General features: G+C 66.9%; 33 protein-coding genes (1 of these 33 cut by a window edge). 12 read left to right on the top strand and 21 right to left on the bottom strand.

Annotation, left to right across the window (positions count from 1 at the left end; all coding sequences use genetic code 11):
* Positions 1-221: 221 nt before the first annotated feature.
* Positions 222-911 (bottom strand): hypothetical protein, encoded by a 690-nt coding sequence (locus tag LQF12_RS10005; RefSeq protein WP_231052790.1) that lies wholly within the window; start codon positions 909-911, stop codon positions 222-224.
* 529 nt (positions 912-1,440) lie between these two features.
* On the opposite strand from LQF12_RS10005, the gene LQF12_RS10010 reads away from it, so the two are divergent.
* Both LQF12_RS10010 and LQF12_RS10015 read left to right on the top strand, forming a co-directional pair.
* Positions 1,441-2,106 carry a helix-turn-helix domain-containing protein gene (locus tag LQF12_RS10010; protein ID WP_231052791.1) on the top strand — a complete coding sequence of 222 codons (666 nt, stop codon included), beginning with the start codon at positions 1,441-1,443 and terminating at the stop codon, positions 2,104-2,106.
* Entirely contained in the window at positions 2,103-2,921 is an 819-nt protein-coding gene (locus tag LQF12_RS10015; RefSeq protein WP_290370681.1) for a nucleotidyl transferase AbiEii/AbiGii toxin family protein, read from the top strand. Before LQF12_RS10010 ends, LQF12_RS10015 begins: the two co-directional genes overlap by 4 nt.
* A gap of 70 nt (positions 2,922-2,991) precedes the next feature.
* Here LQF12_RS10015 and LQF12_RS10020 read toward each other — a convergent pair whose 3' ends face one another.
* The 8 genes from LQF12_RS10020 to LQF12_RS10055 all read right to left on the bottom strand — a co-directional run bounded on the left by LQF12_RS10020 (position 2,992) and on the right by LQF12_RS10055 (position 13,754).
* On the bottom strand, positions 2,992-3,351 hold the full coding sequence (locus LQF12_RS10020) for a substrate-binding domain-containing protein (RefSeq protein WP_231052792.1): 360 nt from the start codon (positions 3,349-3,351) through the stop codon (positions 2,992-2,994).
* A gap of 337 nt (positions 3,352-3,688) precedes the next feature.
* Positions 3,689-4,033 (bottom strand): cupin domain-containing protein, encoded by a 345-nt coding sequence (locus LQF12_RS10025; RefSeq protein WP_231052793.1) that lies wholly within the window; start codon positions 4,031-4,033, stop codon positions 3,689-3,691.
* Positions 4,034-4,300: 267 nt separating this feature from the next.
* Positions 4,301-5,032 (bottom strand): respiratory nitrate reductase subunit gamma, encoded by a 732-nt coding sequence (gene narI, locus LQF12_RS10030; protein WP_231052794.1) that lies wholly within the window; start codon positions 5,030-5,032, stop codon positions 4,301-4,303.
* A complete protein-coding gene (narJ, locus tag LQF12_RS10035) occupies positions 5,032-5,745 on the bottom strand; it encodes a nitrate reductase molybdenum cofactor assembly chaperone (protein ID WP_231052795.1) in 714 nt (237 codons plus the stop codon). Before narJ ends, narI begins: the two co-directional genes overlap by 1 nt.
* On the bottom strand, positions 5,742-7,487 hold the full coding sequence (gene narH, locus LQF12_RS10040) for a nitrate reductase subunit beta (RefSeq protein ID WP_231052796.1): 1,746 nt from the start codon (positions 7,485-7,487) through the stop codon (positions 5,742-5,744). The genes narJ and narH overlap by 4 nt, the downstream gene beginning before the upstream one ends.
* Positions 7,487-11,212: a nitrate reductase subunit alpha gene (locus LQF12_RS10045; protein WP_231052797.1), complete on the bottom strand. Its 3,726-nt coding sequence runs from the start codon at positions 11,210-11,212 to the stop codon at positions 7,487-7,489. The genes narH and LQF12_RS10045 overlap by 1 nt, the downstream gene beginning before the upstream one ends.
* Positions 11,209-12,621: a nitrate/nitrite transporter gene (locus tag LQF12_RS10050; protein ID WP_231052798.1), complete on the bottom strand. Its 1,413-nt coding sequence runs from the start codon at positions 12,619-12,621 to the stop codon at positions 11,209-11,211. Before LQF12_RS10050 ends, LQF12_RS10045 begins: the two co-directional genes overlap by 4 nt.
* A gap of 128 nt (positions 12,622-12,749) precedes the next feature.
* On the bottom strand, positions 12,750-13,754 hold the full coding sequence (locus LQF12_RS10055; protein WP_231052799.1) for a LacI family DNA-binding transcriptional regulator: 1,005 nt from the start codon (positions 13,752-13,754) through the stop codon (positions 12,750-12,752).
* A 93-nt stretch (positions 13,755-13,847) separates the two neighbouring features.
* Here LQF12_RS10055 and LQF12_RS10060 point away from each other — a divergent pair, with 93 nt between their 5' ends.
* The 4 genes from LQF12_RS10060 (at position 13,848) to LQF12_RS10075 (ending at position 18,172) form a co-directional block, all read left to right on the top strand.
* Positions 13,848-15,140: an ABC transporter substrate-binding protein gene (locus LQF12_RS10060; protein ID WP_231052800.1), complete on the top strand. Its 1,293-nt coding sequence runs from the start codon at positions 13,848-13,850 to the stop codon at positions 15,138-15,140.
* Between the two features lie 64 nt (positions 15,141-15,204).
* Entirely contained in the window at positions 15,205-16,095 is an 891-nt protein-coding gene (locus LQF12_RS10065) for a carbohydrate ABC transporter permease (RefSeq protein WP_231052801.1), read from the top strand.
* On the top strand, positions 16,095-16,931 hold the full coding sequence (locus LQF12_RS10070) for a carbohydrate ABC transporter permease (protein ID WP_231052802.1): 837 nt from the start codon (positions 16,095-16,097) through the stop codon (positions 16,929-16,931). Before LQF12_RS10065 ends, LQF12_RS10070 begins: the two co-directional genes overlap by 1 nt.
* A gap of 20 nt (positions 16,932-16,951) precedes the next feature.
* On the top strand, positions 16,952-18,172 hold the full coding sequence (locus LQF12_RS10075; RefSeq protein ID WP_231052803.1) for a family 1 glycosylhydrolase: 1,221 nt from the start codon (positions 16,952-16,954) through the stop codon (positions 18,170-18,172).
* Here the strand turns inward: LQF12_RS10075 and LQF12_RS10080 are convergent.
* Positions 18,152-19,009: a nuclease-related domain-containing protein gene (locus LQF12_RS10080; protein WP_231052804.1), complete on the bottom strand. Its 858-nt coding sequence runs from the start codon at positions 19,007-19,009 to the stop codon at positions 18,152-18,154. The two genes, LQF12_RS10075 and LQF12_RS10080, sit on opposite strands and share 21 nt — an antisense overlap.
* Positions 19,010-19,603: 594 nt before the next feature.
* On the opposite strand from LQF12_RS10080, the gene LQF12_RS10085 reads away from it, so the two are divergent.
* From LQF12_RS10085 to LQF12_RS10110, 6 genes are all read left to right on the top strand, one after another.
* Complete coding sequence (locus LQF12_RS10085; protein WP_231052805.1) at positions 19,604-19,834, top strand: hypothetical protein; 231 nt, start codon at positions 19,604-19,606, stop codon at positions 19,832-19,834.
* Between the two features lie 79 nt (positions 19,835-19,913).
* On the top strand, positions 19,914-21,188 hold the full coding sequence (locus tag LQF12_RS10090) for a hypothetical protein (RefSeq protein ID WP_231052806.1): 1,275 nt from the start codon (positions 19,914-19,916) through the stop codon (positions 21,186-21,188).
* A gap of 11 nt (positions 21,189-21,199) precedes the next feature.
* Positions 21,200-22,402, top strand: a complete 1,203-nt coding sequence (locus tag LQF12_RS10095; RefSeq protein WP_231052807.1) for a DUF6361 family protein — start codon at positions 21,200-21,202, stop codon at positions 22,400-22,402.
* Positions 22,399-24,249 (top strand): phospholipase D family protein, encoded by a 1,851-nt coding sequence (locus tag LQF12_RS16425; protein WP_290370682.1) that lies wholly within the window; start codon positions 22,399-22,401, stop codon positions 24,247-24,249. Before LQF12_RS10095 ends, LQF12_RS16425 begins: the two co-directional genes overlap by 4 nt.
* The gene (locus LQF12_RS10105) at positions 24,246-27,410 is read left to right on the top strand and encodes a C-terminal helicase domain-containing protein (protein ID WP_231052808.1); all 3,165 of its coding nucleotides are present in this window, start codon (positions 24,246-24,248) and stop codon (positions 27,408-27,410) included. Before LQF12_RS16425 ends, LQF12_RS10105 begins: the two co-directional genes overlap by 4 nt.
* Before the next feature lie 39 nt (positions 27,411-27,449).
* Positions 27,450-28,127 (top strand): DUF6308 family protein, encoded by a 678-nt coding sequence (locus LQF12_RS10110; RefSeq protein WP_231052809.1) that lies wholly within the window; start codon positions 27,450-27,452, stop codon positions 28,125-28,127.
* Positions 28,128-28,261: 134 nt separating this feature from the next.
* Here the strand turns inward: LQF12_RS10110 and LQF12_RS10115 are convergent, their stop codons facing one another.
* The 11 genes from LQF12_RS10115 to LQF12_RS10165 form a co-directional block, all read right to left on the bottom strand.
* Positions 28,262-35,188 carry an AAA domain-containing protein gene (locus tag LQF12_RS10115; RefSeq protein WP_231052810.1) on the bottom strand — a complete coding sequence of 2,309 codons (6,927 nt, stop codon included), beginning with the start codon at positions 35,186-35,188 and terminating at the stop codon, positions 28,262-28,264.
* Between the two features lie 84 nt (positions 35,189-35,272).
* Complete coding sequence (locus tag LQF12_RS10120) at positions 35,273-37,489, bottom strand: UvrD-helicase domain-containing protein (protein WP_231052811.1); 2,217 nt, start codon at positions 37,487-37,489, stop codon at positions 35,273-35,275.
* A complete protein-coding gene (locus LQF12_RS10125) occupies positions 37,489-43,851 on the bottom strand; it encodes a DEAD/DEAH box helicase (protein ID WP_231052812.1) in 6,363 nt (2,120 codons plus the stop codon). Before LQF12_RS10125 ends, LQF12_RS10120 begins: the two co-directional genes overlap by 1 nt.
* A 65-nt stretch (positions 43,852-43,916) precedes the next feature.
* On the bottom strand, positions 43,917-44,510 hold the full coding sequence (locus tag LQF12_RS10130; RefSeq protein ID WP_231052813.1) for a PIN domain-containing protein: 594 nt from the start codon (positions 44,508-44,510) through the stop codon (positions 43,917-43,919).
* A 25-nt stretch (positions 44,511-44,535) separates the two neighbouring features.
* Positions 44,536-45,066, bottom strand: coding sequence for a helix-turn-helix domain-containing protein (locus LQF12_RS10135; RefSeq protein ID WP_231052814.1), 531 nt, complete (start codon positions 45,064-45,066; stop codon positions 44,536-44,538).
* A 421-nt stretch (positions 45,067-45,487) separates the two neighbouring features.
* The gene (locus tag LQF12_RS10140; protein ID WP_231052815.1) at positions 45,488-46,291 is read right to left on the bottom strand and encodes an FRG domain-containing protein; all 804 of its coding nucleotides are present in this window, start codon (positions 46,289-46,291) and stop codon (positions 45,488-45,490) included.
* Entirely contained in the window at positions 46,288-51,123 is a 4,836-nt protein-coding gene (locus LQF12_RS10145) for a class I SAM-dependent DNA methyltransferase (protein WP_231052816.1), read from the bottom strand. The genes LQF12_RS10140 and LQF12_RS10145 overlap by 4 nt, the downstream gene beginning before the upstream one ends.
* Entirely contained in the window at positions 51,120-54,098 is a 2,979-nt protein-coding gene (locus LQF12_RS10150) for a helicase-related protein (protein WP_231052817.1), read from the bottom strand. The genes LQF12_RS10145 and LQF12_RS10150 overlap by 4 nt, the downstream gene beginning before the upstream one ends.
* A 416-nt stretch (positions 54,099-54,514) precedes the next feature.
* On the bottom strand, positions 54,515-55,648 hold the full coding sequence (locus tag LQF12_RS10155) for a reverse transcriptase domain-containing protein (RefSeq protein ID WP_231052818.1): 1,134 nt from the start codon (positions 55,646-55,648) through the stop codon (positions 54,515-54,517).
* A 239-nt stretch (positions 55,649-55,887) separates the two neighbouring features.
* Positions 55,888-56,595: an SLATT domain-containing protein gene (locus tag LQF12_RS10160; protein ID WP_231052819.1), complete on the bottom strand. Its 708-nt coding sequence runs from the start codon at positions 56,593-56,595 to the stop codon at positions 55,888-55,890.
* 324 nt (positions 56,596-56,919) lie between these two features.
* Positions 56,920-57,671, bottom strand: partial view of an HpcH/HpaI aldolase/citrate lyase family protein gene (locus LQF12_RS10165; protein WP_231052820.1) — the 3' portion only. Its footprint extends 55 nt past the window's final position; the window shows 752 of its 807 coding nt (coding positions 56-807); the start codon falls outside the window, past its right edge — the gene reads right to left on this strand; the stop codon is at positions 56,920-56,922.

Here is a 57,671-nt window from a genome sequence, read left to right on the forward strand (position 1 = left end):
TCTACGGCGAACCGATCGGTAGTTTGAGGGGTGACGCCCCCACTTCCGCCTTCGTGGCCTGCCAGGGGGAACCCGAACACGCCCACCGAACCGAACGTCATTCACACGCGCGAGTCTCTATAAGCGACTATTGGCGCCCCAGGTTGACCGACAGATGGTCCAGGGCTCTGCACGGCAGCTGCCGCTTGGCACCGCGGCAATCGCGCACATCTTGTGTCGAACTAGCTCTCGCTCGGTAGGGGACGGTCTCGCAGCAGCTCGGGCAGGTTCGAGCCAGCTTCCAGCAACGTCCAGAGTCGTGGATCGATGAACGTGGCGACATCTCGCAGGTCAGCCAACCGTCGATCGAGATCGAGTGCCCAGATTCGATGGTGGTGCCCCACGCGGTTGCGCAGGTCGCGCAGCCTGGTCACGCGAGCGCTGACAAGAGACTGGTTCCGTCCCGGCATACCCGGGAACGCATTCGCCAGATCGGGCCACAAGAACATCTGCCGACGTGATACGAGTTGGTGCCAGAAGCCGAACGACGTCTCCGAGATGATCTGTCCGGCGTCGACCGACTTTCCGTTCCGACGCACGCGCTCGATCGCAACCGCGACGTCCGCGTAAGGGAAGGCGTGCCGATGAGCGCCCTTGCCGGCGTCGCGGCCGAGTTCTCGCTCATGGTCGAAGATCCAGTGCCCCTCTCGTCCATGCTTGAGATGTCGCAGCATGAGGGTCTTGTCGATCGCGTTCCGAAGTGCTACCTCGAGATGGCCGAGCGCCCACCACCACTCCGCGGAAACTCTTACGCTCCAGTCGTACAGTTCGATGGCACTGCCGCGGTCCCCTGCGGCCGCATCGAGGTAGTGCAGAAGGCGGGTCCGTGAGACGTGCTGCTCGTACAACGCCCACATGTCGGCGTTGACCATCCCGCCGAACCTCCCGTAGTGTTTCCGGTGAACACCCCGGAACCGTCCCTGTAGTCCTCGTCAGAGGACCGATCACACGGCCGGGGTTTTGCTTTGCCACGGTAGGCCACAGCACCGACACGACGGTCGCCTATCCACAGACGAAGCGGTCCTTCGACAATCTGGTCCTCTCCCGTCGGTGCAGCCGATCAACGCCGCCCTGCACCACCGGGACGAAGCCGTCGACCGGCGATACCAAAGCCAATCATCAGTACCGCCAGCCCCGTGCACATCGCCACTCGTCCCGGATCGCCGGACTCGACCAGGCCGGGGGTCAGCAGTATGAGCACGGCGCCGGTCAGCGCGGTGACAGCGATGCAGGCTACAGCGGGCCACGGGCTAGTCATCGCACGTCTCCTTCTCGTCGTCGTCCTGACACGCTACCGGCCGAAGAGCCGCCTCGACCCGCTGCACGGCTACGTGCTCCCTCACCCGTGCGTTCGTGCAGATTCACTTTACAGATTACGTCCGTTCTGGGACATTATCTGTTATGACGCACGAGTTCCTCACGATAGAGGAGACCGCGAGCGCCTTGAGGGTGTCGACCCGCCATGCCCGCCGGCTGGCCGATTCCGGGGCGGTCACCCGAATCTCCCGTGGCCTGGTCGACCGCGCGTCGGTCGACCGCTTCCTCCTGTCCAAGCGCCAAGGCCGCACGCGCGCTTGGGCTGAGCGCACCGCCTGGGGTGCCGTCGCCATCCTGTCCGGCCGCGACGCCGAGTGGCTGGGCGCCACGCAAGCGTCTCGACTGCGCTCCACTCTGCGCGAGATCTACGATGCCGACGAGTTGCTGACCCGGATGCGCGATCGTGCCCAGGTGCACACATTCGCAGCTCACCGCGCCGCGCTCCCTCGCCTGCGTCGTCAAATCGCCTCGGCCAACCTCCGGCTGCTCGGGATCACCGATGCGGTCGACGACAGCGTGGACGGCTACCTCGCCGAATCTGACCTCGACCACGTGGTCCACACTCTGGGCCTGCGAGCCGACGTCGTCGGTCCTGTCGTGCTGCGCACCACCCGGTTCGATGTCGGCCGCGTGCACGACCTCGTCGCTACCAGCACGGTCGCCGCATTGGACGCCGCAACGAGCACAGATCCCCGGCTGCGGGGCGCCGGCCACCGGTCGCTCGCCGCGCTACTGGAGGCGTACCGATGAACGACGATCGCCCCACCATCGAGGTCGCTGGTGCACCCGGCGGATGGCCGGCCCCCTGGCCGAGTCTCGCTGAGCTAGCCGACGTCCTTCCAGACGAGAGCTGGACGCTGGTCGGCGGGCTGATGACTCAGCTCCACACGGTCCACCACGGGCTGGGCATCGTCCGCCCGACCAACGACGTCGACATTGTGCTGCACATCGAGACCCGACGCGGCGTACCGAATGCTGTCGCTACCGCACTCGAGGCAACCGGCTACCGATTCCAGCCCAGCATCGACGAACACAACAAGACTGCGCACCGGTTCGTGCGCGGCTCATCCACCGTCGACCTAGTGGCCAGCGCGGCCGAGGACCAGGTCGACGTGCTGATCGCCGATCACCCCGCGCCACGCGTGATCGAGAAGTTGCGGGGCCACGACATGATCCGGATGGAGGGCGGCACACAAGCCTTACGCCGCACGGTCGACGCCCGCCTGGAGATCGTGCCCGCTGCCAACGCGACGACGATCTCAGTGCCACGCCCCTTTGGTGCCGTGATCCTCAAGGCCGCCGCATACTTCACCAACTCGCGCGACCGAGCGCGTCACCTCTTCGACGCCACCGCGCTACTCGCGTGCATCGACGACCCTTTCGCGGAGCGGACCACGCTCACCGGCTCCGATAGCCGACGCATCGCCACCCTCGCACGCAACCTTCCGATGGAACACCCGGCGTGGCGGGCCCTGCCGGAGGACCACCGCACCCAGGCCCAACTGACTCTCGACCTGCTCGCCAGTCCTGACTCGGACTCGGCGACCGGAGGCACCTCGCTGTAGCGAAGGCCCCTACCTTCCGGCGTCCTCACCCCCGCGTCGACTCCCGCACAATCAACCGGTGCGAGAGCAGCTACTCCTGCACCGCCGAACCCGGATCCCCGATCCGCCCGATCAGAGCCTTCACCGCCGTCTCGGCAATCTCCGCATGATCGGCCGCCACGGTCGTGAGCGGCGGGAACGAGAACGACGCCTCGGTGATGTCATCGAAGCCCACCAGCGCCATGTCCCCTGGTACGTCCACGTCATCCTCGTGCAACCGCCGCAGCGCACCCACGGCGAGCATGTCGTTGAAGCAGATCACCGCATCGGGACGCTCGGCCGACTCCACCAGGTTCGCCATCGCCTCGTAACCGTCCTCGGCGTCATAGTGCTCCACGTACTGGTGATGCCCGGCGACCACAACCTCGGCGTCCGCCAGAGCCGCCCGCACTGCCCATCGGCGATCGACTTCTTGGTCGCCTCATACGCCACCGCGCGACCTTCGATGTGGACCTCATCGAGGTGGTACGCGGTGTGCTCGAGACCGTCGGGACTGTTGCGAATGGCACGCCTGGTGTTGACTCGGCTGGAGAGGTCCAGGGGTCGGTGGCAGCGGCGACGACCACGCCATGCCTCAGGACGACCCAGCGGTGGTCTCCGCCGGTCACCGTGCGCAGCTCCCGGAGAGCGTTGTCGCTGGACCGGTGGTCCTGCCCGTTCTCGGCCGGTGTCGAACCACCCAGTGTCGAACTCTGTCGGATCTCCCCTGACTCTGCCTCCCGATCGAGTCAGGTCCCCGGCACCCCGTGCAGGGCTACGGTCAGCAGTACCACAGCATCCCCAAGGGCCTCCAGGTCATGCCGCGCGGGCGGGATCACGAGGTAGTCACCCGCGCCGCCTTCCCAAGTGTCCTCACCTGCGTGCAGCCTGACCGAGCCTCGGAGCACCTGCAGCGTGGCCTCGCCCGGGCTCTCGTGCTCACCGAGGCGGCGACCCCCGACGAGGGCTATCAGGGTCTGGCGCAGCGCGTGGCCTTGCCCGCCGTACACGGTGTGCGCGCTGCGGCCGGCGCTGTGCTCGTGCGCGGTCGCCAGGTGGTCCTCAATGAGGGTAGCCAGGGAGGTGCTGTACATGTGGATCCTCCATAATCGTGTTCGCCGTGGTTGCACGTGCTCGTGCGGCGACGTCGGCGTCGGCGTCGGAGCAGAAGCCCGATCGGGAGCGCTTGAGACAAACCAGGCCAAGAAGGGTGTGGTCGGCATCGATCACGGCCAGTCGGCGCATCTTGTTGCGGATGAGGAACGCCTGAACGAGAGCGGCTGGGGCATCCGGGGGCACGGTTCGGCCAGGTAGAACCGCTCGGCGGAGCGCGGGCTCGTGGCCGATGGCGCTCAGACAACTCATCGCGAGGTCCGGTCCCAGCCGCGCCGGGAGGAGCGACTACCAAGCGTGGCGTCGTCTCGGGTGCGGTAGACGATATAGGGGCGGGTGAGGTAGCCGACCGGGGCGCTGAACACGTGCACTAGCCGGGTGAAGGGCCACAGCGCGAACAGTCCGAAGGCCGTCAGGGCGTGCAGTTGGAAGCCGATGGGCGCTTCGGCCATGAGTGCGGCGTCGGGCTGAAAGGCGAGGAACGAGCGGTACCAGACGGAGACTCCCTCGCGGTAGTTGTACTCCCCGCCGATGGTGAAGATGGATCCGGCGATTGTGTTCCACATGCCCAGCACGATCACGACGGCTAGGAAGAGGTACATCACCTTGTCCATCATCGTCGTCGCGGAAAAGACCGGTCCTACCGTGCGTCGGCGGTAGATCAGGATGACCATTCCGACCACGGTCAGGGCGCCGGCGATGAGGCCGCCGATGACAGCGACGTAGTGGTAGATGTGGTCGTCAATGCCGACTGCGGCAGTCCACGACCGTGGCACCAGCAGGCCGATGACGTGGCCGCCGACCACTCCGAGCATCCCGAAGTGGAACATCGGGCTGCCGAGGCGCAGCAGCCGGTCCTCGTAGAGCTGCGAGGACCGCGTGGTCCAGCCGAACTTGTCGTAGCGGTAGCGCCAGAAGTGGCCGACCACGAAAGTCGCGAGGCACAGGTAGGGCACGATCACCCACAGGAAGACATCCATCAGCGTGCTCCTCGGGTGGCCGGTGCACGGAACGCCGGCATCGGCAGCGGGACCGGTCCGTCGGGTCGGGCCGGGCCCGGGTCGAAAGCGGGGGTCTCGTACGGCGTGAGACCGACTTCCTCCTCGGGCGGACCTTCGGCCGCGAGCCGGCGGACGGCGTCCCACTCCTCACCCTGCAGCGGCGGCAGCGTGGCGGTGACCGCCTCGACGGCACCGGCCCAGCGAGAGCCGGACTCGCCGAGCGCGATCCGCAGCAACTCGAGACCGGCCCGGTGGTCGAGCAGCAGCTGACGGCCCTGCTCGCGGTCGATCGTGGCGGCGTACTCCAACACGACACACAGGTGGTCGGGCAGCTCGGTGGCGGTTAGCTCGAAGCCGGAGGCGAGGTAGGTCTGCTTGAATCGCAGCAGAGCCATCCCCCGTTTGCGCGTGTCACCGTGGGCGAAGTAGGTGAGGAACAGGTTGTGCCGGCGCCGGGTATCGAAGGATCCGACGTAATCGCTCTCCAGCTCGGTCAGCGGCACCCCTTCGAGGCAGGTGACGCAGGCCCGCAGCGGCTCACCCACTCGGCCGGGAAGCTCGTGCGAAGCCCCTCGGACCAGGTCGAGCCGGCCGAGGAGCTCCTCGTCGGGGTAGCCGAGCAGCAGCGACGCCGACTGCCAGGCGACGCTCAACTCCTGGGCGCTCAGCCGGGTCCTGTTGCGGGTTCTCATCGGTGGTCAGCCCCTCCGGTGAGACCAGCGGTGCCGCCGGGACCCGTCGCCCCGTCTTCGCTCGTGTCCGGCGGCGAGGTGTCCGGGTCAGGCTCCGGTCCGTCGGGTCTGGGCGGGAACAGGCCGCTAGGTGCGCCCTTGCCGTCCCAGTTGAGCAGGTTCACCCGGTTGGCCTTGTCGGCCGGTGAGACGATCGTGTCGGAGGTCTGCCGGTCCTGGAGCATCTGGAAGTTCTCGACCGCGATGGGCGTCAGACCGCCAGACCCCTCGCCGAAAATCTCCGGGTTGCCGCCGCCGTACGCACTGACCGAGCACTCGGTGCCCAGTTCTTCCAGAGAGTGCGCCTGCTCCGCGTGCGCGGTCGGGATGACGTAGCGCTCGTCGTACTTGGCGATCGCGAGGAGACGGTACATGTCGTACATCTCCTCCTCGCTCATCCCGACTGCCGCCGGGATCGAGGCGTCCGGCTCGCGGCCCATGTTGATGTCGCGCATGTAGGAACGCATGGCCGCAAGTTTCTGCAGCACCGCGTCGACCGGGGCGACGTCGCCGGCCGTGAACAGCTCGGCGAGGTACTCGATCGGGATCCGGAGCGCGTCGATGGCTGCGAACAAGTTGCCCTTGTCCTCGGCGTCGAAGCCCGTGTCCTTGACCACGTCGACGACCGGCGAGAGTGGTGGGATGTACCAAACCATCGGCATCGTCCGGTACTCCGGATGCAGCGGCAGCGCGACCTTGAACCGGTTGATCAGAGCGTAGATCGGCGAGCGCTGGGCGGCCTGTACCCAGTCCCGCGGGATCCCCGCTTTCTCCGCCTCCTGCTGCACCTCGGGGTCATTCGGGTCCAGGAAGACCTCGCGCTGCGCCTCGTAGAGACCGGTCTCGTCGGTCGTGGTCGCCGCCTCGAGTACCTTGTCGGCGTCGTAGAGCATCAGGCCGATGTAGCGGAGCCGGCCGACGCAGGTCTCGGCGCATACGGTCGGTAGACCGACCTCGATCCGCGGGAAGCAGAACGTGCACTTCTCGGCCTTGCCGGTCTTGTGGTTGAAGTAGACCTTCTTGTACGGGCACCCCGAGATGCACATCCGCCAACCACGGCAGCGGTCCTGGTCGACCAGGACGATGCCGTCCTCCTCGCGCTTGTAGATCGCCCCGCTTGGGCACGACGCCGCGCACGAGGGGTTGAGGCAGTGCTCGCAGATCCGCGGCAGGTAGAACATGAACGTCTGCTCGAACTCGAACTTCACCTTGTCGGCGATCTTCTTGAGCATCGGATCGTGCTCGAGCGTCGCCGCGGAGCCCCCGAGGTTGTCGTCCCAGTTGGACGACCAGGTGATCTTCATGTCCTTGCCCGACAGCAGCGACTTGGGCCGGGCGACCGGCGTGTGCTCCTGCGCCGGCGCGTCGGTCAAGGTCGAGTAGTCGTAGGTCCACGGCTCGTAGTAGTCCTCGATCGATGGCATCTTCGGGTTGAAGAAGATCGTCGCCAGCTTCTTGAACCGTCCACCGTCCTTGAGCTTGAGCCGACCGCGCCTGCTGAGCTCCCACCCGCCCTTCCACCGCTCCTGGTCCTCGTAAGTGCGGGGATAGCCCTGCCCCGGCCGGGTCTCCACGTTGTTGAACCAGACGTACTCAGTGCCGGTCCTGTTGGTCCACGCCTGCTTGCACGTGACCGAGCAGGTGTGGCACCCGATGCACTTGTCGAGGTTCATCACCATCGCCATCTGCGCCATGACCTTCATCAGTACGTCACCTCCTGGCTGCGCTTGCGGATGACGGTGACCTCGTCACGCTGGTTACCGGTGGGACCGAGATAGTTGAACGCAAACGACAACTGGGCATAACCGCCGATCACGTGGCTCGGCTTGACCAGGATCCGGGTCAGTGAATTGTGAATGCCGCCCCGTTTTCCGGACGTCTCCGCGATCGGTACGTCGATCAGCCGATCCTGCGCGTGGTGCATGTAGACGGTCCCTTCGGGCATGCGGTGGGAGACGATCGCGCGGGCGACGACGACGCCGTTGCGGTTGACCGCCTCGATCCAGTCGTTGTCCACGACGCCGACCTTGGCGGCGTCCTGGTCGCTCATCCAGATCGTCTGGCCGCCGCGGGAGAGCGACAGCATGAACAGGTTGTCCTGGTATTCGGAGTGGATCGACCACTTGTTGTGAGGTGTCAGGTAGCGCACGGTCACCCCCAGCTCACCGACGTCGCCGATCTCCGGTTCGCTGAACAGCGCCCCCATGTTCAGCGGCGGCCGGTAGACCGGAAGCCCTTCGCCTAGCTCGGTCATCCAGTCGTGGTCGAGGTAGAAGTGCTGACGGCCGGTCAAGGTGTGCCATGGCTTGAGTCGCTCGACGTTGATCGTGAACGGTGAGTAGCGGCGACCGCCGGTCTCCGACCCGGACCACTCCGGGGAGGTGATCACCGGCACCGGCGCGGCGACCGTGTCGGCGAAGGTGATCTGCTTTCCCTCGTGCTCGGCGGCGAGGTCGTGCAGCAGGTGGCCGGTGCGCTTCTCCAGAGTCTTGAAACCTTGGGTGGCGAGATAGCCGTTGGTGGTCCCGGACAGCGCCAGGATTGCCTCGCAGGCGTGGACGTCGCGCACCAGCGACGGGCGCCCGTCCGCGGCGCCGCCGCGGACCGTGCCGTTTTTGTGGCCCAGGTAGTCAACCGCCTTCGTGACGTCGTAGGTGACGCCCTTGGTGGTCGTGCCGAGCCGCTCCAACAGCGGCCCGAGGGCCTGCATCTTGGCGCCGACGGCGGTGTAGTCGCGCTCGACCTCGACGATCTTGGGCATCGTCACGCCCGGGACCGGTTCGCACTCGCCGTGCTTCCAGTCGCGGACCACCCCGTGCGGGTTGGCCATCGCGTCCGGAGTGTCGTGGAGCAACGGGACCGCCACGACGTCCTTGCGGGTGTCGAGCCGCCCGGCCGAGAGTTCGCTGAACTTCGTCGCGATCGCCTGCCAGGCATCCCAGTCGGTGCGGGTCTGCCACGGCGGCGCGATCGCGGGGTTGAACGAGTGGATGAACGGATGCATGTCGGTGGTGTTGAGGTCGTGCTTCTCGTACCACGTGGCCGCGGGCAGCACGACGTCGCTGAAGATGGTGGTGCTGGTCTGGCGGAAGTCGAGCGTGAGCAGCAGGTCGAGCTTCCCCTCGGGGGCAGTTTCGTGCCAGGCGACCTCCTGCGGCCGTTGGCCCTCGGACGCCTCGCCGGCGCGCAGCGAGTTGTCGGTGCCGAGCAGGTGCTTGAGCAGGTACTCGTTGCCCTTGCCCGACGAGCCGAGCAGATTGGCCCGCCAGATCGAGAGGATCCGCGGGAAGTTCTCGGGCGAGTCCGGGTCCTCGGCGGCGAAGCTCAGGTCGCCGGACTTGAGTTGGTCGACCACGTGCTCCGCGACCGGGCGACCGGCCGCGGCCGCCTCGTCCGCGACGTCGAGCGGGTTGCGATTGAACGTCGGATAGGACGGCATCCAGCCCATCCGTGCGCTCTTGGCGATCACGTCGGCGGTGCTCATGCCGGCCAGCAGCCCGTTGCCCGTCTTGGCGCGGACCGTGTCGGCGCCGAAGGTGTCGTAGCGGAACTGGTCGCTGTGGAGGTACCAGTAGGCCGTGTGGATCATCTGGCGCGGCGGTCGGTTCCAGTCGAGGCCGAAGGCCAGCTGTGCCCACCCGGTGACGGGGCGGCACTTCTCCTGGCCGACGTAGTGCGCCCAGCCGCCACCGTTGACGCCCTGGCAGCCCGTCAGCGTGGTCAGCCCGAGGAACCCGCGGTAGATCGTGTCGGAGTGGAACCAGTGATTGGTGCCCGCGCCCATCAAGATCATCGAGCGGCCCTGGGAGTCCTCGGCGTTCTGTGCGAACTCGCGGGCGATCCGGGCGGCGGCGGGGGCAGGGACGTTGGTGATCGACTCCTGCCAGGCCGGGGTGTACGGCGCCGAGGCGTCGTCGTACCCGGTGGCGTAGCCCCGGAGCCCGGCACGGCCGACGCCGTACTGGGCGAGCATCAGGTCGTACACGGTGGCGACCAGCCGATCACCGATCCGTCGCACGGGGACGTCGCGGGGCAGCGAGCCCGGCGTCCCGTCGACGTCGTCGAAGCGGGGCAGTTCCAGCGAGACAGTCTCGCCGCCAGGCTCGAGCACACTCAGCCGCGGTTCGACATCGCCGAGGTCGAGATTCCACTTGCCCACGCCGGACTCGCCGAAGCGGTCGCCGAGCGAGCCGTTGGGGACCACCGGCTGATCGGACCGTGCGTCGAGGAGCACGGTCTTGAAGTGTGCGTTCTCCTCAGCGGCGTGATCGGGGAGGTCGGCGGCGGTCAGGAACTTGCCGGCGCGGTAGGTGCCGGGCGCGTCGGCGACCTCCTCGAGCGAGACAAGGTAGGGCAGGTCGGTGTACTTCTTCGTGTAGTCGGTGAAGTACGGCGTCTGCCGGTCGACGAAGAACTCCTTGAGAATCACGTGCCCCATCGTCATGGCCAGCGCGCCGTCGGTGCCGGGAGCGATCGCCAGCCATTCGTCGGCGAACTTCACGTTGTCGGCGTAGTCGGGTGCCACCACGACGACCTTCTGGCCACGGTAGCGGGCCTCGGCCATCCAGTGGGCGTCGGGCGTGCGCGTGACTGGGACGTTGGAGCCCCACATGATCAGGTAGCCGGCGTCCCACCAGTCGCCCGACTCGGGTACGTCGGTCTGGTCGCCGAAGACCTGCGGTGAGGCGACGGGCAGGTCGGCGTACCAGTCGTAGAAGCTCAGCATCGAGCCACCGACGAGTGAGGTGAACCGGGCACCGGAGGCGTGCGAGACCATCGACATGGCCGGGATCGGCGAGAAGCCGGCCACCCGGTCCGGGCCCCACTTCGAGATGGTGTGGACGTAGGCCGCGGCCACCATCTCGGTGGCCTCGTCCCAGGTGGCGCGGACCAGCCCGCCCTTGCCCCGCGCGGACTTGTAGGCCTTCGCCCGCTGCGGGTTGTCGACGATGTGCGCCCAGGCCTTGACCGGGTCGCCGCCGTGCTGCGACTTGGCCTCGCGGTACATCTGCAGCAGCACGCCGCGCACGTAGGGATAGCGCACGCGGGTCGGCGAGTAGGTGTACCAGGAGAACGCCGCGCCGCGCGGGCACCCACGGGGCTCGTACTCCGGAGAGTCGGGCCCGACCGAGGGGTAGTCGGTCTGCTGGGTCTCCCAGGTGATGATCCCGTCCTTGACGTAGACCTTCCACGAGCACGAGCCGGTGCAGTTCACGCCGTGGGTCGAACGCACCACCTTGTCGTGGCTCCAGCGGTCGCGATAGAACGCGTCGGCGTCCCGGCCACCGGTCTTGACCAGGGTGCGCAGGTCGTCGGAGACCGTCCCTCTGGTGAAGTAGCGTCGGCTGCGGAGCAGCGCATCACTGAGACCTCCGTCCAAACCGATCTCGCGGGTATTCCGTGGTTCGGGGTGGGTCTCAGTGCTCACGTCGCGTCCTTGCCTGTGGGACCTGATGATTCTGTGCCGTGGTTCGGTGCGACGTCAGGAGGTGCTGGCGCCGCTGGGACTGCGTGCCCGTTGGAGGCCCGGTGGGTGCGTGCTGTGCGCCGGACGAGCGTCAGGGTCAGGACCAAAGTCAGTGCCGCGGTGATGGAGAGCAGCCACAGGCCAATCGCGTAGGAGTCGGTTTGGCCGTAGACGTAGCCCATCAGCAGTGGCGGTACGAAGCCGCCCAGACCGCCTGCGGCGCCGACCAGTCCAGTCACGCCGCCGACCCGCGATGGGTCAGTCACTTGAGCAATGAGTGCGAACGTCGCCCCACTTCCGCTGCCCAGCGCCACGGCCATCGCAAGGAAGGCCACCGTGCCGACACCATCGAGCGGCGGCGTGCCCGCCGAGAGCGCGGCACAAGCGACCACCACGCCGTAGCCGGTCGCCAGGACCGGGATGGAGCCGAACCGGTCCGAGAGCCAGCCGCCGACGGGACGCATGATGACGGCGACCACGACGAAGCCGGCCATCCGGTTCGCGGCGTCTGCCGGTGTCAGCCCATGGGCGGTCATGAGGTAGGCGGGCAGATACACCGAGAACGCGACGTACCCGCCGAAGGCGACGGCGTACAACACGCAGGCCTGCCAGGTGATGGGAAGCGTGGCGTTGGTCGCGAGCCGGCTGCCCAGCGAGGTGGTCGGGGTGGTCCGGCCAGGTGCGTCGCGTAGGAGCAGCCATGCGGCGATCGCGTAAAGGGCCAAGACGCCCGCGGTGATCAAGAACGGCGCCTCGGAGCCCACGTTGGTGAAGAGCTTGACCGTCGTCAAAGCGCTGATCGCGGTGCCGCCCATGCCTGCGCCGAAGATCCCGATGGCCAGGCCCCGGCGTTCAGGGGGAAACCAGGAGTTCACGAAGGGCACTCCGACGGCGAACGCGGTACCGGCGATTCCCAGGAAGAAGCCGCCCACCAGCAGCAGCACGTAGGAGTCGAGCGCGACGAAGGCGATGAACAGGATGGGAACGATCGTCACGCCCGAGATGATCGGGAACATCACCCGGCCGCCGAATCGGTCGGTCAATGCCCCGACCACGATTCGACCCAACGAGCCCACGATCACGGGCACCGCGACCAGCAGCGCCACGTCGGACTCGCTGAGCGAGCCGAGGGTGCCGGTGTCCCGGAACAATGGTCCGAGCGGGCTGATCAGCGCCCAGGCCCAGAAGTTGACCCCAAACCCCAGGGTCGCCATGGCCAGCATCAGCCACGGAGAACCGCCCAACTCGCGCGTGGGTCGATCGGCGCTGATCGACTCCGGTGGCGGTGCGGTCATCGTCGTCCCTTCTGAGATCATCGCGCTCTCCATCCTCACTGATGTTGCCCCTGTTGCCAACCCGCGCATGCTCATGGATCTGCGCGCACCAAGCTGAGGCGCCATGCAGGCGGGTGACATGACGAACCCGGCGGCCGCAGCGCAATCGAGCACTCACCTTGCAATCTGAGCGACTCGACGGCCTGCGGCGCCACCGGGCGCGCTCACCTCCCCCGCGTCGACTCCCGCACAATCAACCGGTGCGAGACCAGGTATTCCTGCACCGGTGAACCCGGATCCGCGATCCGCCCGATCAGCGCATTCACCGCCGTCTCGGCGATCTCACTGTTGTCCGCCGCCACGGTGGTCAGCGGCGGGAACGAGTAGGACGCCTCGGTGATGTCGTCGAAGCCCACCAGCGCCATCTGGTCCGGCACATCCACGTCGTGCTCGTGCAGGCGCCGCAGCGCACCCATCGCGAGCGCATCGGAAAAGCAGATCACCGCGTCCGGGCGCTCGGCCGACTCCACCAGGTTCGCCATCGCCTCGTACCCGTCCTCGGCGTCGTAGTGCTCCACGTACTGGTGATGCCCGGCGACCACACCGTCTGCCTCCGCCAACGCCGCCCGCACCCCCTCCTCGCGCAGGTGCGCCGTGCGGGCATAGCTCGCCCGCCGCAACCCGATGGCAGCAATACGCCGGTGCCCATCGGCGATCAACTTCTGGGTCGCCTCATACGCCGCCGCGCGATCGTCGATGTACACGTGGTCGAGGTGGTCGCCCGCGATCCGCTCCCCCACCAGCACCAGCGGGAACTCCGACTCCCGGTTCTCGATGTCCTCCGCGCGCAACGCCTCGGGGTGGAAGATCGCGCCGTCGAACATCGCACCGCGCGGCCCGAGCTGAATCAGCCTCCGCTCGCGTTCGATGTCGCCATGCGTCTGGTCCACGGCGACCGTGTACCCACGCGCGGTTGCCGCCTGCACGATCTCCGCGGCCAGCCGCGCGAAGTGGGACTGCGCCAGGTTCGGCACCACGAACCCGAGCAGCCCGATCTTGCCGGTGCGCAGGCTCTTCGCCAGCTGGTTCGGCCGGTAGTCCAAGGCCGCGAGCGCCGCCTCCACCCGGGCCCGGGTCTCCCCGGCCACGTACGGCTGATCGTTGACCACGTTGCTCACCGTCCGCGGTGAGACCCCCGCGAGCTGTGCCACGTCCTTCAGAGTCGCCATGGAATCCCCTTTCCTTCTTGCATCGTTGCATGAATCGAATTCGTTGGCTATCGTGACATCGTCTTTCAACGTTGCAAGAGCACTGGAGGCATCATGCGACCCACCCGACGCACCTGCATAGCCGCAGGTGCCGCCCTCGCCCTGACGGCCGGCCTGGCCGCCTGCAGCGACGGCGGTTCCACCGATGACGGCGGCCCCGTCACCTTGACCATGTGGCACGGCCTCACCGGCCCCGACGGCCCTGCCTTCCAGGAGGTCGTCGACGCCTTCAACGACGGGCAGGACGAGGTCACCATCGAGGCCGAGGCCCTTCCCTGGGACTCCCTCTACCAGCAGTTCCTCACCGCGGCCACCTCCGACGACGGTCCCGACCTGGTCGCCATGAGCGCCTCGCGCCTGCCCCAGTACGCCGAGCGCGGCGTGCTCGCCCCCACCGATGACTTCTACGCCGACGACACCTACATGGACACCTCGGTCCTGGCCGAGGGCGCCGTGCAGGCCTCGGTCTACGACGGCGTCAACTACGGCGTGCCCCTCAACCTCGGCCCCGTGCTCATGTACTGGAACAAGGCTGTCTTCGAGGAGGCCGGCCTGGACCCCGAGGCCCCGCCCACCACGTGGGAGGAGTTCGAGGAGATGATTCCCGACCTCACCGTGGACGAGGACGGTGACGGCACTCCCGATCAGTACCCCATCGCCATGGGCGATCACTCCACCGTCCCGGTCTTCCCGAGCTTCCTGTGGAACGGGGGCGGCGGCGTGGTCTCCGACGACGGCACCACCGCCCTGCTGGGCGATGCGGCCACCGTGGAGACCGCCGAGCACTGGGTGAACCTGGTCCGCGAGGAGCAGATCACCCCGGTGGGCATGTCCGGCGCCGACTCCGACCAGCTCTTCCAGGCCGAGCTCGCCGCGATCACCATCAACGGCCCGTGGATGACCGCCGGCCTGACCGAGGCCGGCCTCGACTTCGACGTCACCGTGCCGATGGCCGGCCCGGAAGGTCAGTCGATCCTCGGCGACGTCGTCTCCATGACCGTCTCCCAGCGCCTCGACGAGAACGAGACCGACGCCGCGTATCAGTTCTTCGCCTACTGGGAGTCGGTGGAGAGCCAGGCCACCTGGGCCAACGGGTCGGGCTTCCCCGCCATCCGCACCGACATGCCGGAGGACGCGGTCACCAACGAATGGGCCGCCGTCTTCGGGGCACCGGAGGTGCTGGAGAACGTGCGCCCCTACCTGACGGGCGTGCCGGGATCGGGTGAGATCAACGAGGACATCTTCACCCCGGCGCTGCAGTCGGCGCTGAACGGCACCGGTGAGGTGGCCGACCTCTTCCCCGCCGCGGGCGAGGAGATCCAGGCCATTCTCGACGGCGGCTCCTGACCTTCCGCTCACGGGTGGGCCCTACGTAGGGCCCACCCACCGCGGGACCCGAGAGGGGAAACCTATGAGATTCGGTCGCACGGTCGCGGGCAGGCAGGCGCGGGCGGCGTGGATGTTCCTCGCCCCCGGCCTGGCCCTGCTGACCCTGTTCACGGCCTGGCCGCTGCTGCGCACGGCCTACCTGTCCTTCACCGAGTACAGCCTGCTCACGCCCCCGGAGTGGGTGGGGCTGGCGAACTACCGCGAGCTCCTGGGCGATGACCAGGTGATGAACGCCCTGCAGAACACGGTGATCTACGCCGTCGTGGTGACCCCGGTGACCATCGCCCTGGCGCTGGCCCTGGCCATGGCCCTGAACGCGAAGTTCTTCGGCCGCGGCATCGTCCGCACGGCGGTGTTCGTGCCCTTCGTGGTCTCCCTCGCCGTCGTCTCGATCGCGTTCCGGTTCCTGCTGGACCCCAACTACGGGCTGGTCACGCACTGGCTGGACATGGTGGGCCTGGCGCCCACGCAGGGAGCCCTGGCCCAGCCGGGCACGGCGATGGCCGCCGTCATGGCCGTGGGCGTGTGGAAGAACGTGGGCTTCTACATGGTGATGTTCCTGGCCGGGCTGCAGTCCATCCCCCGCGACCTCTACGAGGCCGCCCAGCTCGACGGCGCAGGCCGCCTGCAGAAGTTCCGTACCGTCACGCTCCCGCTGCTGAGCAATCAGACGATGCTGGTCAGCATCCTGGCCGCGATCGCCAGCTTCCAGGTGTTCGACCAGATCAAGGTGATGACCAATGGCGGGCCGGCGATGAGCACCGAGACGCTGGTGGTGATGGTCAACCGGGTGGGGATCAACAACCTCGAGTTCGGGTACGGCTCGGCGGTCTCGGTGCTGCTGTTGCTGCTGATCCTGCTGCTGTCGATGGCGCAGTACTTCTACTTCGGACGTAAGCAGGTGAGGTACTGATGAGAACCACCTCCCCCGCCCTGCGCCGGGCCTGGACGGTGGCGCTGACGGTAGCCATGCTCGCGATCGGGCTGGCGATGATCTTCCCGATCGTGTGGTCGATCCTGACGGCGTTCAAGCCGAACGCCGAGGCGGCCTCGGCCTCCCCGACGTTGTTGCCGCAGACGTGGACGCTGGAGAACTTCGCCGCGATCTGGTCGGCGATCCCGTTCGCGCAGCTGTACGGGAACACGATCATCTTCGCCGGCTCGGTGATGGTGCTCTCCCTGGCCTTCGACACCATGGCCGGGTATGCGCTGGCGCGGTTCGAGTTCCGCGGCAAGACGGCGGCGTTCATCGCCATCATCGTGATGCTGATGATCCCGTATCAGGCGGTGATCATCCCGTTGTATGACCTGGTCCACTCCCTCGGGCTGGGCCAGACCGTGGCCGGGATGATCGTGCCGCGTTCGGCGAACGCGTTCGGGGTGTTCTTCATGCGCCAGTTCTTTCTCGCCCTGCCCAAGAACCTGGAGGAGGCGGCGCGGATCGATGGGGCGAGTGAGTGGCGGATCTTCACCCGGGTGATGCTGCCGCTGACCACGCCGGCGCTGCTGACCTTGGGGTTGTTCCACTTCCAGTTCAACTGGAACGACCTGCTGTGGCCGCTGGTGATGTCCAACAGCATCGACGGCGCCACGTTGCCGGCCGGGCTGGCGCTGTTCGCCGGGCAGCACGTGGTCGAGTACGGGCTGCTCATGGCCGGCTCGGTGCTCGCGCTGATCCCGCTGATCCTGTTCTTCCTCCTCATCCAACGCACATTCGTCACCGGTATCGCGACCACCGGCATCAAGTAGCAAAGGAATCCGAGCGACTCATGACGCACTTCTTCTCCCCCGACCGCATCGCCATGGGCGTCGGCATCGAGGACACCTTCATCCCGCAGGAGCAGGTAGGCCACCGCAAGCTGGACGAGTACGAGCTCACCCAGCACTACCACTACTGGCGCGAGGACCTGAATCTGGCGCGGGAGGCCGGGGCGGAGTTCATCCGCTGGGGTATCCCGTGGTTCCAGGTGGAGCCACGGGAGGGGGAGTTCGACTTCTCCTGGATCGACGAGGTCGCGGCGCATATGCAGCAGATCGGGCTGCACTGCGTGGTGGACCTGCTGCACTACGGCACGCCGCTGTGGCTGGACAACGCGTTCGTGAACGCGCGCTATCCGGAGTACTTCGCCCGGTACGCCGGGGCCGTGGCCGAGCGCTACCGGGGGGTGTTCACCTCGTTCACGCCGGCGAACGAGCCGCTGGTGAATGCGCAGTGGTGCGGCCGGGATGGGCGCTGGCCCCCGTACCTGACCGGCGAGGACGGCTACGTCAAGGTGGTGGTGGCCGTGGCCGAGGGGATGTCCCGGGCGCAGGAGGCAATTCATGCCGCGGCGCCGGAGGCTGAGATCGTCTTCGTCGACGCCGGGTTCCGGTATGCGGGCGACCACTTCCCGGGGCACTCGCGTGAGCACCTGGAGGAGTGGCGCTTCATCGCGACGGACTTGGTGATGGGCCGTGTGGATCAGGGGCACTCGCTGTTCGGGCACCTGCGTGAGTACGGGGTGACGGAGGAAGAGCTGGCCTGGTTCCGGCAGAACGCCAAGACCCCCGACATCATCGGCGTGAACTACTACCCGGGCTTCAGCACCACCACCTTCGACGAGGCCGGCGCCGAGGTGCCCGGCGAGGGCGGGGTCGAGGGGCTCGTGGACCTGGTGCGGGCGAACCATGAGCGGTACGGACTCCCGATGGCCATCACCGAGACCTCACGGAACGAGTCGCCCGAGGCGAAGATCCAGTGGCTGCAGGAGTCGCTGGCTGCGTTGGAGGACCTGCGGGCCGACGGCGTCCCCATCACCGGGTACACGTGGTTCCCGTTCTTCTCGCTGATCGACTGGCTGTACCGGTACGAGACCGACAGCGCCGACAACCACTGGAACCACCTGGGATTGTTGGAGCTCCGCAGGACGGCGGGGGGTGCGCTGGTGCGGGTGCCGAATGCGGCATTGGACAGCTTCACGCGAGTCGCCTCAGGCCGGCTGGAAGTGTGACGCCAACGCCTCGCGGACAGCGGGCACGTCGACCGCGCCGCCCTCGCCCGCGGCCAGCAGCTTCGTCAGCCGCCTCGGCCACAGGGTGTGGACGCCTCGGGTCGTGAAGTCGCCACCGATCAAGGGCCAGTCGGCGTCGACGAAACACAGCACTCCCGTCACCGGAAGGTCCCCGACAACAGCACGGACCAGATCGACCTGATTGATCACGCCGTCGACGAGCTGGGTGCAGTCACGTCGCCCGACGAGGAGCTTCTCGACCCTCGGCCGCAGGATGCCACCCTCCACACGGAGGAGGGGTCGCCCCTTGTACTTCTTCGCGTCGATGACCCAGATGCCGGCGGGCGTGATCGCCATGTGGTCGATGTTGGCCCGCGAGCCGGGGATGCGCCGGTCGTGCAGGACCGCGATCGACTCCGAGGCGAGTGCGTCGAGATGAGCTCCCAGGCGCTCCTCGCCGACTGCCCCGGTCGCCCACGCCTTGGTGCGCTGCTTGTCTTCCGAGAATGCGACAGCGACGCCACCGAGCTTGCCCCACTTCTGCCGGAGCCGCTGCTCGTTCCTGGCCTTACGGCGTTCGTACTCGCGGCGGGCCGACGACCCGGCAACTCCTGCGTCGTCGGGTGACACCACCGCGATCGATGCCGACTCAGCCTCGTCCACCGACTCGGCTACGGGCGTGCCAGCCGGGCAGGCTACGCAGCGCACCGTCTTGTTCGCGCGTTCGTAGATGGCGTCCGCCCGGGCAGGCAGCTCGCTGCCACAGAGACGGCATCGTCCAGCGTAGCGGAGCTTCATCCGCTCGCCGACGAATTTGGTCGGGGTGTCTTCGGTCACGCGGCCGCACCATCCTCATCGGGCAACACAGAGGAGACAAGTTGACCACCTCGTCCACAGTTGGCGCGAACACACCTTCGGCTCGGCCGGCACCGAGGGGTTGGACGCGAGGATCTCAAAGCCAACCGCATTTGAGACCCCCACAGACGACCGCGCTGCTAGCGTGTCTCGACTCGTGTCAATTCTCGGATCGGACAAGATGATGGCGAATACCAGGATGGCGGCCACCGGATTCGCCGCTCTGCTCCTTGTGGGTGGCTGCGCAAGCGGATCGGACTCCGCTCAGGACACATCCCCCACGGAGCAGACCTCAGCGGCCGCTACCCCGGAGCCGACGACGGAACCGCCGTCGCCGACACCCAGCCCGACTCCCACCCAAGAAGCAGTCCCAACTTTCGAGATCGGCGAGGAAATCTCTCGCCCCACCGCCGACCTCGTGGTGAACGTTCTTGAGGAGCGCGAGGTCATCGAAGTCGCCACGTACCACGACGAGGACTTCACACCCAACGACGGGGAGCGTCTGTGGTACGTGGACATCACCTGGACCAACAACCTGCCTGAGGCCGTGGCAAGGAGTGTCACGGACCGTACGCAATGGATCTCACGGCTTTCGATGTCGAGGGTCGAGAGATGCTCATGGTTGACCAGCCTGGCTACATCGACGGTCAAGAGTGCTCGACCGGCCTTATGCAGGGGCAGACAGGTACCTGGCTTTCAGCATTTCGGGGCTTGGACGCCGAGCTCGGATGGCTGATCTTCGATGACTACAACGGCGAAGCCGCCGTAGTCGTCATGGACCCTGAAACGGAGTTGTACTACAACTAGGCGTCTCGCTTCCTGGTAGTGCAAGGTTCAGTCCAAAGGGGACGCCAGTGCCCCATGGACGCCAACCCAGGAGCCACCGATGACTGACGAGATCGAGCTGATCAGCGACGGCGACGGCATCGCAGTCATCGGCGACGCCACCGTCGTCGACCGCTTCCTCACCTCCCAGGGCCTCCCCTCGAAGGACCTCCGCCTCTCCCAACTCGGATCCACCTTCAGCGCCGGCTCCGGCGCACTGCAGTCGGCCTCGACCATGTCGGCCAATTCCGGTCGCTGGGTCCAGCTGACCCAGGAGTCCGCCCAGGCATTGGGCCAGTCTCCCCTCATGAAGGGCTCACAACCAGGCGTCAGCCGCGCGATCCTCACGCAGCAGAACGGCCAGATCAAGGGGATCCTCGAGATCGTCCGCACACCAGGCTCCATGCTCGCCAACCCGGCGTTGCTCACCGGCGCCGCCGGGATCATGGCCCAGCTCGCCATGCAGCAGACGATGGAGGAGATCACCGACTACCTGGCCACGATCGATGCGAAGGTCGACGATGTCCTTCGCGCCCAGAAGGACGCAGTGCTCGCCGACATGATCGGGGTGGACTTCGTCCTCGAGGAGGCCATGACGGTGCGCGAGCACACCGGCCGCGTTTCCGAGGTGACCTGGTCGAAGGTGCAGGCAACGGCCCTGTCGATCGGCCGCACTCAGGCCTACTCACTACGTCAGCTCGACGCCCTCGCGGAGAAGCTCGAGCGAGCGGCCAAGATGGGCGACCTCGCCAAGGCCGCCCAGGACGCCGAGGCCCGAGTCCAGGAGTGGCTCGCCGTCCTCGCCCGATGCTTCCAGCTGCAGGACGCCCTGGCAGTGCTCGAACTCGACCGCGTGCTCGACGCCTCCCCGCAAGAGCTGGATCAGCATCGCATCGCGCTGCGGGCCGCGCGGCAGAACCGATTGGATCTCATCGCGCAGTGCACCGCGCGGCTGCTGACCCGGATGGCTGCGGCGGCCGGCACCGCAAATGCGAAGGTGCTGCTGCACCCGTCCTCCTCGCGCACCGTCGTGGCTGCCGGCACCCGCGTCAGCGGTGAGGTCGCCGAGTTCCACACGCGCCTGGGGCTCGACCACGACGCGCAAGTGCTGGAAGCACGTCGATGGGTCGAGGCAGCCACGGACGTGCGCGACAAGGCGTTCGAGACCGGCGCCGACGGCTTCGACACCGCTCGCCGGCTCGGGGCGGAGTCCGTCGGCCGCGCCCGCTCGGTCACCGGGAAGTTCGCCAACGGGATCGCCCAGCGCGTCCCACGACGCCGCGGCAACAGCGAGAACGAACCCCCTGAGCTCGAAGCCCCCGACCTGAACAAGTAGCAGAGGGCTCCGTGACCTCCACTCTCGCCTGGCTCGACTCCGACATCACCGAGCGCCGCCGCATGCTCGACGTCCTCGACGCCTTCCGGGACAAGGGCTCCACCGACGAACTCGGCATCGGCCAGATCCGCGACGGCTTCTCCGACGCCCTCTTCCCCGGCACCTCCACCCAGCACACCCGCGTGCGCTACGTCTTCCTCATCCCATGGCTGCTGGACGCCACCCTGGATCGCGCACGCCCACGCGATGACGCCACCACCCTGCAGGAGCGCTTCCGCCAGCACGAGATCCGCCTCATCAACTCGCTGGTAACCGGCTCCCCACCCGGCACCACCGGCATCATCGGCTCCTCCGCCCGACGAGCTCTGCAGCTCATGCCCTCCTCGATCTACTGGAGCGCGATCCACTCCTGGAACCTCTCCCCCGTGCACGCCACCCCCTCGGCCTCCCTGCGTGCGGGACTCACCGCCCGCCGCCGCTACCGCGAGATCGAGCACGCCGACGACGACGGCTCCCGCACCCTCCCACCCGCACGCTTCGCCGTCGCGAACCTTCCTGCCCCCGAGGGCCTGCTCGAGGCCACCACGCTGGACCTGAGCGCGACCGAAGCGGAGGTCCTCACCGAACGGATCACGACGGCGCCCCGCACCTCCGCCTCTCTGCTCGCCTGGCTCCTGCGTCACCCCGAGGTCGACATCGACGTCGACCGCCCGTGGCACCTGCCCGCACCCGCCCTGCCGGAGCAGATCCGGCACGTCCTGGACCACGCCGGCCGCTTCGCCGTCGCCACCCACGGCGCCCGCCTGCGCTACCACCAGCTGGTCAGCCGCGCCGCCGACCACGACACCAGCGACATCGACGCCACCTTCTCCGCCTGGGCCGACGATCCGACCACCCACGCCGCGTTGCGCACCTGGTCTCTCCCGGACTTCTGGGCGACGATCGATCACCTCGCGCCCCGCGTCGGCACACCGACCCGTGCCTTCCTCACCCGCTGGATCGAACTCGCCCGCACGGGCCGGGCCACCTCCGACGAGGCGGACCGCCTCCTCACCGACCGCGAGCGCACCCTCAAGGGCGCCCGCGCCCGGATCAGCAACCCCGCCGCACGCCTCGACTGGTCCGCCGCCGCAGGATCGGCGCCGACCTTCCGATGGGCCACCGCACACTCGCTCCTGACCGACGTCCGCACCGCCCTGGCGGCTGCGGCATGAGCCTGCAACCCCAGTCCCGCACGCTGCTCACCGACGCGCTGCGCCCACCGGACGGCTTCGACCTCGACTGCGCCGTGGCGACCACCTACACGCTCTCGCTCACTGCCGCGCTGATGTTGCCGCTGGCGTTCACCGACCGATCCGCCGACGGCCCGCCGGACCCGGTGGCCATCCTGGACGCCGTCCAACGCTACGGCGACCGGGTCACCGTCTTCTGCCAGTCCGGCGCGATCGGCGTACCCCGCTACCGCAGCCTGCTCGCGCTGCTGGAGGAGAGCGTGCACGCTGTGACCGCCCCGACGCCGGGGCGGATCTTCCACCCCAAGGTGTGGGCGCTCCGCTTCACCTCCCCCGCCGGCGAGCAGCGTCACCGCGTGGTGGTCCTCAGCCGCAACCTCACCCTGGACACCTCCTGGGACACCGCCCTCGTCCTGGACGAGCAGGAGACGCCCGCCCCGGTCGACACCGCCCCGATCACCGCGTTCCTGGACGCCCTGCCGGACCTGGCCATCCGCCCGCTCCCCCACGCCCGACGGCGCCTGCTCGCCGACCTGTCGCGCACCCTGGCGGGCGCCCACCTCGCTCCGCCTGCCCCGTACACCGGCGCCGCCGTCCTCCCGCTCGGACTGCCCGGGCAGCGTGCGAGCTGGCCGATCCCCGAACGCGCGCGACGCGTGCTCGCGATCAGCCCGTTCCTGGACCGCACCCAGCTCGCCCGCCTCCCCCGCGCCACCGACCGCACCCTGCTGGCTCGCCCGGAGGCACTCGACCGCGTCGGTGGCCGCGCCCTCGAGAACTGGCACACATTCACCCTCGCCACGACGGCGGAACCCGATCCGGAGACAGACCTCTCACCGGAGGCACCCGAGTTCCACCCACCCGAGCCGGACTCCCCCACCCAGGAGACCGACCCGGTGCGCTCGGGCCTGCACGCCAAGGTGCTCATCGCCGACCTCGACGCCCGCACCTCCCGCACGATCGTCGGGTCGGCGAACCTGACCAGCGCCGCCTGGGGCAACGCCCACCCGGGCGGGGCGGCAGGGAACGTGGAGGTCGCCGTCGTGCTGGACGGCCCGGCCCCGACCACCGGGGTGCGCGCCGTGTTCGAAGGCGAGCAGGGCCTGAGCAGGGTGCTGGCCACGTATCGACCCGAGCTGTCCGAGCCCGTCGAGGATCCGCTCGAGCCGGCGTCGATGGCCCTCGAGGAGTTCCACCGCCACCTGGCATCCCGGCCCTGGCAGGCCCGCATGACCGACTCGGCCGACACCTTCGAGGTGACGATCACCGCCCCCGACGACCTGGCCGAACCGCCCGCCACCCGCACCCGCGTGTGGCTGGCGAGCCTGCCCGCCGGCCGCGCCACTCGGCTCACGCCGGGCGTCGAGTTGCGGTGGACGCAGCTGCCGGCCACGCACGTCACCCCGTTCCTGGCCATCGAGTCCACCACGAGCGTCGCCGAGCTGACCTGCACCCGCCGGTGCGTCGTCCAGGTGCATCTCGACGGCGACGATGCGTTGCGCCGTCGGGCGGCGGTACGCGACGTGCTCGCCGAGACCGAGGACGTGACCCGCTACCTGCTCTTCCTCCTCGACGGCACGCCCGGGGCGGCGGGCCCTGCCGAGAGCCTCCTCACGGTGGCCGCGACCGGCAGCACCTCCGACGACGCCGGCCCGGCCGCCAGTGCGGTGCTGTATGAGCCGCTGGTGCGGGCCGCCGTCGCCCAGGACGGTCGCTTCGAGCGGATCCAGCACGTGGTCGAGGACCTCCTTGCCGCAGACGACGGCGCGAACCTCCTCCCCCCGGGCTTCCTTCCGCTCTGGCAGGCAGTCCAGGAGGCGCGCGCATGACCGACCGGCCCGACACGGCGGCGGCGCTGGCCCCACTGAAGGACTTCCAGCGCGCCACGGTGGAGCACGCCCACGACCGGCTGTGGGCGCCGGGGGCGTCCAAGCGTTTCCTGGTGGCCGATGAGGTGGGCCTGGGCAAGACGATGGTGGCTCGCGGCGTCATCGCCCGGTCGATCGAGGAGCTGTGGGAGACGGTCGAGCGCATCGACGTGGTCTACGTGTGCTCCAACCAGCAGATCGCCCGGCAGAACCTGGCGCGGCTCACCCCGCCGGGCGCGCATCAGATCCAGGTGGACCGGCTCACGCTGCTGCCGCGCGTCACCCACCGGCTGCACGAGCGGCTGAACGTCATCGCGCTCACTCCCGGCACCTCGCTGACGCACGAGGGCAGCGGCCGGCGCGATGAGCGTGCCCTGATGCTGGTGCTGCTGGAGGTGGCACTGGGCCGGTCGGCGGTCCGGGCGCGCCGGTGGCGGCGCTTCTTCCAGGGTGGCTGCCGGGAGGAGAACTTCCAGTGGGTGCTGAACCAGACGCGAGACCAGGATGCCCGTTCGCTGGATCCGGACCTGGCCGACGACTTCGTCCACCGGCTCCAGCAGGACGGCGAGGGCGGGCCGCTGTGGGACGAGCTCGCCGAGTGCGTCGCCGATTTCGACTACAAGCGCAGCATCCCGAAGGAGCTCAACACCCGGCGCCGGGAGATCCTTGCCCGGATGCGCCGCGTGCTTGCCGAGTCCTGCGTGGCCGAGCTCGAGCCGGATCTGGTGATCCTGGACGAGTTCCAGCGCTTCGCGCACCTGCTCGATGACCAGAGCCCCGAGGCCGAGCTCTCCCGGCAGCTGATCGACCACGTGGACGAGGCCGGTAACGCCGCGCGTACCCTGCTGCTCTCGGCCACGCCGTACAAGATGTACACGGTGCCGGGCGAGGCCGGCGAGGAGGACCACTACCGCGACTTCGCCCGCACGCTGCGGTTCCTCGGCGGTGACGCCGACCCGCGGCTGCCCACGGACGTCCAGGTGGGCCTGCGACAGATGCGTGCCGGGATGCTGCCCGGAGCCGGTGTGGCGGCCGTGTCCGCGGCGAAGGCGGCCCGCGAGCAGGTGCAGCAACGACTCCGTCAGGTGATGTGCCGCACCGAACGGCTCGCAGCCGATCCCCAGCGCAATGGCATGCTGGCCGAACGCATGGTCGAGGCTCCCCTGACCGCGCAGGACGTGCGCGCCTACGCACACCTGCGCCAGGTGGTCTCGATGATCGACGGCACGAGCGGTCGCCGCGTGCGCGACCCGTTCGAGTTCTGGCACTCCAGCCCCTACCCGCTGCACCTGATGGACACCGGCAGCTACGTCCTCAAGCAGGCGCTGGACGCCGCGGTCGGCAACCACGAAGCGCTCGTGCCCGCGCTGCGGTCCGGCCCCGGGGTGCTCCTGGGCGCCGAACTCGAGCGCTACGCCCGACTGGATCCGGGCAACGCGAAGATGCGCGCCCTCCTGGCCGAGACCGAAGGCATGCACGAGCTGCTGTGGCTGCCGCCGTCGCTGCCCTACTACCGCCCGGGCGGGGCGTTCGCGCTGGCACCGAGCGTGACCAAGCTGCTGGTGTTCTCGGCGTGGAACGTGGTGCCGAAGGCCATCAGCGCGGTGCTCAGTTACGAGGCGGAGCGGCGGTTGCGGCCCGAGCGCTGGGAGGGGCGGCGGCAGTCCTATGGCGCCCGCCAACCCAGCCCGCTGCTGCAGTACCGGCTGGACGCCGAACGCGATCGCGAGGCCGGGATGCCCGCGCTGGCGCTGTCCTACCCGTGCCTGACCCTGGCCGAGTTGGGCGATCCGCTCGCCATCGCCCGCGAGCAGCCGGCCTCCGACGACGGCGTCCCCTCCTCCGAGGATGTCCTTGCCGTGGTCCGGGAACGGGTGGCTGCGGCGTTGGCGGACCTTCCGATGGGCCCGAGCGACGGTCCGGTGGATGAGGAGTGGTACTGGGCTGCGCCGTTCCTCCTGGATGCGCTGCACCTGGGCGGCGACGCCGTGGCCGCGGTGCTGCGCTCGACGGCGGCGACCGCCGAGGAGGACGAGACCCCGGATGCCTATCGCCGGCACGTGCGGCGCGCCGTGGCGGTTCGTGCCGAGGACCTGGGCCGCCGACCCGCGGATCTGGTGGAGGCGCTGGCCCGGCTCGCGGTGGCCGGGCCCGGGGTGTGCGCGCTGCGAGCGCTGACCCGTGGGGCGTCGGCGGACAACATGCTGGACGTCGCTGTGCGCACCGAGGCGTTCGGGGTGGCCGAAGCGCTGCGGGCCCGGTTCAATCGCCCCGAGGCGCAGGGTGCCGTGCGGACCTGGCACCCGGAGGTGGCCTATTGGCGGGCGGTGCTGCGATATGGGGTGGATGGCGGGATCCAGACGGTGCTCGACGAGTGGGCGGCGGTGCTGCGGGGAGCATTCGGGGCCGGCGTGGCGACAGTGGCCGAGCAGATGCGCGCGGCACTGGGGCTGCGTACCTCGGTGGCGCGAGTGACCACCTATGACGACGCCGAGGACCTCGAGGTGCAGCGCACCCACGGGGTGCGCACCCACTTCGCGGTGCGCTTCGGCCGGCAGGAATCCGAGGAGCAGGGCCAGCAGGACCGTGAGGACGTGGTGCGGCGGGCGTTCAACTCCCCGTTCTGGCCGTTCGTGCTGGCGAGCACGTCGGTGGGACAGGAGGGCTTGGACTTCCACCCGTACTGTCACGCGATCGTGCACTGGAACCTGCCCGGCAACCCGGTGGACCTGGAGCAGCGGGAGGGGCGGGTGCACCGTTACCAGGGGCATGCCGTACGCAAGAACGTCGCGGCCGCACACGGCGCGGGGGTCTTGCGGGACTCGGCGGCATCGGATCCCTGGGAGGCGATGTTCGATGCCGCGACGGCGCAGCGACCGGCAGATGTCGGCGAAGTCTGGCCGAGCTGGGTGTACCCGGGTCCGGCGCAGATCGAGCGGATCGTGCCGCGTCAGCCGCTCTCGCGAGAGGACGCCCAGTACAGCCGGTTGCGCTCCGAGGTGGCGGCGTACCGGCTGGCGTTCGGGCAGCCGCGGCAGGAGGATCTGGTGCGGCTGGTGGGTGGCGAGGCGACGGCGCTGGAGTGGGCGCGGATCGACCTGGCGCCGCCTGCGTGCAGCTGACCGAACACAGCGGTGAGAGATGGCTTGTAGCCTCGCGAGATGACGACGGGCCTCCCCACCGACTGGTCGCCCATCCCCGACGCGACGTTGCGAGCCACCCGCGAGATCGCACTCGCGAAACTCCGCGACCCACGGACCCCTGAAAAGGTGGCCCGCTACTACGACGTGGCCCGCACGTACGCCGGGGCGTCGTTCACCGCTGGCTACGCCGAGGCGCCCAGCGACATCACGGCTGCGGACCTGCACGCGACCAGCCTGCTCGCCGTGAAGATCCGCCCCCTGCCCACGCGAAGGTTCCTGGACGATGGCCCGCTCAGGACTGCCGTGCTCGACGGGTTGGCGCTGCTACCCGTCGACGCCGCGCTCTCCAGCGCGGACGGTGAGCTCCTCACGAAGATGTTCGCGTTCCATGACGCTGTCCGCGAAGCCATCGGGCCGTACGCCTGGGTCACGACGTCCAAGGTGACGGCCCGCAAGCGACCGAATCTTTTCCCGGTGCGGGACCGAGTGGTTGTGAACGTCTTGCGTCTCGGTGGACCCGACCGGCGCAAGGACTGGCAGGTGTTCCGAGCGCTGATGCAGAACGACGATGTACTGGGCGAACTCGCACGCGTCCGAATCGATGCGGCGAACTACGCTGCGGACAGCGGTATCGACTGCAAGTTCGACGAACCGGAGTTGCGACTGCTCGACGTCGTGCTCTGGATGAACGGGTAGAAGCAGCCCGCCTTCTGTAAGAATTTCGGCGTCATGGCGTTCGAGCGGCGACTCGCGAGTGGCCGCTCGAGCGCACCGAACTCGCCATCACTCAGTTTGCCGGTCCACACGTGTGCACCAGGTCAAATCCCGCGTCATGCTTGTTCGTGTTCTCTAAGCACTCGCGCACCCAAGATCACTGCCTCAGCAGCCGCCCTGAGACGCGCGGCCTGCTGGTGCTCGACCTCATTGTGGTCAACCCTTTCGAGACTGAACCAACAGTTTCGCAATCCCTCGGACGGCTCAGGTCGGCGCCAACCAACGGATCTCAAGCGTTCTGCCAGCACCGAGTCGAACGGCTGCTCGTAGGGCTTGCCGTCGCCGACCTCAACGAACAGGCCCTGGCCCGACACACCCTGCCACTGGATGTAGCCATTCCCGGCTTCGAAACCACCCATGCTGCCTGCCTGAATATCGTTTCGCAAAATCGCAGCGAGTCGCTCGACTTCAACGGTCAGATCGTTCGTATCAGTGGCGTCGGACATTTCCGTTGCGGGCGCCGGATCAACTGGGACTTGCTCGCCCACCAGTGGCTCAGCGATGAGGTCGCGCACAGCTTCGAGCCGCGATCGCACCTGGGCGCCGAGACGCGCAATACCGAACACTGCGGCGGTGCGGCGAAGCAATTCGTCGCCCCGATCGTCGTGAGGCTGCACGGCGGCGCGCATCGCGTTCGCGATCTCTTCGGGAGCGATCTCGTCCAACGTCCGGATACCCGTCGGATCGTAGCGGTAGCCTCGCCACGTGCCTGGGTCGAGGTCCTGCGGCCAGGCAAACGTGCCCAGGGAAGCACCCCTTCGAACCAGTCCAGCCGGGATCAGCCGGATAATGTCGTCCATCCTTGCCGCTCTCACCTTCGCTAGCCCGAATCGACGCGCAACGGTGCGCGCGAGGCGGCCGACCTCGATCGGACCCTCCGACTCGACGACGGCCACAACTTCATCCCGCACCTGTGCCACGGCGCGCCGCTCGGACAGCCTGTCCAAGACCTCGCGCGGGCCCACAGCATCGGTCGACGCCGGAACGAAACTCGTGCCGTCTGAGACTTGCGCGACTTCGCTGACCGGAGCCGGCGCCTCAGCATCCACAACACGGTGAGTCATGGCGGAATACCCGTTCGACCCAGCGTCGGCAGGTGGCTCGACCGGCGCCGTCCGCGCAGGGAGGTGTTCGGGAGCCTCAGGTTCCACCGTGTCCGAGGGGGCTGGTTCACGTGGTTCCACGGCCGCTGCCCGCTCATCGAGTATCTGCTCGGCGCGCTCCATCTCCGACAGAATGCTGGCGACGACCTCATCGCGGTTCTGGAGCCACATGGGCCACCAAATTCTGGCGATAGAGGGCCAACCCATCAGGTCTTCGAGCACGATGACGGGGAGCACGTCGCGATCGGAGACCGTCCAGCGCTGCTTCCAACTCTCACCGTCCAACAACACCGGCAGGAGCGGACGCGTCGGGTTGTCGGGGCGGGCGAGGACGAGGTCGAGCCGGAAGTTGGACAGGCCGACATCTGCCATCACGTGCAGACCCGCATCTCGCAGAGCGTCTGCGATCTCGTCGCGGTGCCGATCTCGGATCGCAGCCCGGTGTTCTGACACGGCTGGCTCTCCGCGCGAGTTCGCTGCCTGCGCGTCGATCAAGAACTCCTTGAGGTCCTTCGGCCCTTGGAAACTGGACCCAGAGACGTCGAGGTCGTTCGATGCGGGATTGAAACTGCAGAACACCACATTCTTGCGGCGTGCTCGAGTCACAGCGACGTTGAGGCGGCGCTCGCCGCCGGCGTTGGACAGCGGGCCAAAGTTCGTCGGGACCTTGCCGTTCGACTGCTTGGAGAACGCGATCGAGAAGATCACGACATCCCGTTCATCGCCCTGCACTTGTTCCAGGGCCTTCACGAACAGGGCTTCTCCTCGTCCCATGACCGACTCGTCGAGGGCTTCGAGCACGCGCGCGTCCCCGGTGTCCTCGAGGAGGTCCTGAATGAGTTGACGCTGCTGCTCGTTGAACGTGACGATCCCGATCGAGGGAAGTGCCGACGAGCTGTTCACCAACTCCCGGACGTAGTCGACAATCTCGACGGCCTCGTAGGGGTTGGTGTTAATTGTTGCCGTGATCGTGTCGGTCAGCCTGACCTTCTCGGCTCGGGCACGCAGGTACAAGCCCGACTCGAGCCCGCCGGGCCCACGGACGCGTCGGAACTCCAATCCGGTCTCGGCCGACAACAACGAGGGGGTCGGAAAGCTGCTGAGGTCGCCGCCGTAGTAGTGCCGATTGCTGAAGGCGATCAGTGCCTCGTCCTGGCTGCGGTAGTGCCAACTGAGTGTCAGGGTCGGTACCCGAGCGAGTTCGCACTCGCTCAGGATCGACTCCTGATCCTCCACGATCTCGTCCGCGTCGGGATCGCCGACCTCCTCGTCGTCCACGGACGCTCCACCGACACGTCGGGAGGGTGGCATCTGCTTGCTGTCGCCAACCACGATGGCGGCACGCGCACGTCCAAGGGCTCCCACTGCTTCCGGCACGGTGATCTGAGACGCCTCGTCGAAGATTACGACGTCGAAGTCCATGACGCGAGGGCGGATGAGGTCGACGACTGAGGACGGGCTGCCTAACACCAGAGGCGTGAGTTCCTGGACCGCTTCGCCGTGCTTGCTCAGGAGCGCACGAGTGCCGAGCTTGCGGTTGGTCTTCTCGAGTTCCCGCGCCAATGCTCCAGTCCGGGAGCCACGTCCATCTCCGCCACGACGAGACAGAAGTCGGGCGGGTCCGTCGGTCGTCCACTGCGTGCGGAGTTGGTCTTGGGCCGCGGCGTAGGAGTTGACGCGCCGATCGTGAGCAAGCGCGTCGAAGCGGTCGAGCCCCTTCGAGGACATCCGCTCGTGCAAGGAGGCCTGTGCCACGCCACGCGCCAGTGCCTCTTCAGCGCTGTCCGCAGGCAGCGCCCCCTCCAGAAGGCGCGCCCGTTCAGCGTGCAGGTCCGCGGCGCGCATCGGTTCCACTTTGCGCACGAGCGAGCACCAACGCTGCAGTGGCACAAGGCGTTCGAAGTCAACTGCCTGCCGCCATGCGTCAGCCGATCGGGCGGTTGCCTCGATGAGCGAAAGGTCACCGCGCCAGGCCGTCAGGTCATCGTCCTCGACGGCGAGGTGTGCGCACACGCTCCGCCACGCCCGCGAGAAGGCGGCAAGGGCTTCTGTTTGCCCGGCCAGGTGCCCGTCTAGAGCGAGCCCTACTACCCGTCGTGTCCACTCGTCACCGGATCGCAGGGCTCGGGTCGCGCCCATCAATTGTTCGAACCTCCCGCGTGCTGGACTCAGCGCCCCGGGAACGAACGGGTTGGCTGGGACTACACCTGCACCTGCGAGCCCTGGCACGTATGCGATGGTCGAACGCACTTCCTCGCTTACTCGCTGGACAGCAAGGAGATCGTGCAGGACAGCGCTGGCGTTGCTGGGGTCTAGCGGTGCCGTCGGCGGGGCCCATGGCGCAACCGAAGCGATGGCTGCCACCTGGCGCCGCTTGCGGCCGATCAGTCCCGAAGAAGTCGCTGTTTCGAACTGGGCCGCGATGCCGGCCAGGTCCTGTTGGAGGACTTCCGGAGGGAAGCCACGCAATCGCGGCGCCCACTCCTGGACCGTCCTCTCACACCCACTCACGCTCAATGCGGCTCGTTCCGGCCAGTCGGCTGCCAGGACCGCCTTCAGTTCCTCACCCACCGGCAGGGATGGTGCAGCGGCGGAGGCAAGGGCATCGAGCTGCCTCGGGTGGGTAGCAGCCGCGAGCGCATCGCTGAGCGGCCCGCTGAGAGCGCGCGCTCGTTCGTTGCTGTCGAGAATTGACCGCAGGTCCTCGCTCACAGCCTCGACGTCGAACGGGTCTCCGCGCCCAACTCCCGCGAACCGCCATGGATGGTCCGGACGCACCCCCGCCGGCACGGTCCAGCGCTGCAGGTCTTCGATCGCTTCCCGTAGCGCGTCGATGCGCTCTGGCTCGTGGGCGACGGTCGAGGGCCGCAAGGGCAGGCGAGGCCCGTCCCCGAGGACGAGCAGTTCATCGTGTGCGCCGTACGCCGAGAGACCGGCCGCGTTCTTCTCGTGGAGCTGTTGCGGGTATTGCATCAACTCGAAGCGCGCGTTCTTAAGTTGCCGCTGGGCGCTCTGCATAGCGAGCGCGTCTGGGTTGACAGCTGCGGTGAGTGCCGCCTTCAACTGCGATCGGACTGCGTTCGCGTTGGAGCCCTCGTGGTGCAGGTTGAGGGAGAAGGGGGCAAGGCCGATGGACTCCAGCCGACGTTGCACCACGGAGAGCGCTGTGGCCTTCTCGGCGACGAACAACACCCGTAGCCCCGACAGCAGGCACTCCGCCACCATGTTCGTGATCGTTTGTGACTTACCGGTACCCGGTGGCCCCTGCAGGACGAACGTCCGACCCTCTCGCGCCCAGGCCACGGCGCGCTTCTGAGTAGAGTCCGCCGGAATCGGCGTCTCGAGCTTCTCAAGCTCCTCTTCGATCGTATTCTGCGGGGCTGAAGTCTCGGACGGGGCGGCTGGATCCTCGAACGCTTCCGTGGGGGTGTGCACCAGATGCTGCACGAGGGGTCGTTCGAAGTAGTGCTCGGCGTTCGCGTTGAGGTCCTGCCACATCCGGAACGCAGCCAGGTCGAGCGTGGCGAGCTTGGCTTCGCCGACTACCTCGAGATCGAGGCCACGTTCGGCGATAGCCGTGCGCACCTCCGCCAGTACTCCGTCGACGTCGACGCCGGCGCGGTCGGCCTGCGGTTCTGCGAGTCCTTGGATGACCAAGCCGTGTTCGCGACGCAACCACTCGATGAGAGCGGCGTTGGGCGTCGTCTGCTGCGTGGCGTCGAGCGAGAGAACAATCTCCTGGCGTCCGCGCGCCACGGCGATGTTGACCGGAACGAGAATCATGGGCGCTTCGGCATAGGCGTCAGGCTTGTGCCGCCATCGCAGGAGCCCGAGGCAGAGGAAGAGCGGATTCATGCCGCGCTCCTCACGTGCTGTCTTCGCCCGGTGGGCCATCGAGCGAATCTCGCGGACAAAACTGGCATGGCTCGCGGGGTCGATCCTTCCCTTCACTGTTTTCGATCGTTGAACGTAGAGTTGCCGGTCCTTCATCCGGTCAAGCAGATCCTCGGAACTCTCGGAGCCGTGGGCCCGCAGGAGTTCGAGCGCGTTGCGGACATCTCTGGCGTGCCAGAGCTCCGGAACGTCCCACCCGCTACGAAGGGAGAACGCCACGTCTTGATGGAGCCGATCCTCCAGCGTGCCGAGGCCTTCCTCGGGAATGACGATCGGTTGGACGCGAGCGCTCGTGCCCAAGTTGAGCAGAGCGTTGGTGGCGTTCAGGCTGAAGAGCGAGGACTTCCATGTGCGATACCTCGCGGGGTGGCTGTCGATGCGCCGTTCGCCTGACAGCTGCTGATCCGATTCGGTCTCGACTCGGAGGACGCCGTCGGCCTCGCCCGGCCGATATTCGATGATCTCGGTGACACCGTCGGAGCGATGCGTAACCGCTGGCAGTGGCGAAACGCCGTCCTTTCTCGCGGCAACGACGTCGATCAAGGAAACGAACGTGTCGGGAAGAGCCTCGGCGAGATTGTTGCGAGCAACCACGCCCGCACGTTCCGCTGAAATATCAGTTCCCACAGTCAAGGCGGTCGTCTCGATGACCCCGAGCCAGCCGCCATCAATGAGTCGGCCGACCTGGCTCGAGTCTTCGATCACCGGAGTGTTCGGGTACCACTCTGCGACCGGGCCAGCGGACGCGAAGGGATCGCGCCGCCAATAGCCGATGAAGATGTGCCCGTGCACGAGCACAAGGACCGGGTGAAGTCCCACTTGCTCGATCACAGCGGCCATGAGGACAGTGGTGTCCATACACGTACCAAGACCACCCCTGGCGACGTCGCCATGGTCCCTGATGCGTTGGCCAGACGACCGATAGTCCCACTCGGGAGGGGGCTCAGAGTAGGCGATCTGCCGCTCCGCGAGAGTGCGGTAGATCGCGTACACCGTCGCATCGACACGCGCCTGCGCCTTACCGGGGTCAGGACTCTGGAAGGCGTGGAAGCCCGGATCGCCCGTCTCCTTACCGAGTCGAACCGCCACCTCGCGCGCGACGACGGCAACCTCCGGATGATTGGGGCGCACAAAAGATGCGAGCAATGCCCTCGCTAGCGTGTCGGACGATCTACCGGGCCGCGGATCGCCGTCCCAGAACCACAGGTCGCGTGGTTGCACGTCAATGGCAGTGTGATGCCGTGCCAACACCCGCCCACTGGCCGCATCCTCGAGGACGAAGTGACACTCTGCAGTGGCTCGCTCCCCAATCTGCGACATGACTCGGGGCGACAACGGAATATGAACGCTCGACCACGCCTCGCGGCCACTATCCAGCGGCCCATCGAAGAGGGTCCGATCACCGAAGACCACGTCGGCGTCTCGGACGCTAATGGTCAAGCGGGCGTGATCGAGCGGCTCCGACACATCGGCAGTGATCTCACTGATCTGCGATATCTTGGCGGCCGAAGAAGCCCACGACCACGAATCACTCACCACCGCGCTGAGATGCGCTGCGATCGTCGTAGCGTCTAGTGGTTCCAGCCCTTCGTCGGGCGCGCTCGATGCTTGTGGTTGCCCTTCCCAGTACTCAAGGGCACCTCGCATGAGCTCGAGGGTCTGGGCACGATCGGCGTCCGTGGAAAGCGACGCGACATCCACAACAATCTCCGCCTCGCCTTCCACCCAGGAAGCACGAACGTCGCGCACAAAGGGAAGGTCCCTGGTCACCGCGTCACCCACGAACGGCACGATGCGCAACTCAGTTCCCTCTGCAACGGCGAAGCCAGTCGTTCGCTCCGCCACCTTGACTGCCACCTTGGCCCCAGGCTCCTCAGGAGCAATCTCCGCCCTAGCACCGACCGCTGCCTCGAATGCCTCAAGGACTTGCTGACCAGCCGGGTGGAGGCCCAACGCCAAGTCGTCGGGGCCAAGATCGTCGTTCATTGATGTCTCCTCGTCAGGACGGCGAGCCAGATCACCACTGCGGCCGCGTCCCGCCCATGATGACAGTCGCCTCCGACACGTCCGTCACCCGGCGGGTAGCAGGTCGCTGCGCTCGCCTCGCCACATCACCACCAACTCGTCACGCGCTCTAGTCGCGGCCACGTAGAGCAGCGACCGGTCCCGAAGGAGTGCGTCCGCGCGATCCTGCTCAGGCAGTCCTTCGGAGTACGTTGCCGATGGCTCCGAACCAGCCTCAATACCGAACAGCACCGCACGAGAGAACTCCATCCCCTTCGAGCGATGCATGGTCATCACCGAGACCTTCCCCGGCGCGAGGTCCGCGTTCGAAGCGATAAACCGCGCTTCGATCCCACGCTCGGCCAAGGCCCGCTGCACCGACTCCCCCACTCCCTTGCCGTACACCAGTACACCGATGGTCTCCGGGGAATCCACCACCTCTAGCCACTCTGCCAACACCTGAGCGAGCCGCTCGTACTCCTCGACGAGCCCCTCCGTCGCAACGAGCTCAGGCTCCGGGCCGCGTCGGGCTGCCCGGTATCCGGCCGCTCCCGCCGGTTCCGCATCGAGGTCCATGAACGCCGAGTCATCCCCGAGCACCTGCACCGCGAACTGCAGATTCTGGTGCGTCGTCCGGTAGTTCAACGTCAAGCGGCGCGACCGTCCCCGGATATTGATTCCGTACTTCGACAGCACAATCTTTTGACCGTAGATCCGCTGGTGGGAGTCCTCCGCCAAGAAGAGGTCATTCGGCCCGGCCTCAGCCAGCGCTCGCATCAACAGCAGTCGCGACGGTGTCAGGTCCTGCGCCTCGTCCACAAGGACGTGGTCGGCCACCCGCTGCGCCCCGCCTTGGTTGAGGTAGGACACGGCGATCATCGCCTTTTCGTCAAAGTCGGCGCTGCCGACCGCCGCTGACGAGGCACGGTAAGCCTCGAACACCGACCACACGGCGTTGCGCCGTGCCCGATCCAGCGGGACCTTCCGCCCCGGGCGGCGCACTCGCAGGTACTCGCCACGTTCGCGGATACGGTTCGGCAGCACGACCGTGTTGTACTCGGCCTCCAGGAAAGTGACACTGCGCAACTCGGTCGGCAGGGCCTCCCCCATGCCGGAGACAGCCTCGTGCCATCGCGTCGAGGGCGTCACCTCCTGCACCTTGACCGTCCTGGGCCCGAGCACGGAGGCAACGGCACCCTCGGACCCCTCCCTCCCGCCCAGGGCGTCACCGGCCTCACGAACCAACTGGTATGCGATCTGATCGACCCCGGCAACGAAGATGCCCGGCTGTCCGAGTCGATCCGCCATCGGGAGCGAAGCATCCAGCAACTGCAGTTGGGAACGCAGCGCCTCAGCCAAGGTCCGGTTGTAGGTCGTCAGCACGATCCGGGCGTTCGGGTTCTGCCGAGCGAGGTGCCGCGCACGATGCAGCAGGACGACGGTCTTGCCGGTCCCGGCCCCTCCGGAGAGTCGGAAGGATCCATTTCGTGACTTCTCGGCGTACTGGCGTTGCTCCGGGTGGAGAAACACCCGCCAGGCCGCGAAGTCATCGCTTTCGATCACCTCGCGGAGTTCTTCCTGGTCACCGATGAACGCGAACTCTGCCCGGGCTGCCGGGTGCTGGAGCGCTTCGATGAGCGCCTCACCGGTGTCGTCCTCGGAGATGTCACGCCGCGTGGTACTGATCTGCAGCGACTCCCGCACGCCGTCGATCCCCTTGCCGAACGCCAGGTCCAGCAACGCCAGGCCCTGCCAATTCGGGATCGTCTGCACGAACTCCTCGAGCGTGTCCTCGTCCGCGATCGTCACCACTTGCTCCGCGACCTGGGCGTCGATGCCGAGCTCACGTAGGTCCTCGACGGAGATCCCTTGGGTCTCGAGCAGCGGGTAGGCGGTCGTGTCGATGTCATCCGGCCTCGGCCTCGGCGCCGCTACGGGTGCCACGGGAGCGACCGGCGGGGTCGCAGTGAGCTCAGGAATCCCGTTCAGGGGGTTGATGCGGATGGCGACCGTCTTCGCCACCTCGATCGCCTCATCGTGAGGGTGCACCCCAAGGTAGATGTAACTGTTCGCCGCGTCTCCCACCTTGATCAGCACGGCACGCCAGAAGTCGGAGACACGGCCGGTGCGCGCCCGCGGGTCGACGCTGCCGTTGATGGGCTCCACATGGAGACCGGGCAGCGTGTCGTCGTCCTGCAACTTCTCGAGGAAGTCATAGGCTGCCCGCCTCACCGAACCGTCAAGCCTGATCCTCTGCCTCGGCCCATGAATGATCTGCGGCATCAGCGCCCCCCTCCGTCGGTCAGTACGTCACGCACCCTATCGACGTCCAGTGACACCACCTGCCAGCCCATGCGTTCCAGATCAGCATGCACCGCCGAATCGCCCACGATCGCCACTCGCCTTCCCGGCCAGGAGAGATCGAGTGGAATCAGTTCGTCGCCGGTGTCGACCTCTTCGCCCAGTACCGGTGCCGGGAGACCGCCGGCGTCCAGCGGTGCCAAAGTTCGCAGCAGATCGCGCTCGGCGTCGTCCGCCGCGGCGGAGAAGACAACCTCCCATGCCGGCGACCACCGCAGGTCACCCTGCGGTGCACGCACCGGCACTGCGACCTGCTTGCCGAGGGCGGAGCGCGTTGTGACCACGGACGGTTCCGTTCGGTGGTTGAGCAGGTTGGCGAGATGTAGCCACGTCCGCCATGCCTGGCGGTGATCCGGGCCCAGCACGTCGGCCGCGTCGTCGAGAACGAGCGCGGTCTCGAACGCCATCGCGTTCCCAGGCAGCAGTCGCATTCCGAAAGCCACGGCCCCGCGCCGCCACACGAAGGTCGAGGCACCACCACCCCCGACCGACCCACCATCGAGCGCCTCGAGCGCCACCCGAGCGAGCGGCGTGCTCGCATCACTCGTGCCGCTCTCAGCACGCGGCAGGGTGAACAGCGGGAGCCAGCGAGCGAGTTGCTCTCGGGCCACCACATCCGGGCTCTGCACCCACTGCACCAATTGGTCGAGTGGCCCTCGGCGCGCCAGGTCCACACTCGCGGTCCGCAACCCGTCGCCCGCAGTCTGCAGCACCATGGGGACCGCATCCGGCTCGAACCAAGCCGGTATCTCGCTCGGCCGCTCTGTCTCTGCACCCTCGACGTCCTCCCAGGTGAGGGCGAGCACCTGATACCCGGCCTGCCGAAGGACGTCCCGCTTATGCGCGTCGTCGGCGAGGCGGTTGCGATCTGGGGCTGCGTGGAAACCCCAGCCGTCGGTGAAGATGGCCACGCCGGGGATGTTGGGCCGGTCCGAACTGAGCACGAAGTCGGGCCGTGCGCCGTGCAGGAACTGCTGGGGCTCCAACCGCCACCGCGCTCCCCCGCCGAAGGTGATCTGCCAGGCGTTGCCCACGTCGGTGGGCTGCTCCACCACCGTCGCTCCCAGGGCGTCGAGCCGGGTGCGCAGCACCTGCCGGAACTTCTGCTCGAGCTGGCTCTCCTTGTCCGGTGCCGCCGGTTCCTCCTCGGTGACCGTCCACGACATGGCTTCCGGAACGGCATCGTCGGTCGCCTTCCCGGAGAGCAGGATGGTGCGCAGGTGACGCTCGGCTGCCGCGCGGGAGACGTAGCGGACCTCGTGTACCCCGGCGAACGGCAGCAAGCACCGGTCGCAGGCGAGTTTGTCGTCCTCCTGGCACGTACAGTCCCGCAGGAGGCGCCACGCCGTGTGCAGCATGCCCCAGACGGTTGCCGGGTCAGCGAGCTCGGCGAGATAGCCGGTGCCGCCGGGGACGATATCGTGCAGGAGCAGTGCTTCCAGGGGTGTGCCGTCGGCTGCGGGGTCGACGACGGTCTCCACGGCCAGGTGATCCGGTGCGCCTCCGAGGTGCTCACGCAGCGCGAGCATCAGCGCCGCCCGCAGGCTGGGGACGGCGAACTGGTCGCCGAGAGTGGCGGTGCGCGGCAGCCGCAGCAGCAGCCCTTCGGTGCGCAAGGTGCGCCCGAGCGCGAGTGAGCGGGTGTGCTCACCCTGCTCACGCCGTCGCGGGCACCAGGGCCGGTGCTCGTGCGGACTGTTGCGTCCCGTGGCCGAGTCCTTCTTCCCGCAACTGTCGCAGAGTCGAAACTTGGGTGCGTTCACCTCGCGACCGGCGAAGGTGAAGGCGCTGCCCCGGCTGCTGCGCGGGCCGAGGTTGAGCCAGCGCAGGGTCATGTCGCGGACGTAGTTGGCGCCGAAGTCGTAGTCCTGCACGTACCAGCGCCTGCGCACGTGGTCGGCGGTGTGCTGGGTGGCGAGCACCACCTGGTAGGAGGTGCGGTCGCGTTCGTCGCGGTTGTCGTTGATGGTGGCTTCCTCGCGGCGGATGGCCGAGGAGACTTCCCGTAGTTCCACCACGTCAACGCGTTGACGCAGGTCGGCGATGCCGGGGCTTCCGCAGCGCGCGCAGGCGGTCGCGGTACGGTGTCCGCCGTCGGGGCCGAGGTCGATGCTGTATCCGCAGGCGGGGCAGACGGCCCAGGTGCGCACATCTTCGCCGTCGCGTCCGAGCTCGACGGCGTCGATGTCGATGGCGAGGCCCCGGGCGTAGAAGGTACTGCCAGGGGCGAAGTCGCGCAGGGCCTGGGCTGATGCACGCTCGATGGAGACGGCGTCGCGTTGGTGCTGCTGGGTGTCGGGATCGATCCAGGAGATGGCGACATCGAGCTTCACCGAGTCGTCGAGCAGCGTGTAGTTCGGGAACAGGCCTGCTTCCTCGAGAGCAGAGATCCAGTACTCACCGCGCAGGTCGGCGAGCTGGTGGTTGGTCAGGCGCAGGGCGGCCTCGGCGGTTCGCAACTCGCGCTGGTCGGTCTCGGTGGCGGCCGGGAGGTCAGCCTTCTGCCGAAGCTCGGGCAGGCTGCGTTCGATCTCCTGACGGCGGAACTGCAGGGTCTCGAGGCGGTGTTGCCATTCGCGCGCGGCGGCGTGGCAGCGGGCGGCGATCGCGCTTGTTCCGGGCCCTCCGGTCGGGGTGGCCCACTCCCGCAACGAGGCGACGGCGTCCGTACCGAGGGTAGCGAACGCGCCGAGGAATCGGGCCAGATGGGCCTCGGCATGGGTCTCGGCCTCGTCGATGATCTCACCGAGGTAGGTGCCCGGGTCGCTGCTGCTGAGTGCATGGTCCACGCGGGCGGGGTGGGGGGCATCGGGGCGGCGGGCGAGGACGTCGGCGATGCAGGCGAGGTACTGGCGCCGCAAGATCTCCTCGGCTCCCAGGTAGGTCGCCGGGGGCCGCACTTCTCCGTTGATGGTGCCGAGCGGGTCGGTAAACCGGGGCAGCTGGTCGCCGCGTGCGGTGACGAAGGCGAGGGCGAGGGAGTTGCCGGTGAGGCGGCCGGCCCGGCCCACGCGTTGCACGTAACTGGCCACGGTGCGGGGCAGGGAGGCGAGCACGACGGCGGAGAGGTCACCGATGTCGATGCCCATCTCCAAGGTCGGGGTGGCCACGAGCACGTTGGGCGCGTCCGGTGCGGGCGTGGGGGCCTTGAACTGCTGTTCGTAGGCGAGGCGGGTCTTGTCTGGCAGCAGGCTGGTGTGCTCGCGCGCGATGATGCGCCGGATGTCATGCCCGGCGTACATCTGCCGGTAGAAGTTCTCTCCGTCTCGGTGGCGCACCAGGCGGCCGGTGCAGCGTTGGACGAGGCAGGGGGCGCCGTCCAACTGGTCGACGGTCTCGGGGGCGCCCGGAGTGATGTCGTGGCAGGTGTCGCAGGCTAGGGCGAGACATCCGCTCGTGAGTTCGTCCAACTGTGCGGCGCGCACGACGATGCTTTCGGGCCGCAGGTGATAGGTGGTGGCCTGGCTGTCTGATGCCTCGACCCCGAGGATGCCGCGCTGGTCGAGTCGGGTGAACAGATGGCGCACGAGGGTGGCACCGTCGTGGTTGTCGACGTTGAGGACGGCGCCGGTCCAGGTGGCGTACCAGCCACGTGGGCTACCGAGCGGGTCCATGTCCGAATCCTTGGCCGCGGGCGCTCCCCCGATGCGGGGGTAACCCGGCGCACTGGCGCCAGCGGGAAAGGCCGGCATGCCCTCGTGACGGGGCCGGCCGCCCCAAATGGCCCATCGGTTTCCGTCGGCGCGGCGGAACTTGGTGAACCAGTCATGCTCGATCGCGCCTCGGGTGCGCATCCGTTCGAGCACACCGCGCACCCAGGCGAGTAGGTCCTTCTCCGTGGGAGCGAACGTGTCCAGGGTGCCCGTACCACCGGCCGCATCGATGGCTTCGCGGGCCACCTGAGCAAGGAGTTGGGGTGCCACATCGACATTCGCGACTGCGGTGCCGGTGCGTTCGAGGGTGCGGCCGACGCCGGAACGCAGACCTACCTCGAGCATCACGTCGAGGGTGAGCCGCTTCTCGACGCGGCGTCGCGCGCTCGCACGGGCCGTAGAGGAGGCATGCGGCCTCCAGTACTCGGCGAACTTGTCCCGGTCGGCGAGGTCAGGCGGCAGGATCCGGTACCGGTGGTGAGGGTTGTCACTAGCACCCTCGAGCACGGCGCGGACGAGCTCGGGGATGGTGACTGGCTCGTCGTCGGGTAGGGCGTGTCGGAGAACGGAGCGCAGCGTGAGGCTGTGGGATCGGGCCTGGATGAACCCGGCACGGTGGGCGGCGTCCTGAACCGAGTCAGTGAAGACGAGCGCCTTCTTCTCGCGTTCGTCGAGTCCGTCGGTGCCGAACAGGGCGGAGAGGTTCACCGAGAGCATGGTGGCGATGGCCGAGCCGAGGAACCGGATGCCGTCCTTCTGCAGGCAGGACGGGCACACGTCCTCCTTGGAGTCCTTGCCGGCGTCCTCACCGCGGTGAGTCAGCACGGGTAGCGCCCCACCGGCGTCGAGGATGCTCTTGTCGGGGCGGGCGACGACGAGACGCCGTTCCTCGACGAGGAACCAGGCAAGGTTCGAGACCGTGGCCTCCTCGTCGCGTGCTCGTTGGTCTTCCTCGGGTGCGTGCAGCAGCGAGCGGAAGCGTTCCTCGCCGGCGAGATGGCGCCGTCGGATGTCGGTGTCGTCGGTATCGAGGTCGCTGCCGGTGGGAGCGAGGATCACGCCCCAGCCGGAGCGGTGGCAGTGGCGGCAGTAGATCGCAGGAAGCATGACGCCCGTTCCGGAGCCGGATGCGGCACCGGTGAGGACGCCATCGTCGCTCCAGGCGAACGTGGGGCTGCCGGCGGCCATTCGGTCGAGTCGGGTGAGCTCGCGGGTCCAGAGGTGGGTGTCGACCGAGAGCGCGGCACGCCCGCAGGTAGCCCGCACGTGGCTGAGCGCGGCGAGGTATCGGCTCAGTGCGGCCACCGGGTCGACCTGTGCCTGTTTGCGGTTCTCAGCTTGGCCGCGGGGCACAAGGGCGTGGGCGAGGTCGTGCAGGTCTGCTGCGCTGCGGGTGGCGTCGACGAGGCGTTCAGTGAAGGGATGCGCCTTGACGAGGTCGAGAAGGACCGTAGGTTCGGCATCGGTGAGGTCGACGGTGTTCCCGTCCGGCGTTCGGTACATCGCGGCAAGGACGAGACGCGCCATCTCCTCCGGTGGAACGTCTCGCTTCTCATCCCGATCGGGGTCAAATGCGGTGAGGGTGGTGAACTCCATGGGCGCCCAGCCGCGCTCACCGATGCGGGCGGCGGCATCGCCTGACCATTCCGTGACGCTCAGTCGCGACTCGGTGATGACCGCCTCGGGCGGGAATGCTTCACCGAAGACGGTCTCAGCAAAGTCGCGCATAGTGGAACTGTCACCGTCGCCGAGGGTGGCGGAGGTGGCGACCGGAGTGACGCGTCCAAGGGGCCGTCGGTGGTCCTCCTCGGTGAGGGCAGGACCGTCGTCGGTCCAGTAGGACTTGAGCGTGAGGCCAAGACGGCGCAGCAGCATCGAGACATCGGTGCCCTGGGCGCCGTCGTAGGTGTGGAACTCATCGAGCACCAGGTACTGCAGGCTGGTGGCACTCTGCTGCCAGATCCGGGCGTCGCGGTCCCGGAGCAGGAGTTGGTCGAGCATCTTGTAGTTGGTGAGCAGGATGTCCGGTGCCTGGTCTCGGATCACTTCGCGGGAGGTGATGAGGCCCGCCGCCGAAACTTTGCTGCGCTCGGGGCCTTCCTGGCCGGTGTAGAGCGCTGCGGTGATATCGGCGAGCTCGGCGTGTTCGGCGATCAGGGCGGCCAACCGGCCTGCTTGGTCGTCCGCGAGGGCGTTCATCGGGTAGAGGATGATCGCCTTGGTGCCGCGGATTCCTTGCCTGCGGGCGCGGCGGACGTGGTCGAGGATCGGGTAGAGGAAGGCTTCGGTCTTGCCTGAACCAGTGCCGGTCGTGACCAGTGTCGGTTGTGGGCGCGGTTGGTCCGGAGTGAGACCGAGACTGCTCAGGCGGGCGAACGCGCGGGCTTGGTGACCGTAGGGCGGGAATCCCTCGTACCACTCAAGCGAGTCACGCCACCCATCCTCAGCGGGACGGAACGGCAACCGGAGGCGCACATACGGACCGCGGAACATGCCGTGCTCGCGATCAGTAAGGAAGTCCTCGAGCGCAGCGCGGGTCTCAGGGTCGGCGAGCGAGAATGTCGTACCCAGGTACTCGGACAGCGCTCTGCGCAGTCGCGTCGCCTGGGTGACGGGGATCAGCTCACTCATGGATCCGATCCTGTCAGAGGGCACAGACACTCGTCTGGCCATCTCGGCCCACGGCACCCACAGCGCTACTCGCAATCATTGCCGGGCACAATGACGCCGCGAAGTCGCTCTGCCGTCTCGCTCATCCGGTAGCGCTCCACGATGAGGTCGAGAAATCTCTCCGGGCTGACCGGTGGATTCGTATACCGTGCCAGCATTCTCGTGACGGCCTCCCCGGCGCGTTGCGGGTTCACCGAGACGGTGTGCGCCGCGAAGTCGGCTGGCGTCTGGATCTCGATATGGCGCGGAACCTGTGCGCGAGGAAAGTGCTTCAGGTTCTCGGTGACGATCACGTCGGCCTTGCCGGTGACGGCGGCAGCAAGCACGTGCTCGTCATTGCTGTCCGGCAGGTCGAACGTGCCGTCGAGGGGCTCCCAGTCGCGCACGCAGGCATCGTCGAATGCGGAGGCCATGGTGACGACGAGATGTTCGGCAGCGACCCGAGCCTTCTCCGGGTCGGTGCCTCGTTCTTCACGCTTGATGCGCTCAGCGCGTTCAAGTTCGGTGAGGATTGCTGAGCTCCAGAGCGGCCGGTAGAGATCCTCGACGCTCAGTGAGAGGAGTAGGTCCCGACGCAGACTCGGCCACAGGGTGCACGTGTCGAGCAGCGCCGCAAACATGTCCCGAGTGTGGCATGACCGGTGATCACGTCAGGTCAGTACCCGCGGCACCTTCCCGTGGCGACAAGTTCGAGCGAACCGCTCTCAACCGCGCCAATTCAGACTCCAGATCATCTTCGTCGTCGATCTGGACCGCTAGTTCGTCGAGTGCTGCGTACTGGGCGGCTCGCCTTCGGTTGCGATAAGCCAGGACGTCCTCGAGCTTCAAGCGGCGACGGTTACCCACTCGATCGGCAGGCAACTCTCCCGAATCGATGACGCGCACGACTGTGGGACGGCTTACGCCCAGTAGGTCTGCCGCCTGCTGGGTGGTCAGCGTCATCGACTGTGGAGCCACCGTGACCGCTCGGCCACGCTGCATAGCGTCGACGATCTGTACCAACGCCCTGTGGATCGGTTCGGTCAGCTCGACCTGCTCTCCCTCATCTGCGCCGACCAGCAGGTAGCGCGGCTTGACCGTCCCTCCTCGCGCCGCGTGAGCATCGAGGAAGCTGTGGATCTTCGCCAGGCTTGGCGTGTCGCTCGGCAGATACGTCTGCTCCATCGTGTCGCCCATGACGATCTCCCTTCCAGTTGCAATGCGCACAGATCGTAACACTATTCGTAACGTTCGAATAGATCGGACGCCAGCACATTGCGCACGATCGCTGATGGTCCGATCGGTTGGGCGCCACCGCTGCCTGCTGGAGTACCCACGGTGTATGCACCACGGGGAGCATGACGACGATCGGCGGCCCATGCCGTACTCACGGTCTGTGAGGAGGCCCTCCGGCACAGTGCAGGTCTCCGGGTCGGCGAGCGAGAACGTCGTGCCCAGGTATTCGGACAGCACCCTGCGCAGTCGTGTCGCCTGAGTGACGGGAATCAACTCAGCGACGGAACGTTCCTGTCGTTGTCTGTGAGCATAGGCGGATGAGCGCCGCTCCCACAGGATGAAGAATAGCCGAATCTTCGGTTACACGAATCATTTGGCGCCTCTACTCTCCAAACTTTTTCGGGAAGAGCCCGTCGCGACCATCATACAGGTCGCGATCCGTTCGCGAGAATGGATGAGTTGGGCCATTGGATTGCGCAAAGCCCGCGAAATCCGGGTAGACCCCAATCCCGTCTAAACCGCAATTCTTGGCAAGATATTCTCTCAGCGATGACTTTAGATCCGAATCGATTTCGATCTTATCTATGTGGAAGTACTGGTCACTCCACTCGAAGGGATTATTCGATGCAAGATTCTCGCGAATCCTTCCTACAAGAAATCCTGCCCGTTGTGCCTTCACTCGCTCGCTTCTTGTCGCTGGAACATAGGCGCGTGGCCCCTGCTCCTCAGTACTATCAAGGACCTCATCCAGAGAGTCCACTTCAAAGTAATTTACAACTCGGTCCAATGGCAAGGAAAAGTGGAGCACTGCGCCGACCTTGCCGGGATGGGAGTGACCTGATGCAAACCATAGCGCAACCAGGGGATCGCGACTCACGTCCAGGAACCTGGTGGCGCCCCCGTTGTGCTGCGCCTCAATGAGGGTTTCAATAACATTACCAAGATAGAAGCCTCGACCATTCGCTTCACACAAGAGGTCCGTTTCGTATCGCTCTACGAGTTCTTCCGTAATCTCGTCGATGTCAAAGCGAAGGCGGAGTCGGCGATAGAGCGTTGGGTAGGTGGGCCAATCAACATCCTCCTGCCCGCGCCAGAAGTGAACTCGCGTCGCATCCGCTGCGTAAGAATAGATTTCTTCCAGAACATACCCCACACTCTCAAGTGCGGAAGAACTTGCTCTATTCAAGATCGAGAATCCTCCTTTGAGCCTACAACAACTCTTTCAAACTGAGCGTAAGCTCGACGCATGTGGGCCTCACGGTCGAGGGTTTCGAAGGGGAGCTCGTAGAGGTAGTCGACGCCGCTGCCGGGGTGGGTGGCGGTGAGGTCGTCGTCGGTGTAGCGGCCCTCGTTCTGGCCCTTCTTGCGCCAGACGGACAGGACCTCGTTGGGGACGAGGCGGCCGTTGGCGTCGTAATGGTCGCGGTTGCGGTCGTAGCCGTACAGCACCGGGAACTGGGTGCGGTAGATGGTGCACAGTTCGTCGGCGGTCAGACCGAGCGACAAAGCGACCAGGGCATCGATCTCCAGCATGGCCTGGCGGCGGTCCTCAGCCCGGCGCAGCGGAGTCTCCGGAGTCCAGTCCGGGCCGACGTCGCCCAGGTCGACCCAGCCCGTCCGCTCCGGTAGCCCGGTCCATCGGTCCTCGCGGAACACTGGGGCGTAGCACTCAGCCCAGAGGTCGGCGTAGGCGCGACTGACACAACTTAGTCGCAGCGTTCGCAATCGGATCCCTTCGGCGTATGGGCTCTCTGCGACCATCGGCAGCCGACTGAACGAACCGGCCCTGATGTCTCCCTTGGGTACCGCACGCGTGACGAAGTCGAGAACGAGAGAACCTGCAAACCCTGCCAGAGTCACCAAGTCAAGCGATGACTGCGCAACAGCACTGAAGACGCCATCAACATGTGCGGCCCCGGGCGGGATAAGCGCGGGTATCAGCGTTCGTTCACCGGTGTTGGCGGCCATGCGGCGCCATGCCAGGCGGTAGAAGCCGCGGGCGGAGATGGTTTCGGTGCGGGCGGTGGTGCCGTCGCCGCGGGTTGCGGTCTCGACGTGGCGGACGTAGCGGGGGTCGACCGTGGGAACTGGGTCGACGGGTTGGCCGTCGGGGCCGAGGACGACGTCGCGGGTCCAGTGGGTGTAGGCACGGTCGTACTCGGCCCTGTCGCCGCGCGGCTTGTACGACGTGGCAGGGATTGCGTCAGGCTCGAGCGCCTCCAGGTCGACCGCAGACCAATCCTGATTGTGCTTCATCGTGCGGTTCGGTGTCTTGAATGCTGGAATCGCTACATGCAGATGGGGCCCTTGCAGGATTGCCTCGCGCCAGGACGTAGGCTCCCCCCACTCCGAGTCGAAGAATCCTTTACGACGATCGATCGACTCATCCCATCCGCGCGAAAAGGTGAGGTCCAGTTCGACAATGCGCGGTGCCTCGGCGATTTTGTCTAGCACTGTGGCTGTCGAGCCGTTCACGGCGTACACCATTCGCGTCATGAGGAGCGGTACGTCGTCGCTCTCGAGCAACTCGTGCCACGTCTGGAGGACTTCACGGTCGACCCGGACGATCCGAAAGCTGTGGGGGCTCGCATCCCATCGACCTTCCGAGTCTTTGATACCTGGCTCGGGGCCGGATCCATCATGTTCCAGTGACCGCTCCACGGTCGACGGGTGGTATATCGATGCGGCCTGAAGAAACTTAGGCTCGCGATTCTTTCCGTACACATGGACGCCGTAGCGCTTGTGATCTTCGATCTCGAAGAGCAGATACTCGTTGATGAACTGCCAGTGGCGTCGCAGCCGCTCGTAGGTCGCCGCACGGAGCTGGCCGCCCTTCTCGTCCGTGAAGTGCGACTCCAGGTGAATGAGTGCCGAGATGCCGTGCGTGGACTGATGTTGCCACACCTGCGCCATAAAGCAGCGATAGAGATCCGGCTGCAACCCCACCAAGTGGGGGTAGTTCGCTCCGTCGCCGACATACGCTGCGGTGACAGCAACGTCGGCGGTTCCATCGATGACGAGCGATTCGAGACCAGAGAGCGACAAGGTCTGTGCGCGTCGCATTTTGACCTCCGACTGCGTCGCTTTACCCTTCAGTTGCCACCACGGATCCCCCTCGGCCAGCAGGGCCTCGACATCCGAACGCGGGCGCACCCACGGCGGGTTACCGACCTGGAGGTCGAACCCGCCGCGCTCGGCGAACACCGGCGCGAAGTCGAGCTCCCAGTGGAAGAAGCCTTGGCGTTCGGCTATCTGCTGGCAGACGCGCAGCCACGGATGGTCGGCGAGGAAACGATCCGGCGAGACTGCGTTCGCGAAGCCGAGGTCGAGGCGTTCGACGTCGCCGAGCTCGTCCCATGTGACGCCTGCGGCGAGGGTCTGGTCTCCCCCGCGCCAGCGTCGGCCGCTTCCGGTCGCGCCTGCTTCCACGTGCGTTCCCAGCACGGCGCGCAGTCCGGCGATCCACTGATCCAGGGTCGGCGGCTGGATCCGTTCGATCTCGCCGTCCACCGTCGTGGTGGTCAGTTCGTCGGTGAGCGGCCAGAACCACAGAGCACACCAGGCATCCATGACGAGGCGGAGCCGGCGGTAGGCGCCGTTCGCGTCCGCGAGCGCTGACTCGATCTGCCCTCGCGTCACGGCACCGCCCACCGGAAGGTCGTCCGCGCCCCAGATGTCGATAGAGCGGCGGATCTCCTGCTCGGCGATCTGCAGCCGGCGGTGGGCAAGATCCCACAGTGCCTCGACCCGATGACCGAGGTTGACCAGGGCCTTCTCCTGCGTCCCATTGGGCTTCGCCATGACTGACCGGCGCCAGTCCTTCAATCGATGCAGCGCCTCGGGCGCCAACTCCTTGGCTTCCTTCGCCTCCACCGCGCTCCCCCACCCGGCGGCCGGGAGGAGGAAGTGGTGGATACGGCCGTCGACCCCGCCGGAGGTGAGGCCGAGTCCGGAACTCAAGGGGGCGTCGTCGGGAACTGACTTGAGCCAGGCTCGCTTGGCGAGCTGATGGCGGGCGTACACGGCGCGCCGGGCGCCGATGAGGCTGTTGCCGCGGCGCAGGTGCAGGCCGAACCAGGGAGCGGCGAGGCCTTCGCCCATGGTGTCGAGCCAGAGGGAGATCTCGGCGAGTTCGACGGCGGTGGCGTTCAGGTCGACTCCGTAGACTTGGTGCAGGGCGAGGTAGGCCTTGACCTTCTGGAGTTCGCGGGGGTAGTCATCGGGGTCGATCCGCTCGCCGGTTTCCTCCTGGCGGCGGGTCAGATACTCAGCGGCGAGCTGGCGGACGGCCTCGATGGCGAATGCTCCGGAGCCGAGGGCCGGTTCGCAGACGGTGAGGTCGAGGATCTCCCGGGCGGTGGTGCGGCGTTCGTTCCCGTCTGCGTCCGGTTGGTCGAGGAGTTCGGCCAGGGCCTGGGAGACAGTGAAGCGGGTGAGCACCTCCGGGGTGTAGTAGGAGGCGGACTGCTGGCGTTCGCGGCCGGCCAGGCGGAAGACGAACGTGCCACGCTCGTGGAGGACGGGGGTCTGCTCCCCCGTGACAGGATCAGTCGTGTAAAGAAAGTCCTTCCGTGAGATGCCGTCGGCACGGTCGACGGGGACCACCCAGGAGCCCTTCTCGCCGTTGCCGTCCTTGGCGACCTCGTAGAGGTCCTCGGAGGCGAAGAAGCCGGTGTAGCTCATCAGCCCCTCATAGACGGCTCCAAGCTGGTTGATGCCGAGTTCGGCGTAGGAGATGAAGCCGCGGTCTCGGCCCTTGCGCTCCTTGGACAGCAGTAGGTGCTGCAGGACCTGCTGGAGTGCCCGGTTGCCGAGGCCGGTCTCGTCGATGAGGGCGGTGGCGGCGTTCTCGAACAGGTCGGCCTTGAGGGGGCGGAAGACGAGGGCCGTGGCGGTCCCGTCTTCGGTGTCTGGTTCCGGTTCGCGGGGTTGGGGGCTGCCCTGGTCGACCATGCGGAACAGGAGGGCCAGCGAGTCGTAGAGGTGGGTGCCGGCGGCGTCGCGGTCGTCGACAATCTCGACAAGGGTGAGCTCGCGGAGCCGGTCGAGGCTGTAGCCGCGCTCGTACACGGGATCGCCCGTGGGGAGCACGCCGAGTTCTGGGGAGGCCTCAGCGTAGAGGAGGAAGAGGATGCGGTAGAGGAATCGCAGGGACTGTTTGGCCAAGGGCTGTGCCTGCTCGTCCGGCAGCGGTGGAAGCGCTTGGGCGGCGCGGCGGCGGACGACCTCGTTGGCGATGATCTCAATGGAGAGGCGGACGCCTTCGCGCAGGTCCTGGGAGACGCCGACGGTGTGTTTGACGGATTCTTCGAGCACCTCGTGCCACCAGATGCTGCCCTCGGTGCCCGGGGCGAGGGAGCGCGCGTCCAGGCAGGTGAGGGCGCGGTCGGTCTCACTGCCGCGCGCGTCGTCGCCGCGTTCGGCGACCACCTGCAGGTCGATGGCGAGGTAGCGGCCCTCGGCCCAGCGGACCTTCTCGGCGACGAGTGCCAGGCCACCGGCGAGGACGAGGGCGAACTCGGGTGCGTCGTCGGAGACGAACAGGTGCGAGAGGAGGCGTGCGACGGAGGTGATCTCCTCGCCGTCCTCCAGCGCGTAGGGAGTGAGGAGGGTGGGTTCGTCCTTGGCGAGCAGTTCGGTAACGTCATGAGCGGCGGTGGCTTCGATGATGACTAGTGGGGCGCCGTCGGTCAGGCCCGGGGAACTGATGGCGAGGACCGGGCCGGTGCGCTCGGTGGCCAGGCCCAGGGCGTCGTAGCCGAGGACGGTGCGCAGGTTCTCGTAGAGGCCGGTAAGAGGGCCGGGGCCGCTCTCGTCGAGTCCGGCGAAGGTGCGCAGGAGGTCCTGGCGGGTGGCGAGGAACCGCGATCTGGTGGTGTCGTGGCCGTCTTTGGCGGCGGCGTCCCATTCCTTGCGGCGGTCGGTCACGCGTGCCTTGAAGGTGCCCTTGGCGTCGGAGGAGAGATAGTGCTCACTGATCCAGTCCTCTCCGACGACGATCGCGTCGCTGGCCATCATTCGCCTCCCTGGGATGCCGGAAGCAGATGGTCGATGTCGCCGTTCGGGACGACGACGAGGAGCGGGCGCACCAGGGTGCGTTCGGGGTTCATCTGCTGGGCGAGCTCTTCTTCTTCGGCGACAAGTCGGGTGCGCGACTTCAACTCGCTGCGTTGGACGAGGGCGTGGGAGTCGGCGAGCCATCGTTCAGACCGGTCGCGCCAGCGTTGGATGCGATCGCGGGTTGCGTCGGCGATGGCGTCGATCTGGAGTGCGGTGGCTTGGGTGGCGGCGTCCACGGCTGCGGCGATGAACGGTTGCAGACGTGCGGCGCCAGGAACTGCCCCGGTGTTGACGTCGGCGAGAGCGAGGTCGTTGATGGCGGCCTGTGCGCTGGGGAACGGTTGGGGGTAGGCCTGGGCCGTGCTCGGTGCGGCGGGGAAGGCGACGTGCGTGTAGGAGGTGGCAATCACCTGGCCGCGGGCGTTGGTGAGGGTGGCTTGCAGCAGCACGGTGGGGTCCTCGACATCGCCGCGTACGGCGAACACCTGGTCCCGGCCCAGGGCCGCGAGTGACCGGTCGGCTGCCCACTCCAGAACGGGGTGTAGAGGTGCGAGGTAGTGCGCCTCGGGCCAGGTGGAGGTCGACTCGTCCTGCCGAGCCTGGATGAGGGCGTTCGTGCCGGCGGCGGGCGTGGTGGCGAGGCGGAAGGTCTCGGTCACACGGCGCTGGCGCAGGTAGGACTGGGGCAGGACCTCGAGGCGCTGGCGCAGGTCGCGGGTGTGCTTGCCGGACAGGTCCATGCTGGCGATGCCATGCCGCGGGTGCATCTGCCAGGCGACGCCGTTGGGCGGTGGGGCGCCCGGGGTGAGCACGAACTCCTCGAGAGCGTCCTCGAGGAAGGTGCGTGCGTCGTCGTACATGGCGGCTGTGGTGGCAGCCGTGGTGACCTGGCCGGTGGAGGTGGGCTTCGCCGTCGTGGGCTGCTCGCTCGAACCGACCGCCATCAGGCGGGCGAGGAAACCCTCCACATCGTCGGCCTGGCGGACCTCCTCGACGGTACGGACGACGTCGTCCAACTCCTTGGTGCCGGCGAGCACCTCGCGGATGGCGTCTTCTTCCCGCTTGACGTCGTAGTTGCCCATGAGGGAGGCGGAGTCGCCGAGGGCCGTGTGGGCCTCGTGCTCGCGCTCGACGAGGCGGGTGAGGACGCGAATGTCGCCGCCGAAGCGTTCGGTGGAGGGGCTGAGGAGGAGGGTGGTGATCTGCGGGCGGTGCTTCTGGCCGTACCGGTCGATGCGGCCGTTGCGCTGCTCGATGCGGATCAGCGACCAGGGGATGTCGAAGTGGACGAGGTGGTGGCACTGGGTGTGCAGGTTGACGCCCTCGGAGGCGACGTCGCCGGTGACGAGGACACGGATCGGGGAGGACCCGAGCTTGAAGGACTCGACGAGGTCCTGTTGCTCCTCGTCGGTGAGGCCGCCGTGCATGATCTGGACCTGGTCGGCGGCGAGTCGGAGGTCGCGGGTGAGGCGCTGCTGGAGCCAGTGGAGGGTGGCGATGCGTTCGGCGAAGACGACCACGCGGGTGGGGGCGGTGCGGGCGATGCCGATCTGGGTGAGGTGGTCGACGAGGGCGTCGTACTTGGCGCTGGTGCCGTTCTCGGCGCGTTCGGCGAGGTCTGCCAGGTTGCTCAGTGCGGTGAGTTCGCGCTGCTGGTCGACGGTGGGGTTCGTGCCGAGGCGGCGGATGCGCTCAGTGACGGTCTGGGCGAGGGCGGCGGGGCTGGAGAGGAAGGCCTTGGCGAGGGTCCACGGGAAGAGGGACTTGTTGGTGCCGGAGTAGGGGCTGGCGCCCGTGGCGGGCCAGAGCCAGGTGTGCTCGAGTTCGGCGGCGATCTCGTTCTCGATATCGGAGGCGGGGACGAGCCGGTTGTTCGGGGGTTGGCGCTCGGCCCAGTCCGCGCCAACCACGCCGGCGACGTCGGGGTGGTGGCGGTGGCGGCGGATGATGAGGCGCTCGACCTGCTCCGGAACGAGGTCTCCCTCGGGGGTGACGGCGCTGGGTTCGAGCATGCGGATGAGTTCGTTGAAGGATTCCTTGCGGCCGTTGTGCGGGGTGGCGCTGGCGAGGATCAGCGCGTCGGTGCGCTGGGAGAGCAGGCTGGCGAGGCGGTTGTTCTGGCTGGCGGTGTTGGTGACGTTGTGAGACTCGTCGATGACGACCGCGTCCCAGCGGTGCCGGCGCAGGTGGTTGATGTACTTGTCGGACTTGAGCGTGTCGATGGAGATAATGACGCGCTTGAAGAAGGTGAACGGGTTGCGGCCGGCCGGGAGCTTCTGGCGGATGCGCTGGATGCCGGTGGAGTCCAGACGGACGAACGGTAGGGCGAAGCGGGTCCAGAGCTCGAACTGCATCTGTTCGAGGACGTGCTTGGGGGTGACGACGAGGATGCGGTCGCCGCGGCCGCGGCGGACGAGCTCGGCGAGGATCATGCCGATCTCAAGGGTCTTGCCGAGGCCGACGGCGTCGGCGAGGAGGATGCGGGGGCGGAGGTTCTCCGGGTCGAGGGCCTTGCGGACGGCGGCGTACTGGTACTCGAGCGGGTCGGCGAGGGCCTGGTGCGCGGTGGTGAGGCCCGGTTCGGCGATCGGGACCGGCGTCTTGCGGAGGATGGCTTCGAGCCAGAGGCGGCTGCGGCGATGGCCGGGTGAGTCGTCTCCAACGACCTGGGTGGCGCGCGGGTCGGAAAGGGTGATGGGGTCGATCTGGGTCCAGAAGACGGCCTCGGTGTCCTTGGTGATGCCGGTCAGGCCGATGCCGTGGACGAAATAGGTGGGCTCGTTCGTGGCGGGGTCCGGGGCGGCGGGCTCGACGGCGGTGACGAGCCACTCTTCGTCGCGGGCGACCATCACGGAGCCGGGGGCCCCGGTGAAGGGCCGTGGGCCTGAGTCGGGGCGTGCAGGGGCGGTGGGCGGGTTGGTGCTAGTGCTCACGTGGTGGGTCCTGCCGGCTTGGGTGGTCTTTGGGTGAACCTATCGTGGATGAGGTGGTCGGGACGGCCGTTCAACGCAACTCCGAGGCAAGGCGTCACGCGCCATCGTTGCAACCCAGCTCCATCGGAGCTGGTTGCATATCGGAATGGAGCATCGCCCCGGCGCCAAGATCATTATCGCCGACCGCAGTATCGTCGCTACGATCGAGAATAACGCAGACGTACACTATGGCCCTGTTCCCAGATTGAGACACTCTATCGAGTTGAACAATCTCGCGAACTATCCGGTACTTTCGCCTCATCGATCGATAGACTGCAGGGCAGGGGGTGAGCTTCTAGAGATCTTCGCAGGACGCTCGCCGAACGCGACTCCATCGCGGGACATCTGGAGCGAGCAAACCCTGGCGGAAGTGCCATTTAGTATACTGACTCAAGATCTCGCTCGAAGTCCGCCGAACGCTTTTCGATGAGTCGCCGAAGTGCGGCGAGGGCAGCGCGGTCGTCCAGCTCACGCACTTCAGCCGATCCCCACCCAAGGTGCTGTGTGAGAATGTCTCTCGCCTCCGCTGGAAAAACACGGTCGCAATTGAATGCAAAGCTTGCAAATCTGGAGTTGCTTCGACTTGCCCAGTACGAATTTATAAACCGCTTGGGCGCAACGCCATGGAGGCCATGTCGATGCAAGACCTTCTTCACGAGCGCATCAAGGTGTCCCAACTGCGCGAGATCGTTTAGTCGGTTAAAGTAACGAATCCATCCACGGGCCTCCCCGTTTATAACACAACCGCCGATCGCGATGTTCAGATCCCATTTCAAGCGATTTATCGACGACTCGGATCGGTCGACCGACTTGGCGTACTTGGCAACAATCTGCGCGATTCTCGACTCTATCTTGAGCACACCTCGTCGAGCCACCCGAACCCGGCTCCCACTGATTTCGTAACCGAGGTACTCGAACGGCTCGTCAGCACTTCCGGAAAGTGTCTTCCCGAGAGTCGGCAGCTCGTGAACTTCGAGTCCGAGTCGCTCGAGCCGAAACCGCAGGTCTTGATACTTTCGTTCCGAGTCTTCGCACAAGACGAGTATGTCGTCAACGTAGCGGAAGTATCGACAACCTAAACTCGCCATCCTATCGAAATCCTCAAGATACACCTCCGCAAGCGTTGATGAGATGGAGATCCCCAAAGGAATGCCGTCTGGCGAAGACGAAAGTCCGCCACTCCTTGTGCCGTACGGCACCGTTCTGTTGCGGATGGCGCGATCAATCAGCGATAGCAGTTTCTTTGACCGAATCTTCTTCGACAGCCCCGCATAGAGCATTTCGTGCCTCACGGAACCGAAGTAATCGACAATATCGATCTTCAGAAACCGGCCATACTCCTCTGTCATCACATCATCAATTACTCGTCGCATCTTGTGCTGCGAGGGTTCGGGACCGGAAACCCCATACACGTCCTTCAGTACCGATTGTAAACAGAAGAGAGCGAGCCTGTCTTTGATCGTCGGAATAGAGAATACTCGAGGCGCGCGCTCAATTCCTCGCGACATCATCCCTTGACGGTAGTTTGTAAACCTGTAGGACCCGTCTCGAATTTGCCCCGAGACCTCACGCACCAAATCTAAGCGCCGCGACGCGGTCCATTCATCCACTGCACTCGGATGCACACCGTCAAGACCGACACCATGACCTTGTGGTACGTAGAACGCAAGCGCCGCTCTCAAACGCGACAGAGACGAGTGGTATCGGAGCGATTCGCTCGCACTTCTCGGCGGCGCGAGAATTGAACTACTCATCCGGCACCCTGCACTAGTACGAAGCCCAGCAACACCAAAGAGAAGACCGCAAACAACAATGGAAGGGAACTCAGCGCGTTCTGCCCCAGGCGCGCCCGGCGAACTCGAGACTTGTCTCGCCTCACATCCCAATGGTCCTGAGATTCTGGCCTCCTGCGGCGCGAACGGACGTAATCCCATTCGGAATGGTTCTCCGACAGATCCAGTGCCAGCTGGTAGTCCCGTTGGAGTTCCTTAAGTCTTACCATGTCGCTAGGGCCACAATTGTTAACAGTCTCAATATCCGCTGAAATCTTCTGGATTGCTCGATAGCAGTAGAACAGGTCTTTGGACCGTGCCTGGTATCTCAGGGCGGCAACAATCAGCGAGAGCACCAATGTCATCAATGAAAGGATCGTCGCGGCGAAGTCGATTCCAATACCCGAGGATGGCCGAGATGCATCGCCTTGCTGCAGCGCGAGAATCGACGCCGATAGAGCGCTGGCGGAGGACACGGAAAGCGCAATCATCCACAGCGTACCCCGCATTTCAAGCTTTCCGGAGGCCCAAGCTCGACTCAAGTATGTCGTATCAGTTCGCTCTTCGAGTCGCTCTGCCCAGCGACGACCGGCGGCTGGCTCATTCCGATCGCGTGGCGTGCTCTCTTCTAGAGAATGGTCCGGCAGTCCCGGAGCGCCGAGCTTCTCGCTGGCGTCCTCGGCCAAGGCTGGCTCTCGCTGCGCTGATTCACTCACGATGACCTGCAGGAGTCCAACTCAATGGTCGTGACGGTGCGCGACGCATACGCGTGATCAGCCGAACTGAATAGGTCAGGTCCATGCCCAGCATGGTAGACCATCAGAGCACAGCGTTAAGGTTCATTCGAACAACTACACCGAAGCGATGCCCCAATGGGTCGCTCCGCGCACCAAGTTGCATGTTATAGCGTTCACAACAGGTGGTCAACCGTCCCGTCGTCGAGCGGTCCGCTCGGTCACGCGTTGTCGTCTGAAGGCCGCTTCGGGTGGAGCCGCTGATACCTAGCACCGTTAGCGCAGAGTTCGCGTCGCCGCCCGAACCATCGCAGCGTCAAGAAAGGACCCATCTTGAAGAACCACCGTTCCTGATCCGTCGGTCTCGGCGGATCTGACGCGGTCGATGATCTCCTGCGCTCGTGCAATTTCGGCCTCGGTCGGCCGGAAGGCCTCTCGAATCACCGGCAGCTGCGCGGGATGAATCGCGGAGCGGCCCGCGAAGCCCAACGTCTTGCCCGCTGCGCAACTGCGCGCCAGGCCATCCATGTCTTTGACGTCGGCCCAGACGCTCATGTGTGGGGCCGGGAGTCCGGCCGCTGCGGCGGCAACGATCAACCGGGGGCGCACCCAGGCCAGTCCCGGCTCCCCCGCCTCGCCGGCGGCCAGGCCAAGTTCGGCACGCAGGTCGGCCTCGCCGAGGGTCACCGACGCGACACCCGCGCTGGCGATCTCGAAGGCTCGCTCGACGCCGATGGCTGTCTCGATGAGGGCGTGCACGGCACGACCGGGCAGTGCCTCCTGGATGGCGGCGATGTCGTCGGCGCTGTTGACCTTCGGTAGGCGGACGCCGATGGCTGGATCGAGATCCCGCACGGCGGCGAGGTCGTCCTCGTGCCAGGCCGAGCCTCGGGCGTTCACGCGCACCTGCACCGGCATGGGCAACTCGCCATCGAGCGCCCCGCTGAGCGACTCTCGCGCCAGTGCCTTGTGTGAGGGGGCGACGGCGTCTTCGAGGTCGACGATCACGCAGTCCGCGCGGGATGCGA

The sequence above is a fragment of the Ruania suaedae genome, assembly GCF_021049265.1.
In the GTDB taxonomy this organism is placed as follows: domain Bacteria; phylum Actinomycetota; class Actinomycetes; order Actinomycetales; family Beutenbergiaceae; genus Ruania; species Ruania suaedae.

Coding starts and splice junctions, on each gene's coding strand:
- LQF12_RS10105 (WP_231052808.1), top strand. CDS start 24,246: ATGACCGACCGGCCCGACACGGCGGCGGCGCTGGCCCCACTGAAGGAC.
- LQF12_RS10025 (WP_231052793.1), bottom strand. CDS start 4,033: ATGTACAGCACCTCCCTGGCTACCCTCATTGAGGACCACCTGGCGACC.
- LQF12_RS10010 (WP_231052791.1), top strand. CDS start 1,441: ATGACGCACGAGTTCCTCACGATAGAGGAGACCGCGAGCGCCTTGAGG.
- narI (WP_231052794.1), bottom strand. CDS start 5,032: ATGGATGTCTTCCTGTGGGTGATCGTGCCCTACCTGTGCCTCGCGACT.
- LQF12_RS10070 (WP_231052802.1), top strand. CDS start 16,095: ATGAGAACCACCTCCCCCGCCCTGCGCCGGGCCTGGACGGTGGCGCTG.
- LQF12_RS10060 (WP_231052800.1), top strand. CDS start 13,848: ATGCGACCCACCCGACGCACCTGCATAGCCGCAGGTGCCGCCCTCGCC.
- LQF12_RS10135 (WP_231052814.1), bottom strand. CDS start 45,066: ATGGGCGACACGATGGAGCAGACGTATCTGCCGAGCGACACGCCAAGC.
- LQF12_RS16425 (WP_290370682.1), top strand. CDS start 22,399: ATGAGCCTGCAACCCCAGTCCCGCACGCTGCTCACCGACGCGCTGCGC.
- LQF12_RS10090 (WP_231052806.1), top strand. CDS start 19,914: ATGACTGACGAGATCGAGCTGATCAGCGACGGCGACGGCATCGCAGTC.
- LQF12_RS10055 (WP_231052799.1), bottom strand. CDS start 13,754: ATGGCGACTCTGAAGGACGTGGCACAGCTCGCGGGGGTCTCACCGCGG.
- LQF12_RS10110 (WP_231052809.1), top strand. CDS start 27,450: ATGACGACGGGCCTCCCCACCGACTGGTCGCCCATCCCCGACGCGACG.
- narH (WP_231052796.1), bottom strand. CDS start 7,487: ATGAAGGTCATGGCGCAGATGGCGATGGTGATGAACCTCGACAAGTGC.
- LQF12_RS10145 (WP_231052816.1), bottom strand. CDS start 51,123: ATGATGGCCAGCGACGCGATCGTCGTCGGAGAGGACTGGATCAGTGAG.
- LQF12_RS10130 (WP_231052813.1), bottom strand. CDS start 44,510: ATGTTTGCGGCGCTGCTCGACACGTGCACCCTGTGGCCGAGTCTGCGT.
- LQF12_RS10125 (WP_231052812.1), bottom strand. CDS start 43,851: ATGAGTGAGCTGATCCCCGTCACCCAGGCGACGCGACTGCGCAGAGCG.
- LQF12_RS10115 (WP_231052810.1), bottom strand. CDS start 35,188: ATGAACGACGATCTTGGCCCCGACGACTTGGCGTTGGGCCTCCACCCG.
- LQF12_RS10065 (WP_231052801.1), top strand. CDS start 15,205: ATGAGATTCGGTCGCACGGTCGCGGGCAGGCAGGCGCGGGCGGCGTGG.
- LQF12_RS10120 (WP_231052811.1), bottom strand. CDS start 37,489: ATGCCGCAGATCATTCATGGGCCGAGGCAGAGGATCAGGCTTGACGGT.
- LQF12_RS10005 (WP_231052790.1), bottom strand. CDS start 911: ATGGTCAACGCCGACATGTGGGCGTTGTACGAGCAGCACGTCTCACGG.
- LQF12_RS10015 (WP_290370681.1), top strand. CDS start 2,103: ATGAACGACGATCGCCCCACCATCGAGGTCGCTGGTGCACCCGGCGGA.
- LQF12_RS10050 (WP_231052798.1), bottom strand. CDS start 12,621: ATGAGCATGCGCGGGTTGGCAACAGGGGCAACATCAGTGAGGATGGAG.
- LQF12_RS10085 (WP_231052805.1), top strand. CDS start 19,604: ATGGATCTCACGGCTTTCGATGTCGAGGGTCGAGAGATGCTCATGGTT.
- LQF12_RS10155 (WP_231052818.1), bottom strand. CDS start 55,648: ATGATGTCGCGAGGAATTGAGCGCGCGCCTCGAGTATTCTCTATTCCG.
- narJ (WP_231052795.1), bottom strand. CDS start 5,745: ATGAGAACCCGCAACAGGACCCGGCTGAGCGCCCAGGAGTTGAGCGTC.
- LQF12_RS10075 (WP_231052803.1), top strand. CDS start 16,952: ATGACGCACTTCTTCTCCCCCGACCGCATCGCCATGGGCGTCGGCATC.